We start from the raw sequence: 57,671 nt of genomic DNA, 5'->3' as shown, positions 1-57,671 counted from the left end.
CGCATTACCGTGGTAGAAAAAATCGTGATCACAGTCGTTCTCGACCAGGATGCCTTCCGCCCGCTCGAGCTGCTCCAGCAACTGCCGGCGGCGCTGCAGACTGGTGGTAACCCCTGTCGGCATTTGCGCATTAGGCTCGAGATACCACAGATTGCAGTGCAACAGATTGTCTGTCGCCCGCGGGCCGTCCGGGTCCTGTTCCAGCGGCGTAATCGAGGCTCCGGAGCGGCTGAACATTTCCTCCGTCTCTGGGCATGCGGGGCGCACCATGGCCAGGCGCGTGCGCTTGTTAACGAACAGCTGGCTCAGCAGGTAACAGGATTGCTGGATGCCACAGGTCAGCATCACCTGGGCCGGATCCACATAGATGCCGCGACGCGGCAGGATACGTGTGCAGATCTGCTCGATCAGCTGCTTGTCATCATCGTTAGCCCCAAGCGTGGCCCACTGGTTGACCTCACGCGTACTGAAAATATCACGCGCGCACTCGCGCCACTCCGCACTGGGGTAAAGTCTTGGATCATATTCGCCGCTGACAAACGGATAGGGGTACTGCAGCCAGTTCTGCGGCCGCGCACTGAGGCGATTACGCAGGCTGCCGTAACCGGTGTTCACGCTGGTGCTATTGAAACGCTGCAGCCAGAATTCTCTCTGAAAGTCCTCCCGCGTGCTCTGGGTACGCGGATCCCCGATTCCGCCCTGTGTCGGGATTGAGTCGCGCACGAAAAAACCGCTGCGCTGGCGTGTCACCAGGAAACCGTCATCCACCAGTTGCTGGTACGCTAGCACCACTGTATTGCGCGCAACGCTCAGTTGCTGGGCAAGCTTGCGCGAAGAGGGCATCCGGTGCCCAGGGGGAATGGATCCCTGCAGGATGCCGTGCACGATCTTTTCGCGAATCTGCTGCTGCAGGCTCTTGTCAGTGTCCGGATCCAGTACGATCAAGGCTTCAGGCATGCGTAACCCGTCTGTCTCAGGCAGTGGGAGGTTAACGTGGTACTACTGCAACCCTTTTACGGCATTTGTGCCGTCACTTGGAGCCTTGATCATAACTGGCACCATAACAAAATGAAATCTGGACCTAGTTTTGGTTCCGTGTTTCGATAGCGTGGGAGGTTAATGTGGACTCTCAGGGAAACTGCAGCCATGAGCAACCCGGCCGAAAGCCTAAACCAGAATACTGTCACGACGGGTACACCAGGCAAGCATTCAGCCCTGCCGACAGTTACAGATGACAGCTGGGCAGCGAGCCTGCTGCTCGCGTTCCTGTCTTCCGCAGGTCTCTATTACGTCAATATCTTCCCGGTGATTGTCAGTGCATTGATGGAAGGTGCGGGACTCAGTAATGCACAGGCCGGCGAGATTACTTTTGCCAATACCATCGGCGCGGTGGTAGGGGCTTTTGCCATTTCCTGGGTAGTCAAGAAGATCCACCGCTGGAAAACTGCCGCTGCATGGCTTCTGTGCCTGTCGATGAGCATGGATCTCGCCACCATCAGCCTCGCGCAGATAGACCTTTTGATTCCGCTGCGGTTCGTACACGGCGTATTGGGCGGTGCCCTGGTGGGCATCGGCTTTGCGGTGATAGCACGCAGTGCTGCACCGGGTCGCTGTTACAGCATGGTGCTGATCGTGCAGTACACCGGCGGGGCCTTCGGGATGCTGGTGCTACCGGCCCTGGTATCCCAGCATGGCACCTATGTACCCTTCTACGCACTGCTGGTTTTCAGCAGCATTACCCTGCTGATGCTGCCGTTTATCGGAGATTACCCGCTGCCGGAACCCCCGGCAGAAAACGTACAAAGACCCTCTCAGCCCGCAGAGAGAATCGAATGGCACCCGCTTCTGGTCACCCTGTTTGCGCTATTCCTTTTCCAGTTTGCCAACATGGCCCTGTTCGCTTTTATCTTTGATCTCGGCAAGTCCTTTGGCCTCGAGCAGGCCTTTATGAGTGAAACACTGTTTGCAGCAAACTTTATTGCAATCAGTGGTGCAATACTCGCCGCCTGGACCAGCACCCGGTACCCGATTACCGGCCCGCTGGTACTCGCACTGGTGATGACGGTACTGGGCATCCTGCTGTTCGTTTATAGCGGCAACAAGGCTATCTTTGTGTTTGCCAATATTGCCACCGGCATTACCTGGGCTTTCTGCGTGCCCTACTTTCTTACCATGGCATCACGCTTCGACAAGGCGGGCCAGATGGCCGCTTTCGGCGGATTCGCGTCCAAAACCGGGCTGGCCTGTGGCCCTCTGGTTGCCGGTTACTTTATTTCCGGCGGCGGTACCTATACACAGATGATCGTGATTGCGGCCGCATTGCTCGCACTGTGCCTGCTCTCCCTCCCGGCCGCACGTCATCTCGATTCCGCAACAGAACTGGCTGACGCCTGATTCTTTCAGATCCGGAGCCAGAACCTCTCTGGCTCTACTTTGAGCCGGCATCTGGCTCTAACCAATCACGCGCCCCTGGCCGATTCTGATGACTCTTGCCCGCATCACCGGCAGCAGAACCTCCCAGGCGACAAGCCTCAAGAACAAGAAAGGCACCCCCATGAGAACACTATCATGCGCGGTGGTTTTCGCGGCTTTACTGACCCAGTCTTCCGGGGCCAGTGCGGACACCATCTTCTCCGACGATTTTTCCGACGGAAATATTTCAGACTGGAGCACCAGCGGTACTGTGAATGCCCATAACAACGAGTCCATCCGTCTGCGCGGCCCATCCAGCGCCTGGCGGACAATATCAACAGCCGGCTTCTCCGCCGTTTCAGTCAGCATGGTGATGTCCGCATCCTCACTCGAGAATGCCGATCACTGCTATGCAGAGGTGTCGGTCAACAGCGGCAGCAACTGGACAACCATCCTGCAACTGGACAATGGCCAGGACAACGGCAGCCACTTTTCTGCCAGCGCAGCCCCCTCCGGCGTGGACAACAACCCGCAGATGCAGGTTCGTTTCCGCGGTGACGGCGCGACCACTGGCGACTATTGTTACGGCCAGTCAGTGGCGGTGACCGGCACCAGCGGCGCACAGACCGACCCGGACATCGATGCGCCTGCCAGCCTCGGCTTTGGCAATATCACCATTGGCGGTAGCAAGACCGTCAATGCAGTGATCAGCAATCAGGGCAGCGCAGATCTCTCGATAAACAGTGTCGGTAGCGTCAGCGCCCCGTTCAGTATCAGCGCGGAGACCTGTACCGGAGGCAATATCGCCCCGGGTAACAGTTGCCAGGTCACTGTGGACTTCAATCCCACCAGCGCCGGCAGCTACAGCGACAGCCTGGGCATCAGCTCCAACGATCCGGACGAGAGCAATATCAGTATCAGCCTTTCGGGTAGCGCCAGCGACAGTGGCGGCACCACCAGCAATTTCGACCCGCTTTCCGGTAGCGGCAACGTGAGCCGCAGCCTGCTGACTTATAACACGCTCACCGGTAATGGCTCGGGCTCACTGGTCAATATGAGCGGCTACGCATTGCCGGCGGAGGCCGCGAACCCGGGTAACACCTTCGAAGGCAGCCTGGAACTGTTTGGCGAAGCCACCAGCGGCAGCTTCGATGAACAGAAGGACAGCTTCCGCTACACCGGCAACAGCGATACCACCCGCAAGCATCTGCCGGAATTCGACTTCGAGTTTGTCCAGACTGGCAGCCACCTGGTACCCAAAGAACGCGGTTCTATCGCCAGCAGTCACCCCGAATGGGAATACATCCTTCTGCCCGGCCGGGTATGGGACGAGAACGGGGACAGTGGTTACTCCCGCGTCGCACTGCCATTCGCGCTGCAACAGAAGAATGCCAACTGTATTCACAACGGCATGATGATGTTTGCATTCAAGGATGATGGCTCGGTGACAGATGTGGCCTACCAGATCGCCAGCGAAACCTGCCTCTACTTCCAGTTCGACATGTGGGGACAGCTTGATGCGACCTATATACCAGCGGCCGTTTCCAATGCGACCACGCTCGTTGCCGAATACCAGGCTGAAGTGAACGGCCGCATGCCCACCAAGCCGCTCAGCGCCCTGAACAGCGACTACCCGGGCACTGACTACACGAAGTTCGCCACACCCAACGGCAAGTCACCGTCCGCAATATCGCTCGTGGGTTTTGTCATCGACGGTACCCACTACACGGGAGGCTGCACAACCCGGCAGGGTGACTACCCCTATTGTGAGGTCTTGCCGGTACCGTCCTATTCCAGTGCTAAATCCATCTTTGCAGGTACCGCGCTGATGCGACTGGAACAGAAATACCCTGGCACCATGAACCAGGCGATCTCCAACTACGTGCCTGAGTGTGCGGCAAACGGCAATTGGGATGACGTGACCTTCAACAACACCGCAGATATGGGTACCGGGAACTACAAACTGGCCGGCTATATGTCGGACGAAGGGGCATCGCACACCAATGACCTGTTCCTGCCGGAGAGCCATGCCAGCAAGATCAGTTACAGCTGTACGGAATATCCCCGCAAGGCATCCCCGGGCACCAAGTGGATTTATCATACTTCGGATACCTACATACTCGGCCGGGCCATGAACGAGTACCTGCAGGGCCTGGAAGGCAGCAGCAAGGATATCTACAGTGATCTGCTGATTGGTGAAGTTCTCGGCCCGCTGGGTGTCAGTCCCACCGCGCAGTTCAGCCGACGCACCTATGACAGCGAGCAGCAGCCATTTACCGGCTGGGGCCTGATGTTCCTGGGTGACGACATCGCCAAGATAGGCAGTTTCTATGCATCAGGCAGTCAGCCCGGCCTCAAGCAATCGGAGATGGATGCGGCCCTACAGAAGGATGCCAGTGATCGTGGCCTGGACCCACTGTCAGACTACAAGTACAACAACGGCTTCTGGGCGCACGAGATTTCTGCGGATATCGCCGGCTGTAGCGCGCCTTTGTGGCTGCCGTTCATGTCGGGCTACGGCGGCATCACTGTACTGATCCTGTCGAATGACACTGTCTACTACTACTTCGCCGATGACGACGAATACCTGTGGATGGACGCCGCGCAGGAAGCCCACAGCATTCGCAGCCTGTGTAATTGAGATTCTTCCCTGGTGTAATTGCTTGACCTGTTAGCGCGGCCCCGGCCGCGCTTTTTTGTCTCTGGCGTAACTCGCTAATCAGAAACGATAGGCAACGCCTACGCCCAATGTGCGCGGCAGCAGGCGGAACAACTGGCCGTTTTCAGCACCGGTGATCGCGTCGGCATTTGCCAGGTTTTTCAGGAACAGGTTTACCTCCCACCCCTGCGCCTGCAGTTCGACACCAAAATCCCACAGCTGGTAATCCCCGGTATCCTGCCCACCCGCGAGCGGCATATCGCTTCCTGACTGAAAGTATCCCGACAGCGTCATCACCAGGGACTTATCCTCAAATACCGATCGACGATATTCCCCGCCCAGGTTTGCGACCTGCCCGGGTGCGGCCCAGAGCGGTTCGCCAGCCGTATCACGATCGGCAAGCATCAGGCCTGCCGTCAATGCAAAAGGCCCCGCAACAAGTCCGGCCTGAATATCGATACCGACCACCTTTTCTGCCAGGTCATCTATACCCCCACCAAGCTCTTCTACGACCAGGAAATCGGCCTCGCGCTGTGTCGCGAAAACTGTCGCCCGATAGGTGAGTTCGTAAGACCGTCCTGCCGGCAACGTGATACCCCCCTCGGTTCCCAGCTCGAGCGTATCAGACCACTCCTGCAGGCTTACTGCCCTGCCGCCCAGTATGCCGCTGGCCTGCGACATTACCGGCCTCCTTCCTACCGGCGCAGGCGGCAGCGTCACCATGCGCGTTGCCAGCCCCGGCCCATAACCCTGGGCAAGACGTGCAAACCATTCCGTTTTGTTTGCGGCCTCGTATACCGCATCCGCCTCAAACAGAATCCGACGCGCATCCAGCGCAGAAAACTCTGCCGTTACCCGGGTATCGACCAGGCGTGCACCGGCACCGAAACGCCAGCGCTCTGCCGGCGCCCAATCGAGCGCCGCGGCGACGGATATGTCCCGTGATTCCGGTTTCAATGTGGAGGGCAACAGCGAGCCAGGCAGCTCCTGTAACGGAACCCCGTCACCGCCCGCCTGCAACCATTGCGCATAACCCGGCAGGCTGAGTGCACTTTCGTAATCCGCCCGCTGGCGCTCATAGCGCACGCCCAGCCTGTAGGCCAGACCTTCACTCGCGGCAGATTCGAAGCCGATATCCTGAACCAGTGACATCGCGGCACCACGGCGCGTCTCCAGCACCAGCGGCCGCGGCCAACCGGGCGCAAGCTGTTGGCCCGTTGCGAACAGGCCAGTGCTGTCATCCAGTGATGCAGAGCGGGTATTCAGCCATCCCGTGCACGCGCTGAGCACGCCCCCCTGCAGCTGCCACTCTATATCGAACGACGCCAGGTCGAGGTCTCGGGAAGCTTCTTCGCGCACCCTGACTTCCGGCTGGGCTCCACTGGAACCCGGCGTACTGTAGCTGCGGGCATCTGCAAGCCCGCTCTCGGCGTGATAAAAGAAAGTTGATCTCAGCTGGTTCGATGGCTGCCAGAGCATACCAAGACGGGCAAAGTCCACTCCCGCTTCATCCGGCCCTTCACTCGGTGCGATCACGGCCGCGCTTTCCAACCGGCGGCGCGGCTCCAGCAGAGCCGGCTCATTGAATCGATTGACCTCATACAGGCCGGTATAGTCGGTTACCCCACGGCGTTTGCCATTGCCGGTCGCAAACCGCACGGCAAACTGCTCGCCAACCGGCAGGTTGATTACCCCGGTCACCTGGTGGTTCTCGCCGCCTTCAAATGCAACGGATTGCTGTGACACATGGCCCTGCAGCAGACCCAAGGTCTCGCCGAGTTGCGGCTCGGCCGGCGACAGGCGTAGCGCGCCGGCAGTCGCGCCGGCACCCAGCGTCACACCCTGGGCACCATTCATTAATGCGGCAGCTTCGACATCCTCAAGGCTGACCGTCACCGGCAGGCGAACACCGGCAAAAACGATCGGCACCCCGCTCGTCGCGCCGGCACCGCGCAAGGACAGGCCCGTGCCACTGCTTTCTCCGCTGAAATCGCGCCACTGCCAGGCAGCACCCGGCAACATCCTGGCGAGGTCTGCGAGAGTCTGAACCTGCGCCGGCAACGCCTCCAGCTGGGTAACTTCGGGGGAATCCTGCGGATCTGCAGCCTCTTCATCGGCGAGACTCAAGCCGGAAGCCATTCCGAGAGACAGGAAGATTGTGCCTTGCAGGGCGGAAAAGAATTTATCTGACATCCATACACCGGGAGCTGTACCGCAGAGCAATCAGTGTATGGAAATTTTCAGCCGGGGATGGGCCCGATGAGTACTTGTGGCGCTTCATCTACCACATATCGACAGGACTAGCGCGCACTGCCACTTTCCACTGGACAAAAAAAGGCCCGCAGATGCGGGCCAGGCGCTATAAAAATCAGGCAACCAGTTTGGATCAGGAAAGATCAAACCAGCTGGATTTCAGCTCGCTGTACTTGTCCAGCGCGTGCAGGGACTTGTCGCGGCCATTGCCGGACTGCTTGAAACCACCGAACGGTACAGTGATGTCGCCACCGAAGTAGTTGTTCACCCATACAGAGCCGGCGCGTACTTTCTTCGCCATGCGGTGAGCACGACCGAAGTTGTTGGTCCAGATGCCTGCCGCCAGGCCATAGATGGAATCATTGGCGATCTGCACCGCTTCGTCTTCGCCATCGAACTCGATGACCGCGAGTACCGGGCCGAAGATTTCCTCCTGCGCGATGGTGTCGCTGTTTTTGACGTTGCGGATAATGGTGGGCTCATAGTAGTGGCCGCCATCTGCCACGGCACTGGTCTTGCCGCCACAAACCAGTTCGCCGCCCTCTTCCAGGCCCTTCGCCACATAGTGCTCGACCGTACGCAGCTGCGCCGCATCGATCAGTGCGCCCATGCGCGTTGCCGGGTCCTGCGGATGGCCCGGCTTGAACACTGCTGCCGCGGCCTTCACCTTCGCGATAAATTCATCAGCGATGGACTTCTCCACCAGCAGGCGCGAGCCGGCGGTGCAGGTTTCACCCTGGTTGTAGTAGATCGCCAGCGCCGCCGCCTCGGCAGCCTTGTCCAGGTCCGCGTCGGCAAACACGATGTTCGGGCTCTTGCCGCCCAGCTCCAGGAAGGTACGCTTCAGGTTGGACTGGCCGGAGTACTCGGTCAGGGTCTTGCCTACCTCGGTGGAGCCGGTAAACGTCAGGCAGTCCACATCCATGTGCAGCGCCAGCGCCGATCCCAGGCTGCCGCCCGGTCCCGGCAGGACATTCAGGACACCGTCAGGCAGACCCGCTTCCTTTGCGAGCCCGGCGAGGCGGATCGCGGTCAGCGGCGTGTTGGACGCCGGCTTCAGGATCACACTGTTGCCCGCGGCCAGGGATGGGCCCAGTTTCCACGCAGTGGTGGAAAGCGGGAAGTTCCAGGGCACGATGGCGACCACAACACCCAGCGCCATACGGGTTACGAGGCCCAGCTCGTGCTCCGCGGTCGGGGCGATTTCATCATAAACCTTGTCGATGGCCTCGCCGTTCCAGCGGATGGTATTGACCGCGCTCGGTACGTCCACATGCAGGGTATCGCTGATCGGCTTGCCGGCGTCGATACTCTCGAGCAGGGCAATCTCTTCCAGGTTCTGCTCGATCAGGTCGGCAAAACGCACCAGCACCTTCTTGCGCTCGGCCGGTGCCATTTCGGACCAGACGCCGGATTCGTAGGTGCGGCGTGCGACCTGCACCGCCAGCTCGGCGTCCTCGGGACCACAGCTGGCAATTTGCGCGATTTCCACACCGTCGGCCGGGTTAACCGTGGCGCGGGTAGCGCCGGACTTGGCATCCACATAGGCGCCGTCGATAAATGCACGGCCCTCGATCTTGAGTTCTGCAGCGCGCTGCTGCCAGTGGGCGAGAGAAGTCATATTGCCTCCACAAAAAACGTTCATCGGCCGGCAGACAACCCGCTAACCGAACAATAATTCGACTTTACCTAAAATGTGATCACATTTAAAGGGGGAATCCCTTGAAAGCGTCGTGAGCGACGGCAAGTCAAGGCAAATTTCGGCGAATAAGCGGAGTTTACCGGGAGTAAATGAGCATTAAGAGCCGAGATTTAACGACGGATTGCCTAGCGCAGCAGCTTTCAACAGGCTTCAAAGGTGCCGGTATCCAGATTCTTCCTTACCCCCGGCACCGCAAACACCCGGTTATGGAATGCGATATAGAAGCCGGGCGGCAGCAACTTGGCGGCCAGCAACGCCTCGGTCACGTTCTGGCGGGCATCAGAGTCGATAAAACCCATCGGCTTCATGGCGCCGGTAAACACTACCGCCACCCCGGGCTGGCCCAGCCTGGCATGGCAGTATTCGGCCGTTACGGACATGGTATCGGTGCCGTGCAAAACCACAATCGGCTGTGCGTCACCGCAGGCTGCAATGGCCTGGGCGATTTTGTCCCGATCGGCATCGTCCATCTCCAGTGAGTCCTTGTTGAGCACGCTCTCCAGCTCGAGTTCCGTGTAGGGCAGGCGCAGACTCTGGATGATGCCCTCACGAATGGTGGAGGCGCGGTTCATCAGGGTGCCATCGGACTCGCAGTAGCTTTTTTCGATGGTGCCACCAGTGGTCAGGATGCGGATGGTCTGGGTGCTGTTGTCTGGGTTCATGGTGTCATACAAAAATTCTGGTTCAGGTTGTAGGTATAGGCTGCCCACCCGCCCCGGTCACAGGTAATGGCGGCGCGACCTGTAATTGGTATCAACGGGCCTCGGCTTCAACCCCGAGCCAGTCTTCCAGGCTCAGCGCCAGTCGATCCCCCGGGTGCAGGGGCCCGACGCCGGCGGGGGTTCCGGTGAGAACCAGATCCCCGGGCAAGAGGGTGAAATGGCTACTGACATAGCTCACCAGTTCCATCAGGGGGGTCAGCATCTGGCTGGAATTGCCCTGCTGGCGCACCTCGCCGTTCAGCTGCATGGCAAACGACAGGTTGTTCCAGTCCGGCAACCAGTCCAGCGCCACAAACGGCGATACCGGGCAGGAGCCGTCAAAGGCCTTGGCTTTTTCCCACGGGTGGCCGTTCTTTTTCAGTTCGGCCTGCAGGTCACGAAGGGTCAGGTCCAGCGCCAGCCCCAGGCCCGCGATCGCCGGCGCCACCTCAGTCACCGCGGCGTTGGTCAGCGGCGCACCGATCAGCAGCGACAGCTCGGTCTCGAAATGGCAGGACCCGCGCCCGCGCGGCAGGTGAAAACCGCCTTCCATCGGCACCATGGCGGTGGCCGGCTTGATAAACAGCAACGGCTCCGCCGGCACCGGGTTGTCCAGCTCGCGGGCGTGCTCGGCGTAGTTGCGTCCCACACATACGGCCTTGCCCGGTGCCCAGGGCACATCGGCGCCGTTACTGTAATGAAATCTGCTCACTTTGAATTCCCTTTATGCCAACCTGACAGATCAGTCAGAGCTATATCCGGAATAACCCCGGCCACTCAAACTATTGCGCTGCCAGGCAGCTTTGTTGTGGTAACATATCGCGCCTCGCCGGGACGGCCCATGAATAAGCCGCCACCCAGCACCGAGTGTTTCCATTTTCCCGAGGTCGATCACCAAATGGCGCCACAAATTTCACTGGAAAAAGGCAAGATCCGCATCCTGTTGCTCGAAGGGGTGCACCAGTCCGCACTGGAACTGTTGCAGGCACAGGGTTATGCGAACGTGGAGTACCTGAAAACTTCCCTGCCGGAAGACCAGCTCATCGAGAAAATAGCCGATGCGCATTTTATCGGTATTCGCTCCCGTACCCAATTGACCCGCAAGGTGCTGGAAAACGCGCCCAAGCTGATCGGCATTGGCTGCTTCTGCATCGGCACGAACCAGGTGGACCTGGAAGCGGCCACCGAGTTCGGTATCAGCGTCTTCAACGCGCCCTACTCCAATACCCGCAGTGTGGCAGAACTGGTCATCGCGGAGACCATCCTGCTGCTGCGCGGCATCCCGGAAAAGAATGCCATCAGCCATCGCGGTGGCTGGCTCAAGTCCGCGTCGGGCTCATATGAGGCGCGCGGCAAGACCCTGGGCATCGTGGGATACGGCGCGATCGGCTCACAGGTTTCCGTACTGGCGGAAAGCCTCGGTATGCGGGTCATTTTCTATGATGTGATCACCAAGTTGCCACTCGGCAATGCCACCCAGATCCGCGCGCTGGAGGACCTGCTGGCACAGGCGGATGTGGTTTCCCTGCACGTGCCGGAACTGGAATCTACCCGGGATATGATGGGGCGGGAGCAGATCGCGCGGATGAAGAAGGGTGCGATCCTGCTGAATGCATCGCGTGGCACCGTGGTTGATATCGAGGCCCTGGCGGACGCCCTGAACAGCGGCCACCTCGCCGGCACCGCAATTGACGTATTCCCGGTAGAGCCACGCGGCAATCAGGAGGAGTTCGTTTCCCCGCTGCGCGGCATCGACAAGGCTATCCTGACCCCGCATATCGGTGGATCCACTGTTGAGGCTCAGGAAAACATCGGCATGGAAGTGGCCGAGAAGCTGGCCAAGTACTCTGATAACGGCACCACCACAAGTTCCGTGAACTTCCCGGAAGTGGCGCTACCGACACACGAGGGCTGCCACCGCCTGCTGCACATCCATCGCAACGTGCCGGGTGTACTGAGCGCGATCAACGCCGTATTCTCCGAGAACAACATCAATATCTCGGCGCAGTACCTGCAGACCAACAACAAGATCGGTTATGTGGTAATTGACGTCGACGCCGACTACTCGGACGTGGCACTGGAAAAGCTCAAGAACATCGACGGCACCCTGCGCTGCCGCGTCCTGTTCTAGACCCGCCTCCAGCGCAACTCACCGAAAAGGCCCCCAGCGGGCCTTTTTTCGTTTAACCCGGACGGCGTCTATGAAAAGGGCCTGCCGGGAATTGCAGTTACTTGTTCTCGTTCATGTTCCGCAGCATCTTATGGGTCAGATAGCCCATCATCACCAGCATGAAAACGATGATGCCCACGGTGAGCAATCCCGGAAAACTGGTGAATAAATCTTTCAAAGCTTGCATAATCGCGCTCCCGCTAATCTGACTGGAATTGTCCTGCCGAATCCGGCCGCAGGACCTGCGCTAGATCAATTCCACGCGCGTCAGACGGGAAACTCACCAGACCAGGGCCAAACCACCCAATCAGACCACCCGGTATTAATATGCAACAGGAATCCTCCCCCCAGGGCCTCGCGGCCGGCGTCGCCGCCTACACCATCTGGGGGCTGGCTCCGCTGTATTTTTACCTGCTGAAAGGTATCTCCGCGCCGGAAATCCTCGCCCACCGGGTGATCTGGTCCGCTTTGCTGGCGATCATCCTGGTGCTCGCGCTGAAAAAAGCCCCCACCATGATCGCCACCCTACGCAAGCACAGCACCATGGGCTGGCTGGCGGTTTCCACGGTATTGATCACCGTCAACTGGCTGATCTTCATCTGGGCCGTAACCAGTAACAAGATCCTGGACGCGAGCCTCGGCTACTACATCAACCCGCTGTTCAATGTGGTGCTGGGCGTGCTGGTGCTGGGGGAACGGATGCGGCCGCTGCAGTGGCTGGCGGTCATCATTGCAGCCTGCGGCGTTGCCTATGAGATTATCGGCTTCGGCCGGGTACCGCTGGTTGCCCTGGCCCTTGCCGGCACTTTCGGCCTCTACGGCCTGATCCGCAAGCAGGCGCCGGTGGACAGCCTCACCGGCCTCGCAATCGAGACCCTGATGCTGGTGCCACTGGCACTGGGATTCCTGTTTTTCTCCACCTCGCCAACCAGTAACCTGGCGGAGAACAGCGCCAGCACCAATGCCCTTCTGATGGCCGCCGGCCCCATTACCCTGGTGCCCCTGCTGCTGTTTACCGTGGCGGCGCGCCGCCTGAAACTGTCCACGCTCGGCCAGCTGCAGTACATCGGTCCCACCCTGATGTTTATGCTGGCGCTGTTTTACTTCGATTCCGACTTCGAGCCGCGCAAGCTGGTGACCTTTGGCCTGGTATGGACCGGGATTGCGCTCTTTACCGCCGAAAGCATCTGGCGCCAGCGACGACTGAGAAAGCCAGCCTCCTAGTGCTGGCGAAAGTAGCGCGGACACAAAAAAACGGGGCATGGCCCCGTTTTTTTGTGCTGTACGCTGGCGCGATTAACGCTCAGGACGCTGCGGCTTTTCCGGACGCTCTGGTTTTTCCGGTTTTTCCGGGCGCTCCATTTTTTCAGGCTTCGCAGGACGTTCCATTTTCTCCGCCTTGGCAACGCGTGCCATTTTTTCCGGCTTGCCCTGGCTCAACTTCTCGCTGACCTTCTCCGGGCGATTGGAACGCAGGTCGCTCATTACATGGCCAAGATTCAGGCCCAGATCCTTGGCAATCTGACCCCAGCCCATGCCTTCTTCCTGACGCATAAACAGAATCTTATTCAGAGCATCGTTGTAGCTGACAGTTGCCTCAGTGCCGGTTTCAGATTCGCTTTCAGCCGCCGCCAGCTCATCTGCCATCTGCCCCGCCAGCTGCTCCGCCAGTGCCATGGTGATAAAGACATTGCCGTAGCCCATGCCCTGCTCGCCACCTTCGCCCTCGACGGTGTCGACTTCTGCAGTGGTATCTGTCTCGGCTTCCGCTTCAGAGCCGTCAGTTTCGGCTTCGTAACGAATGCTGCCATCGCGCAGACCATTGACGACATTGGCAGCTTCTTCTTCGCTACCGACAAAATCGGCGAACTGACCGGCAATGCGATCAACCTGGACACCGGTTTCTTCAACTTCAGTTTCGACATCGACATCATCGGTTTGGGCCAGCGCATAGCCGGAACCCATCAGGCCAGCCAGCACCGCGGCGAGCATGCTTTTCTTAAACGGGAATTGCATTTTTTTCTCCTGTTTTTATAAAAATCAGTTAGCGCCAGGGCGGTAGCTGAACTGGACACCAAAACCATTGTCCGGGCCGCCATCGGCAAGACCTACATAGCCGTACAGCATGCCCGTCAGGCGCGGGGTGATCTTGTGGCTAACATAGCTGAAAATTTCGTTGGTCGGGTCGCTTTCCGCGGTAGTGGCCTGCTGGTAGTCCAGCGAGGCGCCGAAACTGGTATTGCCCGACAGCTGATATGCGCTACCGACAGAGGTGTACCACACATCGTTCAGCTCGGTTTCCGGCATATCACCCTTGAACTTGCGCGCCACGGTGACGAACGGCATCCACTTGCCCATCGGCGCAAAAGCTTCCATCTGCAGGCTGTAGTCCACCTCGCCGGTACCGAGACCCTTGGCCTCATCCCCGGTGGGCATTTTCAGCTTGGCCGACAGGTCCACGTAAATACTGTTGGCAGCCAGTGGTTCCAGGCTGTAGGTAGAGGTCAGCCAGATATCACCCAGGCCGCTCTCGCTGCTGCGTTCGACGGTTTCCTCTACCCCCTGGTTACCACCGTTACCGTTTCCGTTGCCGCGACCAACAACAAAACCACCGTCGCCACCGGCCACCACACTGCCATCACCCTCGATGCTGATCCACGGCACAGAAGCCTTGAATGACCACTTGTCAGACGGCGACCAGGTCATTGAGAACGGCAGCGCAGTGATTTCCGTCTCGCTGGTGGAGCCATATTCACCACTGCTGACGTCCGCGCCGACAGTGTATTTCCACTCATCCGCCTGAGCGTTGGTTGCGGCTGCCGCCAGCAGCAGCGCAAAAATTGATCGATTCATTATTAGTCTTCCAGAGATACAGCTTCTGTTATTTGAGCCGTCTAGAGTAGCGGAATAAAGATGACCGGCAAGGACCCAGTGCACACAACAATTGAGACGCACATCCTTTCCCAGGTATCAAATATTTAGTCGTTCAACCAGCGATCCATGGCATCCAGAATTTCCTGGCGATAGGGCTGGGTCTCATTGATCATTTGGTGACGGGCCCCCTCAATAATCACGCGTTTGCTGTTGGGGAAGCGATCGGCGATGGCATGCATGTTGTAGCGCCAGTCCACGGTACCATCGCCCGTCCCCTGCACCACCAGCAGCGGCGCCCAGTTACGCGGCAAATCCGGGAACACCTGCAACCAGTCCACCATAGCCCCCAGCCAGCGCATGGAAATCACCGGCGATTGCAGCGGGTCCCTGTGCGCCTGGCGCCGCGCGAATTCGGCATCGTGGGTATTGATATTGAAGCCGCGGCTGGGCTGCGGAATCAGGAAGCGGCCCAGATGGTAGATCCACTTGCGCCAGTGCCAACCCGCCGGCCGCACCAGCGGCGCGAGCAACATGATCTTGTCGAACGGCTGCCAGTCACCGAACTGCAGGAAGTTGAGAATGGTGGCACCGCCGGTACTCTGCCCCAGCGCATGCCACGGGCCCGGCAGCCTGCCTTCGGCAATGCGTAACAGGACCTCAAAGCACTGCCGGTACTGCAGGAAAGTATCGATCGCTACCGGTTCGCCGGAAGAGATACCGTGCCCGGGCATATCGAAAATTACGACATTCAGGCCGCGCTCCAGCCCGAAACGCACCGCCGCACCATAAATACCCGTGTGGTCAAAGTAACCGTGGCAAACGAACAGAGTGCCGCGGGCATCCTGCGCGAGCCAGTACTGCGCCACCAGGTCGAAGCCGGCGGCAGTAAAAGTACCGACCCCGGTGGCGGCAGCCTGGGGGAAGTTCAGGTGATAAAAACTGCGGTAATCCACCAGCTCCGGCAGTATGCGTCGATCGTTCTCGAAATCCAGCTGTGGCAGCGCCTCCCGCAGGGCGGAGTAATCCGGCCGCCGGATCAGGGGGCTGGGATGGAAGCTGATAGAGGGGGCCTGGCTGAATTCCATAAAGCCAGTCTACTGCATGCAGATGACAGAAATAAAATTGGCGCGCAGGTACCGGGCAAACGCACGCGCGCCAGAAATGAAAAAGCCCTCCGCGGGGAGGGCTTTAAGTCTGGTTCAGGCGTGGCCGATCAGCTGATCTTCGGGTCCAGCTCGCCGGACTCGTAACGCTGGAACATGGTTTCCAGGCTGACCGGCTTGATCTTGCTGGCATTGCCCGCAGTGCCGAAGGCCTCGTAGCGCGCAACCACGATTTCCTTCATAGCCTTGGTGGTTTCCGCCAGAAACTTGCGCGGATCAAACTCGGCCTTGTTGTGAGCAAGGAAACGACGCACCGCACCGGTCGAGGCCAGACGCAGGTCGGTGTCGATATTGACCTTGCGCACGCCATGCTTGATGCCCTCGCAGATCTGCTCAACCGGCACACCGTAGGTTTCCGGGATCTCACCGCCAAACTCGTTGATCACCTTCAGCCACTCCTGCGGCACGGAAGAAGAACCGTGCATCACCAGGTGGGTGTTCGGGATACGCGCGTTGATTTCCTTGATGCGATCGATCGCCAGGATATCGCCTGTCGGCGGGCGGGTGAACTTGTAGGCGCCGTGGCTGGTACCGCAGGCGATTGCCAGCGCATCCACCCTGGTCTTGGCAACAAAGTCCGCCGCTTCTTCCGGATCGGTCAGCAGCTGGTCGTGGCTCAGGGTACCTTCCGCACCCACGCCGTCTTCCTCGCCGGCCTGGCCGGTTTCCAGAGAGCCGAGGCAGCCCAGCTCACCTTCCACGGAGACACCACATGCATGTGCCATGGCCACCGCTTCCTGGGTCACGCGCACATTGTACTCGTACGACGCCGGGGTCTTGCCGTCCGCCTCGAGGGAACCATCCATCATCACTGAGCTGAAACCCAGCTGGATAGAACGCTGGCACACCGCCGGGCTGGTGCCGTGATCCTGGTGCATCACTACCGGGATGTGCGGAAATTCCTCGATCGCAGCAAGGATCAGGTGACGCAGGAAAGGCGCGCCCGCGTATTTGCGTGCGCCCGCAGATGCCTGCACGATCACCGGGGAGTCCGTTGCATCCGCAGCCTCCATAATGGCGCGCATCTGCTCGAGGTTGTTCACATTGAAAGCCGGCACGCCGTAACCATGCTCTGCGGCGTGGTCCAGCATCTGGCGCATGCTAATCAGTGCCATTCAAAATTCCTTATGTTCTCGTTGGGTGTCAGGTCTGCGGTTGGCCGCAGTTATCATTCTTATTATTTTTACTCGCCACGCGATTCAAGCATCGCTACGGCTGGCAAAGTCTTGCCCTCTACGTATTCCAGGAAGGCACCACCGCCTGTGGAAATGTAGGAGACTTTATCTGCGATTGCATACTTGTCTACCGCCGCCAGGGTGTCGCCGCCGCCAGCAATGGAGAAACCTTCACTGTTGGCGATGGCCATGGACAGCGCTTTGGTGCCCTCGCCAAACTGGTCGAATTCGAATACGCCCACCGGGCCATTCCAGATGATGGTTTTGGCCTCTTCCAGCACCTTGGCCAGCGCCTTGGCGGAGTCCGGACCTATGTCGAAGATCATGTCATCGTCAGCAACGTCGTCTGCAGACTTCAGTTCCGCAGCGGTGCTTTCGGAGAATTCTTTGCCGGTTACCACATCGGTGGGCACCGGGATATCACACTTGGCCATCAGCGCCTTGGCATTAGTAATGAGGTCTTGCTCGTACAGGGACTTGCCCACCGGCTTGCCGCTGGCAGCAAGGAAAGTGTTGGCGATACCACCACCGACGATCAGCTGGTCCACCTTATCAGACAGGGTTTCCAGCACGGTCAGCTTGGTGGACACCTTGGAGCCGCCGACAATCGCCACCATCGGCCGCGCCGGATTGGCCAGTGCCTTTTCCAGCGCATCCAGCTCACCGGCCAGCAGCGGGCCGGCGCAGGCAACCGGGGCAAACTTCGCCACACCGTGGGTAGAGGCCTGGGCGCGGTGCGCGGTGCCGAAGGCATCCATCACGAATACGTCGCACAGGCTTGCGTAGGCCTTGGCGAGGGCTTCGTCGTCTTTCTTCTCGCCCTTGTTAAAACGCACATTCTCCAGCAGTGCCAGCTCGCCATCAGCAAGCTCGACGCCGTCCTGCCATTCACGGATTACCGGTACATCGCGCTCCAGCAGCTTGCCCAGGTGCGCCGCTACCGGCGCCATGGAAAACTCCTCGGCGAATTCGCCTTCAGTGGGGCGGCCCAGGTGAGACATGACGATGACCCTGGCGCCGGCATCCAGTGCCTTGCGGATAGTGGGCAGTGCCGCACGAATGCGCGCGTCTGAAGTTACCGCGCCGTCCTTTACCGGCACATTCAGGTCTTCACGAATCAGGACACGCTTGCCCGCGAGATCCAGGTCCGCCATCAATTTCACTGCCATGTCTTTCCCCTTTGCAACATCTTTGCAGCAGCGCACTGCCTACAAACCGGACCACCAGAATGTGGACCACCAGAATGTGGACCACCATTCAATGGCGCGGGATTATATCAGGGCAAATTCGTGTAGCGGCGTTACATGCAGGGTGATAACGCTGTCATTTTGAAGGCAGAAAATTTTTTTAATAAAAACAGGCACTTCCGCTTGACGGACATCGGCCCAGTCAATATAGTGCGCCCTCGATTGACGGGCTGCACTACCAGGGCAGCAACACAAACCGACAATCGCCTGCTGGTGCGGGGTGGAGCAGCCTGGTAGCTCGTCGGGCTCATAACCCGAAGGTCGTCGGTTCAAATCCGGCCCCCGCTACCAATTTTCCTTCTGAAGAAATTTCCTATTCGCCCGGTCGGGCTCAGCTCTTATACGCCACAGGCGTTCGAAGGTCGCAAATCCGGCCCCCGCTACCAATTTTCCTTCTGAAGAAATTTCCTATTCGCCCGGTCGGGCTCAACTCTTATGCCGCCACAGGCGTTCGAAGGTCATAAATCCGGCCCCCGCTACCAACTTTCCCTCTTCATATATCCCCGTTTAGACGAAAAGCGTTATCGGCGAAGCTCTGGCAAGACGAATTCAACGCAACCAGGTCTGTCGAAGTATCACACTGTGCTAGACCAGCCCACTACCCGCAGAAATCCGTGCAGGAGGATTACTACGGGCTTTATCAAGTAAAGACAATCGTCAGGGCCGAGAAATTCTCAGGCTTTCGGTTGATATGGCTGGATATCCTGCGGGAATTTAAAATGGGCACCCCAAAAAATGATGAACATACGCCCGCCCAACAAAAGAAGTGCGGGTCAAAAAATCGCCTGAAGAGAACGATACTCTCCTTGCCAGTAATCAGGCCGGAATTTACTGGGTAGTATTTTCCACCCCGCTACCATCCAATGATACCGGCGGCGCTTGCTCCCAGGGGTACCCATCCACGGCCATCTGATAACCGAAATCCAAAAGCTTTTTCATGTAAACAGGGTCGAAGCTCTCAGCCGGTTCCTCAGAAAATTCCTTCGGAATGTACGCCAGATTGAAGTCGTTCCCGTCGCGTTTGCACAGCGCATAGATCTGGTATAAATCACCAAGCCCCTGTGTCCGGATAAGCGACTCAATTGTGCGCGATGCGATGGGAACAATATTACGCCTTACCTCCTGGTATTCCGGGTCAAGGAACGAGTTTCGTATGACATAGACCTGGGGCGTACCCTGCACCTTTAGTTGCTCTGTGACCGCGCGCCAGTCGGCGTCTGCCGGATACACAAACACCTGTGACCCGGTGCCACCATCCACATGCAATTCATCATAGCGCTGCCCCGCGGCTTCCACAGGGATGACGACAGGCGGAAAGGCGACAGGTATCGAAGCAGATGCCCGCAGCACCTGATGGATCAATGCCATCTTATGCGGATAATCGCTGACCGCTATTTCACCGATATTCCAGACAACAGAGCGACCCGCATCAAGGTTTACCGTGCCGATAAAAAGACGCCGACCTTTTTGATGCTCGCGCGCAATCGCCTCAATCTTTGCTTTATCGATATATTTTTCGATTAATGTCTGCAGCGGTTCTGTATCTGCTACCGAGTCCCCGAATATGGCAGACAGCAAATTACGCTGCCTGGCAATATCTTCGGTATTGATAGTCGTATATACCTCCCGCATCTCTTCATCATAATCAGAACCGAGAAAAGCAAACGGCGCCGTCAATGCGCCAGTGCTGACACCGGTAACCATGGTGAACTCCGGGCGATTGCCTGCTGCAGTCCACCCAATCAGTACCCCGACGCCAAAAGCACCGTTTGCGCCACCGCCGGAAATCGCAAGATAGTTATGCGGCCGGTTATAGATTCCTGAAAAACTCTCATCGAGCTGATTTACCGTGAACTTCTCGAATTTTTCTCTCGCAAATGTCGGCCACTTCTTACCCCAGAACCTTGCCTCCGACACCCCGGGAATTTCCGCTGCAAAGGCATATTTGGGAGGTAATGGCTGCCGCTCAGGGGCATTAGCGCAAGACACCACAAACAACAATAAGGAAACCAGGGCCAACCGCCACATTGTTTTTACATACGGAGATAACATATTAAGGCTCTTCCCTGATCGTTTTCGTCAATAAAGCAGCAAATTAACTGTGAGGGCCCTTGCGATCAGTTGCAACTGCCAGCGATGGTTTCGAACATCCTTTACCCAAAAAACGGCGACATCATCAAGTTAATTAATATCTGGCGACCTCAAAATCTTACTCCGCTCTTTGCGTCTAACGCTATGCTATTCCATACAGCATGATGGTCTACCATCATTTTATATATGTGAGCGTAAATCGGAGTTGCCTCGAAAACCATGAAAGAGGAATCGAACAAAAACAAACACCCTGTCGAGCAAGAAAAAGAACCCAAAGATACACAGTTTAACCAGAGCTCCCGGCGCGACTTTCTAAAAAAGGGCGCCATGGGTCTTGCCGGCCTCGCGGGAACAGCTGCACTGGGTATGCCATCCGGCGAAGCACGTGCCCAGACACCTCGCTCTGAAAAAAAACGTGTCGCCATTCTTTTCGACTCCTGGAACCATATGATGCCGGCGCTTGCCCGTGAAATGGTGCGCCGCAATCACGACCTCGTCCTCGGTGACGCGCGGGATGAAAAGCTGGTCAAGGAATTACGCAGTCTCGGTGCAAAAGTAGAAGTTGTCCCGGATACCGAGGACCAAACCAAACCCGATACCTTCCAGAAGCTAGTGGAACATGCCAAAGACGCTTTTGGTGGTTTCGATTCCGCCTGTATCCGCACCGGCATCCACGTGAATGGCAGTGTCCTGACCGCCGAGGGAAAGGACCTCGATACTGTTTACGACGGAAACATCAGGACCGTATTCAACGCACTGCGAGCCGTGGTCCCGCCGCTGGTTGCACAAAAATCCGGACAGGTGGTGATTAACACTAGCGCCGGCGCCATGCGACCTCAGCCTGAAGTCGCACTTTATTGCGCCACACGCGCGGCAGCCAATGCGCTCATTCGCGCTACCGGACTGGAAGCTGCGCCGCACGGTGTCACTGTAAATGGTACCGGCACCTACGGCATGGCCTATCCCAGTTTCCTGCATATGGTTGGCGCGGACAAAGACCCGGCCAAACGCAAGGAGCAGGAGGACCTGTTGCCAATACGCCGGCTTATAGAGCCGGAGGACGCGGCAAGTTTCGTCGCCACACTGATCGATGGCTCTGCCACCGGGATGACCGCCCAATTCTTCCCGATCGATGGCGGCTGGAGCTTTATGTAGTCGCTGTCGCCAAATCAAAAATTCAGAAACCCTAAAACGTCGGCCGGAAAACCGACAAACAGACGAGCCACACTGGCACAAGAGGTACGCTGTGAAACGCAGAGATTTCGTGAAGCTAATCCCCACAGTCGCTCTTGCCTCGGCCACCGGGTGCGGCAAGCAGGATGCAGCGGTACCCGCAAGCACAACCACTGCGCCACCCACGCCAGACACCCAATCATCGACCGATAAGCGTAAAGGTTTCAGCATTTCCAACCGGTCTTTCAAGGATCCCGGTGCTAACGATGTAGTTCACTGTGACCAGTTCGGCATCGACCCCGAGGGCAAGCCCATCGCTGACAATCTGACCGGCACCGGTTCAGATGCGGGCCTGAAACAGCACGATCCCGACAAGCCCCACAAGATGACCCTGACCCAGGAGGAGCAGGACATCCTCAATGGCAGCAAGGGCGAAACCATGGCCAAGGTTCTGAAGACAATCGTCAAGCATGGCGAACTCTTCGGTGCCGAGCGGCTTGTAGATTGTAACGGCGCACCGCACTCATCTCTCTACACCGGCGGGCCCTGGGTCGAGCCGGTGCTGGAGATGTTTGAGGAAATTGCGGATGCCGGCCTCAAGGCGCATGCGCCCTACACCGTCAACCCGATGCCACTGGATCTCTACACCGTGGGGCAGGACCCGGTAAAGAGAAACATGATGCTGGACAGCTACCCGATGCAGGGGCGTCTCATCCAGGTCCACACTCGCCTGGGTGCGAGGCCGCTGGATGTTTGGAGCTGCGCCTGCTATCTGCCGGAAGTCGGCAATATTCCCGAAACCGGCTCGGTGGTGTCGTGGGCCGAGTCCTCGGCAGTGAATTACGGCAATTCGGTACTGGGGCTGCGTATCAACCGCATGGCAACCGGTATGGAAGTCCTGTGCGCGATTGCCGGCAAGGTTCCTGCCTTTGGGGTGCTGGTCGACGAAGGCCGCAAAGCCAAGTGGCATATAGATGTCAGGCTGTCCAAGGAACCCCATTGGGGTGCTCTCGGCGGTGCGGTCGGCACCAAGGTTGTCGAACAAATCCCTTATGTCACCGGCATCGATCAGTGGATCGGCATGAAGGACGGCGCGCCTGACCTGGTCTCAATGGGCAAACTGAAAGCGTTTGGCTCTTCCACGGCTTCCAGCGGTGCGGTCGGCCTGTATCACGTGGAAAATATCACCCCCGAAGCAAAAGCCCAGGGCCGCGATCTCCTCACTGATGATTACCAGACCTATGTCATTGACGACGCAGAACTGGAGCGGGTCATGGGCACTTTCCAGAACCTGTGGAAAGACCCGGAGGGCGATCCGACCGCCGTGTACCTCGGCTGCCCGCACAATACCTATGAAGAGATCCTCTATTGGAGCAAGAAGCTCGACGGGGCCCTCAAAGAGGCGGGGCAGGACAAGGTTGCAATTCCGGTGATCATGGCCTGCCCCATCGTGGTCAGGAATAAACTGCTGGACCAGCACCCGATCCTGCTGCGGGACGTACTCCGCGCCGGCATACATTTTACTACCATCTGCACCCCTGCTTACCAGGGGCTCAAGGGCATGGCGGATATTGACCGCGGCGTGACCAATTCAAACAAAGCCCGCTTCTATTCGAGACTGCGACTTTTCGGTGATGACGATCTCCTGCAGATTGCCATGACCGGAAAATTACCCGCTTGAAGCCGGCCTCGTATGAGCGCTGCAAAAAATACTGGAAGTAAACGCTAGAGAGCACGAAGAGCATGGCAAAAAAGACATTCAAGGGCCGGGTGGTATTACCGGGCAAGGTCACAGGCAAAGCGACAGTATCCAAGCAGGCGTTCAATACCAGCGGCTCCTACACGGAGAACATGTTCGCGGGCCGCACCGATGCCGCACCCTGTACCGACGCCAGCAACAAAGAACTGTTCGGCAAGGACCTGGCGGGCGCGATCCTGTGCACGCCGACGACAGTTGGTTCGACCATGGGCGGCATGTGCCTGATGGGGATGAAGGCGATTGGGGTCGGCCCTGAGGCCCTGTTGTTTTCCAAACCCATCGATACCCTCGCCGCGGCCGGCGTACTCATGGCAGACATCTGGAAGGAACAGCGCATCGTAACCATCGATATGCTCGGCGACGAGTTTCTCGAAGTGGTCAAGATGGGCGACCCGATTTCCGTCCAAGAAGATGGCACGGTTGAAGTCGGTTGATGCACGGGCCGAGCGGCTGCGTTCAAATTGCCACCCTACAGCCATTGCCTGACAGCCACAATTGCCAGGAGGGTGCGCCTGTGACCTCATCGGCCGCGCATGTTCTTTGCAGGTTTGTGCTTGCCGCTGTACTGCTGGCCAGCTTCGCGCAACACTGCCAGGCCCAGCGCCGCGACAATAATCCGATCGAAGCCGGAAACGTACTGGACGACATCGCACCCACGCCCGGTGCCTTGATCCCTTTCGGTATCCCGCAATCCTGGTTCGATGCCAAAGACGACATCTACGAAAAGCACGGGCTGAGATTCGGGTTCAGTTACCAGATACTCGGCCAACGCGCTTCTGAGGTACTGCCGGACGCTACCTATGACACCGCACTCGGCGATTGGTGGGGCTTCCTCGGCAAATGGACCCTGCTGAACAGAGGCTCTGACAGCGAGGGCACCCTTGTCTTCAGCATGTTTGAACGGGGGCCCGTCGGCAGTAATGCCGCCCCCGCCACTTTCGGGCAGGCCCAAGTCGGCAGCCTCACTGGAAACGTTGAGTTCACCACCTGGGACTTCGCCATTGAGAACCTCTACTGGGAGCAACACCTGAGCCCGGGGGACGACAAAGTGATGCTGCGGGTTGGCAACCAGGTGGTAACCACATTGCTGAATCCGATGCGTTTCAAGGATTCCCGGGTATCGTTTACCACCGGCCCCTGGGCTTTTCACGAAAGCGTCCCCTATCCAACTTTTGGTTTCGGCGCGGGGTTCAAGTGGTGGCCAGACAAAGAAAAGGGATCCGGCCTGTATATCGCCGGATCCCTCAATGACCTGAATGGTGACCCGAACCTGCAAGGGTTCGACTGGGGCACCGTTGATCGCGGAGAATTCTTCTACGGGCTCGAGGTAGGTTACGACTGGGAACGAGCCAAAGATGACTATGACCATGTGCACCTGCTGCTGTTCTATGCGGACGAGCGCAGCACCCGCTCACCGGACATCCTGCCTAACAAGGCCGGCGGTGGCGTCAGGCTCTATGGCGCAAAGCAGTGGAACCGCTGGGTGGGTTTCGGAGGTTATACCTACAACACTGCGGAGGGCGGCGGTGTTAGCGGAACGGTCGCCAAACACACGCTAGCTGCCGGGGCGGCCTATCTGGATCCGTTTGACATACAGGGCGAGGCCGCTTTCAGCTTTCTCTATATGAAACCCATTGAAAGTATCTTTGAAGAGCCTGTACGCGACCAACATGGTCTGGAGTTGTACTGGAGAATACGCTTCACCAACAACATCTGGGTAACGCCAGGTGTACACCTGATTTTACAGCCGGCGTTGAACCAGGATGAGAATTCCATGGTGATTCCGCAGCTAAAACTGCGGGTCGCTATATAGCTGGTTCCGCTCGCCACTTTCCACAGCAAGGCGATAAAAAGTAGCTAGTTAAAACCGGTGATCCGGCAGGGGCCAGCCCATTAAGGCGTGTACCAAATCGGCGAAGTGTAGGCGCGCTCCTGCTGAACCAGCACGGCGTCATCGGGAAGGTCGATATTGCCGTAATGTGCCTTGTCGTATGCCAACCATGACGGCGTCGGTATCTCCAGAACACGCACGTAGTAATAGGCCCGCTGCTTCGGGTCGAATTCCGGATCCACCCAATGCGCGGCAATGGCGGCGGCACCAATAGTGTTGGTGTAGTCTGCCCCACTCACGGTGCTCCCCACGGGCGGCAACTTGCCATCCGCATCCAGCTGTCGTTCACCTGACCCGGCTATATCAAACACCCGGGTTTGCGGCTTGCCGCCGGCATCCACCCAGCCCTTGATGACCTGTATACGATCAAGGTTGGCGCCATCCGGATCACGCAATGCCCGCACCATAAAGCGAGGCGCGACTCCATCCGGGCCCTTCAACAGATCGCCCCCCATAGGCACACCCCGCGCGTAACCCTCCGCAGCGAAGTCCGGCCGATGGATTTCGTCCTCTTTGAAGTCCCAGCCGGCGAACACCCTTACGGTCATCCGCGGTCCCGTTGTCGCATAGACTTCCTTGCGTTTGAAGGCGTCCCAGATTGCCTCGCGGGTATTTTCCCGCGCCCAAGCAGCAGCCAGACCAGAGGCCAGGGATTCATAGTGCCTGACGGCGATCTCCTCGCCCAGGTAATCGGGCTGGATGATATTTTCCTCGTAACGCTCCTTACCGCCACCGGGCTCCCCGAGCGTCGCCTTGCCGAAGAAATTGTCTTCGCGAGCGGTCGCCAGCGAGGTATGGCTGTCTGTAGACCCGATCATGCCAAACTTGAATGGATTGACGCCGATCTCCGCCTCATATTTCAGGCCGCGAGCAAGCGCCGTTCGCGCATACTCTCGCGGCAGCATGTCCGGCGTCTTGAGCTCCGTACCGAAGTTACCTCGATCCCACGTGTAGTAGTCCGCAAACTCGTCATTTGGTGAAAGTGCTGGATGTGTTTCCCCATCACCCTTGATCTGGGTGACCTCGTAAAGCGGTTCCCAACGCATCCGGCGCTCGGCATAGGCAGCATCAATCGGCTTGCCGTTCTCCCGAACATCATTGAACATCAGCCCGTTGGAAAGGTTACCGTTGTGGGGAAAGGCCATGATTTTCCCACCCGTCCGCGTCTCGTAGCCTTTCATCCAGCTCCACAGGTCCTCGGGGTCGGAACTATCGTAATTTGAGAACGGCACCATATCCTTCACCCTGTCCGCACCGTCGCGAAACATGACAACCCGGTGCAGGTTGTTGGCATCCCTGGCCGAGGTCCACTCGAAGCCATGCAGGGTCGTGAATACCCCGGGCTCGTTGTACCTTTCAGCACTCTCGACGATGCGGTTCCAGAAGGTGCGTGTAAGATCGTCATCATCGAGCGGGTCAATGTTTTCTTGCATGGATTCGCCCCACTTGACGAACGCGGCGAGCGAATCTCCCTTGCGAACGAGGTCATGGATCTCCCGGCCCCATGGGCTCGCAAGCAGCTGCGGGTTGGACTCGGCAATCATCGGTGCGAGCCCAAGGTTCTCGGCATGGTCGGCCACCACAAGAAAGTCCAGTGGCCGCACCAGCTGCGCAAATTCACCGAGGGAGGCGCGGACTTTTTGCCCGCGGGCAAAGCGGAAAGCCTCCTCTGGACCGAGCACATTACCGATCATGCCTGCGTCTGTGGAATAAGACGTATGCAGGTGCGTATCGCCCCAGTACACCCGATTGGGGTAAGACTTGCCGACAAACGGCGAGTAATGCTTGTTTCCGAGCTTTACGTCGTCACGATCAATCGCGACTTCGCCTGCGTGGCCCTGCCCGAGTACTGAGCCAATACATAACAGGGACAGAAATATGGAGAGAAATAGCGTGATGAAAGCCCGAATAAGCATTACCAGAGTCCTGCCGTGGATTTCTGTCATGAGATAAAGAGAAGCTACGTGAAAAGCGGCCAGCGACGGTTTTCACTGCCCCCCGGAATTGTAGCAACCGCACTCACGTCCACAGGACCGAGCCTTTCCCTAAAGGACCGTTCGGGCACACACCAAATGCCCTGGTCTAGCCCGCGATGTTCTCTCGATACGTTTTCGGAGCGACACCCTCCCAGCGCTTGAATGCCCTACGAAAATTCGCCACATCGGAATAGCCGAGCATGTAGGCAATTTCCTGTACCGACATCTCCCGCGCCTGCAGGTAACGCAACGCCAGCATATGCCGCGTTTCCTCCTGCAACTCCTTGAACGAGGTGCCCTCACTGAGCAGGCGGCGGTGCATAGTGCGCGGGGTCAGGTTCAGGTTACTGGCTGTCGTTTCCAGCGAAGGGAAATTACCGACACTGTTGAGCAGCATGCGCCGGATACGGTCACTGAGCTTACTGCTGCCATGCTTTTCATCGAGCTCGCGAAGGCAGAGCCTGGTCGCTTCGGCAAAACCACTGGCGTTGGCCATTTTCAGGGGGCGATCAATATCGCTCAGAGGCAGGGCAAATCCTGTCCAGGAGGCATTGAAGCGGACTTCGCTTTTCAGGAAACTCTGTATCCGCTGCGCGTTCCGGGGCGCATCTATCGCAAAAGTGGCATAGCGGACGGGGCAATCGCCCATGGCAATAAAATCATAGATATTCTTGACCGCCAGAACGATGGTCTCCAGCACCCACAGGCGGGCCTCCCCCAGATCTCCCACCTCATGTATTACCACCCGGAATTCAGCACCCGCAATTTCATGCGTTAACGTGAACAGATTTGTGCGCAACAGCAGGAACTGTTCGATCAGCTCCGTAACCTGGCGCAGGCTGGCACTGTTCATCGCCGCATAGCCGAGCATGCCGTGGCTGTTCACCAGCAGGCGTTGCCCGACCTGCAGGCCAAATGACGCGGGATCTGTCAGCGCCTTGCCTTCGACCACCACCCTCCGGAGGTCGCGCAAAGGCAACTCTACCGGTTGCTCTCCGTCCTCCGGCAGTGCAATACCCAGAGCATCGAGCCAGCCAGAACTGTCCACACCATAGTCGCCCACCACGTTGGCAACTTCGCGCAGGTACAGGGCCGGAAGGGAGATCAATTTTTCAGTCATGCCTCCTTTGTCAACTAATGACCCCTTTTTGTCAAGTAATGCGCTCCGACGCATACCGGAAATTGCTTAAGGTTCGGTTATAAAAGAGGAGAGCGCGCATGTTCGGCACCCGGCACCAAGCAACAGTCACGGCGACCATCAATGATCAGGCCGTCGAGGTAAACCCCGGCGAAACTATCCTTGAGGCCGCGCTGCGGGACGGTATCGAGCTGCCTAACCTGTGCCGGGTTGGTGGCTGCGGCACCTGCAAATGCCGGCTTCTGCAGGGGGAAGTGACCGAGATGACCGAAACCGGCTATCTCCTCACAGAGGAACAAATCGCCGCTGGCTATATCCTCGCCTGCCAGAGCCGGCCGCGCTCCGATGTCAGGATCGCGGCCGAGCTCGCAGCGGATGTGCAGGGCACGCGCATTGACGGGCACATCGTGCAGAAGCAGATGCTGACGCATGACATCGCCCAGATCGACGTGCAGCTGGAAGACAAAATCGATTATCGCGCCGGGCAGTTTGCGCAGCTCACGCTGGCGACCCTGCCTCAGGCGACACGCAGTTATTCTTTCTCATCCCCACCCAGTGACGAGAAGCGCGTGCGTTTTGCCGTGCGCCGCGTTCCCGGTGGCACCTTCTCAACACGGATTGTCGATGAGGATGTCGTGGGGGAAAAGCTATCCGTGCGCGGACCGGGCGGGGACTTCTGGCTTAGACCGGGCACCGAGCCGGTCATCATGATTGCCGGCGGCAGCGGCCTCGCCCCCATCTACGCCATGCTGCAGGAGGCCTGGCAACGCGGCGAATCGCGGCCGGTAACCCTGCTGTTCGGGGCACGGCAATGTCGTGACCTCTACTATCTGGAGGAACTGCGGGCCCTGGAAAAAACCTGGCCAGCCTTCACGTTTGTACCGGTTTTATCAAATACTGACAGTGAAGATGAGTGCGACAAAGACTGGAGCGGCGCACACGGTCTTGTGACTGACTTTATTGATGAGCACCTTCACGGTGCGACGTCCGCTTATTTATGTGGCCCGCCGCCAATGGTCGATGCTGCCGAGCGCCGCTTGATCGACAAGGGAATCGCAGCGGAGCGTATCCATGCAGACCGTTTCCTCACGCAGAACCCCACGACCGAAACCGGTTTTTCCGGCGATGTAGCCGTACCCAGGGTTGACCGGCCTGCCGCCAACCTGGGTGACTACCTCAAGTTCGGCCTGTTCCACCTAATCGGCCTGTTCAGTGCACTGGCTATTCTGGCGGGTGGCGCCAACGCATCATTCGGCTTTGCCGCGGTGCTGGCTTTCTATGTCTTTGGTGACGCCCTGGCGGGAGACGACCTACGCACGCCCAGGTTCAAACACAGGATGCTATTGACCGCGCAATTATGGCTTGCGCTACCGCTACTGGCGCTCATCGTATTCAATGCCGTCTGGAGTTTTTCCCCCGGGGACCCGCTCGGTTACGGGGCGTGGCTCTCAGGCCTGTCCGGCTACGACCTGCTAGAAGCCAAGGGGCAAACCACCGGCCCGCACGCGCTATCGGTGTTCCTGCTGACCGGGCTGATGATCGGTATGGTCGGCACCATTCCGGCACATGAATTGACCCACAGGACCTGGGACCCGGTATCCATGCGCATCGGACGCTGGCTGCTGGCATTCAGCTTTGACACGGCCTTTTCAATCGAGCATGTCTACGGCCATCACCGCTATGTCTCCACCGCCCGCGACCCCGCCACGGCACCGCGCGGACGCAACGTATACCACCATATTCTCGCCTCCACTGTGGAAGGCAATATCAGCGCCTGGAAAATTGAAAGAGAACGGTTGCAGCGTAAAAAACACTGTGTTTTTTCCCACCGAAATGCCTACCTGCGGGGACAGATGATGAGCGTAACGCTGCTTGTGCTTGCCTACCTGATCGGCGGACCTGTCGGCGCGCTCTACTTTCTGGCACTCGCATTCTTCGGCAAGGCCCTGCTGGAAGTCGTCAACTATATGGAGCACTACGGTATGGTGCGGCTGGAGGATCAGCCGGTGCAACCGCGCCACTCCTGGAACACCAATGCGCGCCTGACAAGCTGGTCCATGTTCAATCTCAGCCGTCACTCCCACCATCACGCGCAAGGCGAGATACCCTACGAGGACCTGCTGCCGATGCCGGATGCGCCGACCATGGTTGGCGGATACCTCTCTACCTTGCTGTTAACACTGGTTCCACCGGTATGGCACAGGTTGATGACCCAGAAGCTGATTGAATGGGATGAGAAATATGCAACGCCGGAAGAGCTCGTGCTTGCACAAAAGCAAAATGCGGCGAGTGGCCTGGCTGGCCTCGGAATCGGCTCGCATTCGACCTAGAGCCGCCAATTACGCTAGCATGGGCTGGTTTGTTTACACGACAATAGTGAGAAAAAACCATGCCCGTATTCCGCACATTGCGTGTCGCAGTGCTGATGGTCGCCACGCTGCCAACAGCAGCGCTTGCCGAACCCGGAACTGACGCCGCCCTACTCGAGAATATCCGCCAGGACGTCTCCGCCGAACGAATCGAGAAAGACATTACCAGGCTGGTGGGCTTTGGTACCCGCCACACTCTGTCCGATACCAAATCGGAAACCCGGGGCATTGGCGCCGCCCGGCGCTGGGTCTACGACGAGTTCAAGCGTATCAGCGCAGAATGCGGAGACTGCCTGGAGGTCTATTATCAGTCGGACTTTGTGGAGGGTGAGCGCCGCATCCCCAACCGTACGGAAGTGGTGAATGTCATCGCTGTACAGAAAGGCACCGTGGATCCCGGCCGCTACGTGATCATGTCTGGAGATATCGACTCGCGCGTGACCGACCCGATGAACTTTACCGACGACTCTCCCGGTGCCAATGACAACGCCTCTGGGCTGGCCGGTGCACTGGAAGCGGCACGGGTGCTGAGCAAGCATAAATTTGCGGGCAGTATCGTCTATGCGGGCCTCTCCGGTGAGGAACAGGGCTTGTTCGGTGGCAAGATCATGGCGGCGGCCGCAAAGAAGGATGGCTGGCGCATCACCGGCGTGCTCAATAACGATATGATCGGAAATATCGAGGGCATCAATGGGGTGATCAATAACACCACGGCGCGGGTTTTCATGGAAGGCACACGCATGAATGAAACGCCGCAGCAGGCAACTGCACGACGCTTCCGGGGCGGCGAGGTAGATTCTCCCTCGCGTAACCTGGGCCGCTATGTACACAAGATTGCGGAAGACCATATCCCCAACCTGGATGTGATGATGATCTACCGCCTCGATCGCTTCGGTCGTGGCGGCCACCACCGTCCGTTCAATGATGCAGGCTATGCCGGTGTGCGTATTATGGAGACCAACGAGCATTACGATCGTCAGCACCAGGACCTGCGTACCGAAGGCGGGGTCAAATACGGCGATACCCTGGACGGCGTCAACTTCGATTACGCCGCCAAGCTCACCTCACTCAATGCCCTGACCATGGCCGCACTATCCCGCGCTCCTGCACCACCAGCTGGCGTTGAAATTTCCGGTGCAGTGTCCGCCAACACCACACTCAAGTGGCAACCGGCGGATACCCGCGAGAATGACCTGATCGCCGGCTACAAGGTTTACTGGCGCCTGACTACCGACGCCACCTGGACCCACAGTGTTTTTGTCGGCAACGTCAGTGAACACACGCTGGAAAATATCGTGATCGACAATTATTTCTTCGGCGTGGCCGCAGTGAGCAAGGAGGGTTTCGAAAGCCCGGTGGTGTTCCCGGGGCCGGCGGGAGATTTCTACCTCGACTGAGGTCGGCAGACAGAGCCTTTTGATCGGGCTGCGGTGCCACGCGCACCGCAGCGCTGGCAAACTAGAAGCGCAGGGTCACCCCCAAGTAGGGCCCGTACTGCTCGATGTCGTAGGCAAATTCACCATCGGATTTGCGCGTCTCATAATCAATGCCATAGGCCTGTGCGCCAAACTTGAGCGATGTATGCTCCCATGGGCGCCAGTCTAGCCCTATCAGCCCAATCCACTGCCGTTCGTCATCATTGACGCCGAATCCGCCGGCCTCCAGGCGGATCGCCATTGCCAGGCACGGCGAGATTTCGGCCATGCCGCGCAGGCCTATAACCGGCTCCCACCAGCTCTCCGAACCACCCAGTTTCTGCTGCTGACCATCGGCAATACCAATATCCGTACCCAGCCGCGTCCGGATTTCCTGCTTGAGATAATTCCAGCGAGCGCCCAGTGACACATCCCAGGCGTAGCGATAACCGTTAGAGCCATATTCTCCATGGGCGAAGCGGTAGGCACCCAGTGCGCTCAACCAGGCCTGGCGAATATCGGCGTCAATAAAGAGCGTTGCCTCGCCGGGGGGTGGCGGCGGGATTTCCAGCTCGGCATCGACCCCCAGATCGATGTAATAAAGATCGGATATCACGCCGAAGTTGCCTTTCCAGCCTTCTGTTCTCGCAGAGAATGCGAAATCCAGCAAGTCCAGGGCATCCTGGAAATCCAGGTCGAGTTTCAGTTCACTGCCAGCGACGACAGAAGTACCCTCGATGCTTGCAGGCAGGAATGCGTAGGGGGTGATGTCGAAACGCCAGCCTTCTTCGCCGCGATCAATCAGGTCAATGGAATCGGCTTGTGCCGAAAAAGGTGCCAATATAAGAATGGCGATGAAAAGGTAAGGACGAAAAGCTGACATCTGGCGACTAACTCAAGACAAGAGATCTTCTTAAGCTTAGCCGCCATAATCAGAGCCACAGGCGGGGCTAGTGAAACCTAGATCGGTGAGCCGGGTGGCATCGGCTTGATTTCGGAAGCCTCCACTTTCAGGTCGCCGGCCAGGAACGCGGCAATCCGTTGCACCTGGTAGTAATAATGCGCCTTGTACCCTTCAGCATCGTCACCAAACAGCTTCATCAGGCCGATGGCGTGCTGGATTTTCGCCAGCTCCATGGACGCCCTGGCCCGAACCGGCTCTGCGGCCTTGCTGTTGTGGGCCAGCAACATCAGCTGGTGAAAATACACATGGTTTACCCGCTGGTGAATAGCAGCCTGCAGCCCTGAATAGGCACCTTCATCCATCGCATTGCGGGTCAGCTGATCCAGCAGGTCGCCAAAACCCGGGCCCTCGCCACGCCGGGCCCGCTGCTCGGTCAGGCGCGCAGCACGCTCAGGGTGCAGCAGGATCGCCAGGGTATGCCCCGCACCGGCCTCCGCCAGCGCGATGCCATCGAACGCCACACCGGTGTAGGCAGGGAAGCTCTCTGGCGTACGCTGGTAGCCGTAGGACTTTGGCGGCATCAGCGCCAGTACGGACTCTGGCAGCGTCAGGAATTCCGGTGACAGCGTCTGCTGCAGCAGATCCAGCGCCTTTTGCTGCCGCGCAGCCGGCACCATCGAAAAGCCCTGCGCATCAGCGCCGTTATATTCGTAGTCATAGTCCAGGCCACCGATCAGCTTGCCAACCGCCTCAGCCTGGTAGCGATGCCCGTAATAAACCGGGACCAGGGTCTCTTCCAGAGCAGAACGCGGGCTCTCCGGCGCATTGGCAGCGGCAGAAAAATTCTGCAGTGCATGCTGGCGCAATGCCAGCATACGCTCAAATTCCGACAGCGGCTCGGCGCCGTTATCCCACAAGTGGGAGGTGGCATGGGCATTGTTGATCGCGCGCGAATCCGGGTCTGAGATGAAACGGTGCCCGGCCTGTTTCGCTTCATCGAGGACCGCCGCCAGGAATCCAGCCTCATCAGCTGCGGATTCGCCGTAGCCGTACTTGACCGCCAGCTTGTCCCAGCCACCAATGCCGGTGTCGTAGGCCTGGGCAATATCCAGCTCGCCGTTCTCAAGCGTCACCAGCGGCGCCGGGTAGTCCATTACCGAAGCCCGGTTTTTCGGGCTTGCAGCAAAGTTGTGCGCAATACCCAGGGTATGCCCCACTTCGTGCGCACTCAGCTGGCGGATACGCGCCAGCGCCATCTCCTTCAGCTTTGAAGTATCCACATTCTCCGTGCCGTAGGGCTGCAGCAGGCCCTGCGCAATCAGGAAATCCTGGCGCACCCGCAGGGAACCCAGGGTAACGTTACCCTTGATGATTTCCCCGGTGCGCGGATCGGCAAGTGCATGACCATAGGACCAGCCGCGGGTAGAGCGATGCACCCAGCTGATCACGTTGTAACGCACATCCATCGGGTCCGCGTCTTCCGGCAATATCTCTACCCGGTAAGCGTCCTTGAAGCCCGCCGCCTCAAAGGCATCCGCCCACCAGCGTGCGCCCTCAACCAGCGCGCTGCGCACAGGTTCCGGCACGCCGGGATCGACGTAATACACAATCGGCTCTACCGCTTCATCACTGCCCGCTTTTTTCTGCAGGCGATGACGGTAGATAAAGCGCTGGTCCAGGGGCTGGTCAATAGGCGCGGCATAATCGCGATACTGGAACGCGAAGTAGCCGCTGTTGCTGTGGAAGCGACGCGGCTGGTAACCGGCCTCTGGCAGCGCAACAAATGACACATGCTGGCGCAGCGATACCAGTTCCGGCGTTGGTGTTACCTGCCTGACATGATTGCCCGGTTTGCTGCCGGCGAAGGTGAGGCGCGCCTCGAACTCGCTGTTGAGGGGAAAGCTTTTGGTGCGCTTTAGATAGACGGCGGACTTGCCACTATCGACACGATAGGCCCCCTGTTTGGTGTCCTGCAGGCGCTGGCCGATACCGTGCTGGTCACTGAGCAGGAACGGGGTCAGGTCCAGCAGCAGCCGGTCTCCGTCGCGCGCCACGGCTTCAAAGCCCCACAACACCGAAGAGGCAAAGGCCTCCTCTACCGCACGTCGCTCGGCGGCATTGTCGGAAAGTGCGCGGTACTTGAGGTTCTGCTGGTAGAGCAGCGCCTTGTTGCCAACGCGCTCGAACCGGACCAGGCGCGGGTCGCTCCCCTGGTTGCGGTCGAGCCCGACCGGGTTGGAACCAAGCCCCTGCGCCAGGCCGGTCATGAACAGGAATTCGCGCTCGAAGTCCGACACTTCCAGTAAAACCCGGCCGGTCTTGTCATCCCAGTAGAAATCGAAGAAGCCCGCCTGCTTCTGCATGCCGGCGGTGTATTCGGCAATGGTTTTTGCCTGCAAGCCCGTACTGAACAGAACGAACAAAGTCAGCACCAGCAAACGCTGTGTCAGTTGCAACATAGTTCCCCCATGGATTTATTATCGTTTTAAGTGTTTCGGAATTTTTTGTTTTTACAAATTTAGCGCCGCTGCAGAAGCCTGGCCACATCCAGCATGCGGTTGGCAAAGCCCCACTCATTGTCGAACCAGATCAGCACCTTGACCAGGCGCTTGCCCGCGACGCGGGTCTGGCTGGCATCCACAATACCGGAACGGCTGTCGTGCAGGTAATCGATGGATGCCAGCGGCTCCGCACTGTAACCGAGCACGCCATTGAACTGCTCCGCCGCGGCGCGCTGCAGGACACTGTTGACCGCGGCCATATCCACATCACTCTGTACCTGCACGGAGAGGTCGATCGCAGAGACATTGACGGTCGGCACGCGCATGGCTTGTGCCTCGAAGCGGCCAGCCATGTGCGGCAGAATGCGTTCTATACCCCGGGCAAGGCCGGTATCCACCGGGATGATGGATGACATCACCGAGCGGGTCTTGCGCAGGTCGGTATGGTGATAAGCATCGATCACCGGCTGGTCGTTCATGGCCGAGTGAATGGTGGTAATCACACCGGCTTCCACGCCGAAGGCTTCATCCAGCGCTGCAATTACGGGCACACTGCAGTTGGTGGTGCAGGAGGCTGCGGAGACAATGGTCTCGTCGCCGCGCAGCGTGTCGTGATTGACACCGTAGACAATGGTGGCGTCCACATCGCGCTGGGCCGGCTGCGAGAACAGGACCTTGCCCGCACCCATGCGCAGGTGTTTCTCCGCGGTGACGCGATCGGAAAAACTGCCGGTGCATTCAAGCACCACATCCACACCGGACCAATCGAGCGATTCAATCGCTTCATGGTGGCTCACCGCAATTTCATCGCCGTTGACGGTCAGCCGATCATTCGCCGCGGATACAACACCCGCAAATCGGCCATGGGTGGAATCGTACTTGGTCAGGTGCGCAATCGTGGCGCAGTCCGCCAGCTCATTGATGGCGACAATCTGCATGCCATCGCGGGCACCACCCTCATAGAGGGCGCGCAGGACGCAGCGACCGATTCGACCATAGCCATTGATAGCAATTTTGAGCATTAAACTTCCTTACCCGAAAACAAAAAGCGCCTTCCAGGCATCTGGCAATCCACTGCCATTCTGGAAGGCGCCCCGGGTTACCGGAACGACCGCTACGCGGCCGCCCTCAATTTATTTGGCGACGTCTTTTACCGCAGCAACCACATTGCGCACAGTAAAGCCAAATTCTTCCATCAGTACGCCACCCGGCGCAGACTCACCGAAGCTCTCCATACCGATAATGGCACCGTCGAAGCCGGTGAACTTGTACCAGTAATCCTTATGGCCTGCCTCTACTGCAACGCGTGCACGCACTGCGGAAGGCAACACGGACTCGCGGTAGCTTTCGTCCTGCGCCATAAAGGCTTCGGCACACGGCATGGAAACCACGCGTACCTTGTGATTGGTCAGCTCGGCCTTGGCGGCCATTGCCAGCTCCACTTCGGAGCCGGTAGCAATAATGATTGCGTCCGGGGTACCGTCGCAGTCTGCCAGTACGTAACCACCCTTGGCGACGTTTGCCAGCTGCTCATCGTTGCGCGCCTGCGGGGCCAGGCCCTGACGGCTGAAGATCAGTGCAGACGGGCCTTCGGCGCGCTCAACCGCCGCCTTCCAGGCAACCGCGGATTCGGTCGCGTCACACGGACGCCAGGTATGCAGGTTCGGTGTGCTGCGCAGGGAAGTCAGCTGCTCCACCGGCTGGTGGGTCGGGCCGTCTTCGCCCAGGCCAATGGAATCATGGGTGTAGACGAACAGCACACGCTGCTTCATCAGTGCAGCCATGCGCACAGCGTTGCGCGCATATTCCATAAACATCAGGAAGGTTGCGCCGTAAGGTACGAAGCCACCGTGCAAGGCAACGCCGTTCATAATGGCGCTCATGCCGAATTCGCGCACGCCGTAGTAAACATAGTTACCGCTGGCATCCTTGGCATCGACACCCTTGGCACCGCTCCACAAAGTCAGGTTGGAACCGGCCAGGTCCGCGGAGCCGCCGAGGAATTCCGGCAGCAGCGGGCCGAACGCATTGATGGCGTTCTGGCTCGCCTTGCGCGAGGCAATCTTGTCGCCCTTCTCCTGGCACTCCTTGATATAAGCCGCGGCTTTCTCAGAGAAGTCAGCCGGCAGGTCGCCATTCATGCGACGGGTAAATTCTGCAGCCAGCTCCGGGTGTTCCGCAGCGTAATCCTCGAAGATGGTGTTCCACTCGTCTTCCTGCTCCGCGCCCTTTTCTTTCGCGTCCCAGCCCTCGTAGATATCTGCCGGAATTTCAAAAGGACCGTGCTCCCAGCTCAGGGTCTTGCGCACCAGTGCGATTTCCTCGTCGCCCAGCGGTGCACCGTGGCACTCCTCGCGGCCCTGCTTGTTAGGGGAGCCGAAGCCGATGATGGTCTTGCAGCAGATGATGGTGGGCTTGTCGGTTTCCGCACGGGCTTCCTCGATGGCCGCCTTGATCGCGACCGGATCGTGGCCATCCACATTCGGGATCACGTGCCAGCCATAAGACTCGAAGCGCTTCGGGGTGTCGTCGGTAAACCAGCCTTCCACTTCGCCATCGATGGAGATGCCGTTGTCATCGTAGAACGCCACCAGCTTGCCCAGGCCCAGCGTGCCCGCGAGCGAGCAGGCCTCGTGGGAAATACCTTCCATCAGGCAGCCATCGCCCAGGAAGCAGTAAGTGTGGTGGTCCACCAGTTCATAGCCATCGCGGTTGAACTGCGCCGCCATAACCTTTTCTGCCAGCGCCATACCAACCGCATTGGTGATGCCCTGGCCGAGCGGGCCGGTAGTGGTTTCAATACCCGGTGCATAGCCGTATTCCGGGTGGCCTGGCGTCTTCGAGTGCAGCTGGCGGAAATTTTTCAAGTCGTCGAGGGAGAGCTCGTAGCCGCTCAGGTGCAGCAGCGAGTAAATCAGCATGGAGCCGTGGCCGTTGGACAGCACGAAGCGATCGCGGTCTGCCCAGTTCGGGTTGGCCGGATTGTGCTTCAGGTAGTCGTTCCACAACACTTCGGCGATATCTGCCATGCCCATCGGGGCGCCTGGGTGGCCACTATTGGCTTTCTGGACGGCGTCCATGGACAGGGCGCGTACGGCGTTGGCGAGTTGATTGCGGGACGGCATAGGACTCTCTCTCGGGTTCTTGGTCTTGAATGACAGGAAGAAACGGACCAGCTGCCGCGCGCCTGCGCGGTGACGGATCCAAGCGGCCTCCGCCCGAATCGGGGAGGATCGGCCTGAAATAGGGGGCGTATTTTCCCCCAAGCGCCGCTGCAGGGCAATGATAGGCTCCCAAATCCTCGACCCATCAGTCCAACACACGCTGCAAAGCTATATCAAAATGTTTTGATATAGCTGCCGCATGCTGCTAGACTGCGCCGCAACCTAAGATAGCCGCAAGACCATGACCCGACCGCAAGAGGAACAGGCGACAGACCGCTACAGCACACTGTCGGCGCTACTCAAAGCCGCCGGGGACCCGCTGCGGCTGGAAGTCCTGCGGGTACTGAGCCAGGGCTCTTACGGGGTACTGGAGCTGTGCCGCATCTTTGATATGCGCCAGCCCGCGCTGAGCCACCACCTGAAGGTGCTGGCGAATGCGGAACTGGTAACCCGGCGGCGCGAAGGCAATAGCCTGTTTTACCGGCGCCAGGCTGGTGGGCCATTGCAGCAACAGCTGTTCGCAGAAATCGATGCCCTGCCGATCAAACCCGAGCACCTGCCCGGGCTTGAGGCCGTCGCCAGCGAACGGGAACAGGCCTCGCGGCGTTTTTTCGCGGACTACAGCAACAGGTTCCGCGAACAGCAGGAACTGATTGCGGACTATGGCGTGTATGGGCCCCAGGTGGCAGAACTGCTGCAGCCGGGCCAGTGCGCGCTGGAAGTCGGCCCGGGCGAAGGCCAGTTCCTCGCCGAGCTGGCCCCGCGCTTTGAGAAAGTCGTAGCGCTGGACCTGGCCGAGGCGATGCTCGAGCGCTCGCGCGCATTTGCCGATAAACACGGGCTCGGCAATATCGAATTTGTGCTGGGAGATACCAGCGAAGTGGCGACGCGCAAGCTGCTTGCCGATGTAGTGGTGGTCAATATGGTGTTACACCATACGCCGGACCCGGCCCTGATCCTCAGCGACCTGGCCGGGGCGCTGAACCCGGGCGGGCAACTGCTGGTCACCGAGCTGCAGCAGCACCAGCAGGACTGGGCGCGCGACGCCTGCGGCGACCTGTGGCTCGGGTTCGAACCGGAACAGCTGCAGCAGTATGCAACCAGTGCCGGCCTGCAGCCCGGCAGAAGTATTTACAGCGCTTTGCGCAACGGCTTTCAGATCCAGATCAGGGAGTTCCTGAAAGCGGATTGAAGGATTCACGGAGAGACTAGAGAAACCATGTCTGAATACACTTTATTTACGTCCGAATCGGTATCCGAGGGGCACCCGGATAAAATCGCAGACCAGATTTCTGATGCGATCCTCGATGCGATGATCGCGCGCGACAAGCACGCCCGCGTGGCCTGTGAAACACTGGTGAAGACCGGTATCGCCATCATCGCCGGCGAAGTCACCACCTCCGCCTGGGTGGACCTGGAAGACCTGGTGCGCAAGGTGATCAACGATATCGGCTACACCTCCTCCGATGTCGGCTATGACGGCAGCACCTGCGGCGTGGTCAACATCATCGGCAAGCAGTCCGTGGATATCGCGCAGGGCGTCGACCGGGTAAAACCCGAAGACCAGGGCGCGGGCGACCAGGGCCTGATGTTCGGCTATGCCACCAATGAAACCCCGACCTTCATGCCGGCACCGATCTACTACGCACACCGCCTGGTGGAGCGCCAGGCGGAAGCACGTCGCTCCGGCCTGCTGCCGTGGCTGCGCCCGGATGCCAAGAGCCAGGTGACCTTCCGCTATGAAGACGGCAAGCCGGTAGCGATCGATGCGGTGGTTCTCTCCACCCAGCACAACCCGGATGTCAGCCAGGAAGACCTGCGCGAAGCGGTACTGGACCTGATCATCAAGCACGAGTTGCCGGAAGAGTGGCTGCACGCAGACACCAAGTATCACATCAACCCTACCGGCAAGTTCGTAATCGGCGGCCCTGTGGGTGACTGCGGCCTGACCGGACGCAAGATCATCGTCGATACCTACGGCGGCAGTGCTCGTCACGGCGGCGGCGCCTTCTCCGGCAAGGATCCGTCCAAGGTAGACCGCTCCGCGGCCTATGCAGGCCGTTATGTGGCGAAAAATATTGTTGCCGCCGGCCTCGCCGACCGCTGCGAGATCCAGGTGTCCTACGCCATCGGTGTGGCCGAGCCCACCTCCGTGGCCGTCAACACCTTCGGCACAGGCAAGGTCAGCGACGAAAAACTGGTTGCACTGGTACGCGAGCACTTCGACCTGCGCCCGTATGCAATTACCAGGGCATTGGACCTGCTGCACCCGATGTACCAGCTCACCGCCGCCTACGGCCACTTTGGCCGCGAGCCGTTTGAGCACACCTACGAGTGGACCAACCAGGACGGCCTCAAGCAGAGCGAAACCTTTATCGCCTTCCCGTGGGAAAAAACTGACAAGGCTGCAGCGCTGAAAGATGCAGCGGGGATTTAATCATGACTGAATTTACCGATTACAAAGTAGCGGACATCACCCTGGCCGACTGGGGCCGCAAGGAAATCGCCATCGCCGAAGGCGAAATGCCCGCCCTGATGGCGATGCGCGCCAAGTACCACGCCGAGCAGCCGCTCGCCGGTGCGCGCATCATGGGCTGTATCCATATGACGATCCAGACCGCTGTGCTGATCGAAACCCTGGTGGCGCTGGGCGCGGAAGTGCGCTGGTCCTCGTGCAACATTTTCTCCACCCAGGATCACGCCGCGGCGGCGATCGCCGCTGCCGGCATCCCGGTATTTGCCTGGAAAGGCGAGACTGAAGAAGAGTACGACTGGTGCCTGGAGCGCACCATCGGCGCAGACGTGGACGGCTGGACGCCGAACATGATTCTCGACGACGGCGGCGACCTGACTGCACTGTTGCACGACAAGCACCCGGAAATCCTCGACAACTGCCACGGCATCTCCGAGGAAACCACCACCGGCGTGCATCGCCTGCAGGACATGCTCAAGGAGGGAACCCTCAAGGTTCCGGCAATCAACGTCAACGATGCTGTTACCAAGAGCAAAAACGACAACAAGTACGGCTGTCGTCACAGCCTCAACGATGCGATCAAGCGCGGTACCGACCACCTGCTGGCCGGCAAAAAAGCGCTGGTCATCGGCTACGGTGACGTGGGCAAGGGCTCCGCTGCCTCCCTGCGCCAGGAAGGCATGATCGTCAAGGTGACCGAGATCGACCCGATCTGCGCCATGCAGGCCTGCATGGATGGCTTCGAAGTCGTTTCCCCGTACAAGAACGGCGTCAACGCCGGTAACGATGCCGGTATCAACGCGGAACTGCTCGGTACTACCGACCTGATCGTGACCACCACCGGCAACACCAATGTCTGTGACGCGCCGATGCTGCGCGCCCTGAAGAACGGTGCCGTGGTGTGCAACATCGGTCACTTCGACAATGAAATTGATACCGCCTACATGCGCGAAAACTGGCAGTGGGACGAGGTCAAGCCGCAGGTCCACAAGATCTATCGCGACCGCGGTGCCGATGACCACCTGATCCTGCTGTCCGAAGGCCGCCTGGTAAACCTGGGCAACGCCACCGGACACCCGAGCCGCATCATGGACGGCTCCTTCGCCAACCAGGTACTGGCCCAGATCCACCTGTACACCGGCAAATTTGCCGACTTGCCGGCGGACCTGAAAAAAGAAAACCTGTACGTAAAAGTGCTGCCGAAGAAGCTCGACGAGGAAGTGGCACGCTACATGGTGGAAGGCTTTGGTGGTGTCATCACCAAACTGACCAAGACCCAGGCCGACTACATTAGTGTGCCGGTGGAAGGTCCGTTCAAGCCGGACTCTTACAAATACTAAAGAGCACTTGCCGCATAAGCTTTGGACGCACTGCCCACAGGTAGTGCGTCCAAAAGCTGAAATAAAGGATTTATAAAAATGGCACCCCGCATCAGCTTCGAATTTTTCCCGCCCAAGACCGAAGACGGCAAGCAGAAACTGTACGCAACCCGCGAGGCGCTGCAGCGTTTCGACCCTGCGTTTTTCTCTGTCACCTACGGCGCCGGCGGTACCACCCGCGACACCACTGCCGGCATCGTCACCGGCCTGAAGGGACAGGGTGTCTCCATGGCACCGCACCTGTCGTTTGGCGGTGACGACGAGGCCACCGTACTCGCCCTGCTGCAGCGTTACGCCGATGCAGGTATCGATCGTATCGTGGCCCTCCGCGGCGACATGCCGTCCGGCATGGGTGCCATTGCACAGCTGGTGTATGCCAATGAACTGGTCGCCTTTATCCGCAAGCATTTCGGCCAGCAGTTCCACCTTGAGGTCGCTGCCTACCCGGAGATTCACCCGGAATCCACCAGCTACACCGAGGACATCCGCTATCTGAAGGGTAAATTCGACGCGGGCGCCAACAGCGGCCTGACCCAGTACTTCTATAACCCGGATGCCTACTTCTATTACATTGACCAGTGCGAAAAGGCCGGCATAGAAGCCCCCATCTACCCGGGGATCATGCCGATCACCAATTTCACCAACCTGCTGCGCTTCTCGCGCAACTGCGGCGCCGAGATCCCGCGCTGGCTGGTGCAGCGCATGGAAGCCTTCACAGACCCCGCCGATCAGCGCAAACTGGGCGAAGAGGTGGTCACGGACCTGTGCGAAACCCTGCTGGAGGGCGGCGCACCGGGCCTGCACTTCTACACCATGAACCTGGCTGGCCCCACTTCGCGCATCCTGGACCAGCTGGGCATGGAGGTGGCTGCTGTCAGCGACGAAAGCGAGACCGCGCAGTAAGCACTCGCAAACGTGCAAAGCCTCTAGATGCCTGAACAGGGGCTGGCAATCCGGGACATTTGGCGGCAGTATTGCCTTTTCGCAATACCCAAACAAAATAAGAACGGGCGCCGCAATGCGCCCTTCCCGGTTTTCCGAGGTCATCCATGTCGTTCAAAATTCGTACAGCTATCGCGCTTACCCTGGCCGTTGCTGCCGGTAACGCCTGCGCCCAGCAAATGATTTCCGTCAGCCCGTCCGAGGCGCTGGTCAACACCAGCGTTGGCTACCAGACCCCACTCGCCTGGAAGGTACTGACCACTACCAGTGTTGTTTCCGGCTCTGGCACCTTCGTGGATATGGCAACCGGCGAGCCGCTCAGCAGCGAGGGTACCAGCCTCACCATCACCGGTGACAATAGCAGCGCTTCAGAGCAGATCCGCATCGACGCCGCAACCGCAGCGCGCTGGTATGCCGATGGTGTGCGCCGCGTCGCCTACCGCCGCACCTTCGGCAACGACAGCGGCCGTATCAGCGGCCAGCTGCAGTTCAACCTGACTGGCAGCGGCGCCGTCGCCAGCATCAGCGGCAGCCCGGCTCGCCAGACCCTGAGCATGAACAGCAAGGCTTTTATGCTGGACTGGCAGCTGGATACCGATCTCGGCCAGCTCGATACCAGTTCAGAGGCGGGCCAGTTCCTGGTGGGTGACCAGGTCGTTTACGACGTGCAACGCAAGCTCACAGTGAATGGCAGCAACACCGCGCAACTGCGCGAGGAAGTGCGCCTGCCACAGGGCGTGGTGCAGGCCTGGCTGAATCAGGGCATCCAGCAGGTACGTTACAACCGCACCTTCACAGCGGGTGACAAGAGCCAGCGCAGTGCATCGGTACTGATCGATCTCACCCGCTAAGCACCCCTAAGCACGCCTAAAAACGCCAGCCAAAAAAAAGCCACCGGCGTTAACCGGTGGCTCTCTCAGCTTTGTTTAAGAAAGATCAGAAAGTGAAGGTCGCACCTACGAAGAAGTAGCGGCCCAGCGCATCGTACACACCCGGGAAGGTGTTACCGTTACCGAAGATGCCTGCACCTGCGTCACCACTCAGCGGCGGATCACGGTCCAGCACATTATTCACACCGGCGCGGATGGTGTGGCCGGTTTCGAACAGGTCGAAGCTGGCCGACAGGTCCAGGTAATCCTGGTGATCGAAGTCCGCACCGTTCTCGGTATCATACTGGTCAACCGATCCAATGTGGCGCCAGCCGAGGCTGAAGTCGACACACCATGGGGAGCTCCAGCTGGCCCGTGCAAAGTGTGAGTACTCCGGTGAAGGCGCACCGCAGATGCCACCCCAGTAACCCTCACACTCATCAATCGCAGCAGTCGGGTCGTTCTGGATATCGTACTCGGTCACGAAGGTACCGACATACAGCAGGTCAACACCGCCCCACTCGCCAATCTCGAAACTGTAATCCACCGTCAGGTCGACACCCTCGGTTGAGAGTAGGCCGATATTCTGGTTGGTTGCGATTACCTGCGCGCCGGTCAGCCAGAGGCTTTCTGCCGCCGGGTCACGCTGGACCAGGTCACAGAAGGTCGGGTCGCCGGTAGCCAGACAGTTCATAAAGGTATTGGTTGGATCCAGCGGCGCAATCGCATCTTCCACTTCGATATCGAAGTAGTCGATACTGATTGTGGAACCTTCCAGCCACTCCCAGAACATTGGCTCCCAGATCATGCCGACAGACCAGGTCTCGCCCTCTTCCTCCTGCAGCTCCAGGTTGCCGCCGAACAGCGCGTTGTACTGGCCGGCCGGGTTATCCGGAGGCGTGCCCAGGGTAGTGCCAGTATTCACACACTCGGCATTGGTAGCCGGGTCTTCTGCGGTCGGGGAACAGGGATCCTCTGTCATGTCATAGAGGCCGACACTCTGAGGCGCGAACAGCTCACGCACATTCGGTGCACGGATGGCGCGGTTGAAGCTGGCGCGGAACCCGAGGCCCTCGAACCAGTTCCACTTCATGCCGACTTTCCAGGTATTGGCATCAACACCATTGTCATAGTCGGAGTAGCGATAGCCCAGCTCCAGGCCGAAGTAATCCGCCCAGGACTGGCCTTCCCAGATCGGCACATTGGCTTCCATGAAGATTTCATCGACACTCACAGAGCCTTCAACCGGATCGGTCGGACCACCCTGGCCGGCACCGTCACCGGTGATGTAGCCGTTGTCCGGATCATAGTCGATGGCCTCACGGCGATGCTCATAACCGATCAGCACGGACACTGGCTCATCGGCACATGGCAGGATCCAGCCGCAGGGACCAAGATCCCCTTTCACGTAACCGGAAATCACATCCAGCTCGGTGGTGCCGCGTGCGAACAGTGGCAGAACCAGGTAATCCAGTGCTTCCTGGGTTACCCCGTCATTCACGTCGTCGACAATGCCGTTCGGACGGAAGATATTCCAAGGTACACAGGCCGGGTCGGTGCCATCCAGTGCTGAACGACAGACGGGATCGCCGGTCTCCGGATCTGTTACCACATCCAGTGCGCGCGAGATGCGCGACGTGGACAGGTCATTCAGATAGGTCTCCGCCAGGGCCACTTCCGAATGCAGGCCATAAATATCGTACGACCATACTTCGTCAATGGAACCGTTCATACCGAACACATAGCGGAACGAGGTATGGCGCAGGTCGTTCTGGCGCGGACCACCCTCCACATTACGACGGCCGATAAAGACATTTGCATCAACGTCCCCACCCGCATCGCCACCACAGATCGCTGCGGCCTGGTCCGGACTAAGCAGCGGGTTGTCACAGTTCAGCGTATCGGTGACGAAGAAGGCACCAGAAGGTGCAATCTGGGCGACACTGCGGTCGTCCATGAAATTCACTTCACCGTAAAGGTTGAAGTATTCATTGATTTCATAATTGGCGAATGCACCGAGCATAAAGCGCTCGTCCGGGCGCTGGAAATAGTTCAGCGGACCGTAGTTGTAAACGAGCCCATCGCGATCCACGAAGGCACCGTTTGGATCGGTCTGGTCAATCGTGAAATCGAACGGGCCAAGATCACTGGTGCCGAAGTCGGTGAAGCGGCCGGTCGGGATGGTAGACGAACCACCACAGCGCCATGCACCGGGCTCGCCGCCCAGGGCACAACCACTGTAATCGCGGTCGGCCTGCAGTACCGAATCGATCTTACGCCAGCTTGCGTAGGCCGTTACGTTACCCTCGTTGTCTGCGAAGTTCGCACCCCAGACAAGGGATACATCGTCCGCATCGCCGTCCCAGACGTTACCGTCTTCTACAGGGAAACCGTTCTCCGTGATCAAACGCTGCATCCAGCTGCGACTGTTGTCGTGCTGGTAGCGGCTGTGCTGCACGTCGATCTGGAAGCCTTCAAAATCATCGATCATGATGAAGTTGACAACACCCGCTACTGCATCGGAACCGTAGGTGGAAGACGCACCACCGGTCAGGATCTCGGTGCGCTCAATCAGCAGGCCGGGTATCTGGTTAAGGTCCGATGATGAACCGCCTGCGAGCGGTGAGCCCGGCGGCAGGCGCCGGCCATTCATCAGCACAAGGGTTCGCACGGCACCCAGGCCACGCAGGTCAACCGTAGCGGTACCGGTTGCGCCATTGGCCTGGCCCGCGGTCTGGGTTGGCTTCACCTGGGGCAGGTCGTTGATCAAGTCTTCAACCCGCACATTACCGGTTGCGCGGAAATCAGATGCATCGACCGCGGTTACCGGACTGGCGCTGACAGCGTTTGTCGACACAAGACGGGAACCCGTTACCATCAATTCCTCGACGATTTGCTCACCTGCGGTGTCATCGTCTGCATCCTGAGCCCACAGCGGCTGCATCGCTGCCAGGGTGGCGGCACTAATTGCAGCTGCCAGTATGTTTTTCCTCATTGCCTGCACTCCTTGCCCTTGCAAAATCCTTGGAACAAAAGACTGCAGAAAATATGGCTGATTTTTTTCGCAAGCACACGCCTTACAGGAACTTTTTACTCAATTCCGGTAAGCAATAGCGCCACTTTTTTGAAAAACGCACCATGTATTTTGTGGGGTTTTAATATTCGGCGTGAAGGCAGTTTTTCTGACTTGTATTTATTCCGTCGGAATATTTATTTTTTATGTTTTTTGATTCGCATTGTGCGAATTTCAAAGCAAGGCGCTGATCGAGGACAGATCCAACACCACTTTTGCGCCGGCATTTTCCAGCGGCTTGACGCGATACTGGTCTGCGGCATAGCCAATTACTTTCATACCTGCAGCAACAGCCGCTTTCACACCGGGCACGGAGTCTTCGATAACAAGGCAGCGGGAAGGTTCCACATGGAATTTTTTTGCGGCGAAAAGAAAAAGGTCCGGCCAGGGCTTGCCACGCCCCACATCCTCTGCAGAAAAAACATGCCCGTTGAAATAGGGCAACAGGTTGGTCTTGCCAAGCGTCAAACGCATTTTTTCATGGCTGCCAGAAGACGCAACGCAAACCGGAGTCGCTGTCTCCGTCAGGTGCTCCAGCAACTCCTGAATACCGGCAACCGGCTCCAGGTCCCGGTGAAAAAGCTCGCGAATCCTGCGTTCGCAATTATCAAAGTAATTCGCGGGCAAAGGGCCGCCAAATTCCTTTTCTATTTCGAGCAGGCAATCTTCGGCAGTGCGCCCGGTGAAGCGGCGATCCACTTCCTCGACAGTGGTCTCAAGACCAATGGCCTGCATTTCCTCGGCAATCACACGGCAGACGATGGACTCACTATCTACCAGGACGCCGTCACAGTCGAAAATCACCAGTTCGTAATTCAAATCCGCTCTCCATGCCCTATCAAACGTCGGCGCGCGATCAAAAGTCGCCCCAGAAAAACTGCAAGACAGAGAGCGCCGCAACCGGCGCCGTCTCAGTCCTCAATACCCGGGGGCCTAACGCAAGCGCCTGAAAACCCGCAGACTCCGCACTACCGATTTCCTCTGCCGACAGACCGCCCTCAGGGCCAACTAACAGGGTAGCGGAAGCGGGAGCCCCCCTCACCTGCTGGATCTCCGCAAGCGTCTGCGCCGTGCGATGATGCAGGACAAGGCTGACACGCCCTGTTTCACCAGCGGTTCCTGACTGGAGGTATTCCCGCAGGGATTGTGGTTGCTCGATCGCTGGCACCAGATTTCGCGCGCACTGCTCGCAGGCGCTGATCGCAATTTTCTGCCAGTGCTGTACCTTTTTCGCCAGCCGATCGCCCTTGAGGCGCACCTCGCAGCGCTCGGTGAACAGCGGACGGATGCTGTGCACCCCCAGCTCGGTGGCCTTCTGCACAACCCAGTCGAATCGCTCACCGCGCGATATGCCGATCGCCAGCTCTATCGCCAGCGGCGACTGGCGGTCGCCCTCCGCGAATTCGTCCAAGCGGGCTCTGGCGCGCTTGCCCGCCTCCGTCAGCGTTGCCCGGTACTCGCCGCCAAAACCGTCGAACAGGATGATTTCCCGGCCAGCATCAAAGCGCAGCGCCTTGACCAGGTGACGGCTGGCGCTTTCATCCAGCTCAACCTCGGCAAGGCCCGATAATGGCACGGGGGAATAGATTCTCGGGATTCTCATAAAATAAGTGGCTCACAAAAAAGGGCCCGCATTGCGGACCCTTTTCCAATTGACTGGCTCGCGAGAGCATTCTAGGCGCTTTTTAAACGCTTTCAACTAGGCGCTTTCAACACCCCCCGGTAATGCGGCATCGCTGCGACGTCCATGAGCCTTGCCACGCAGAACCTCCATGATCTTGTAGAGGTTGGGCACCAGGATCAGGGTCACCGCGGTGGCGAACAGGACACCAAACGCCAGACTGACCACCATCGGAATCAGGAACTGCGCCTGGATAGAGCGCTCGAACATGATCGGTACCAAGCCAATAAATGTGGTAACGGAGGTCAGGATGATCGGGCGGAAGCGGTCCCGCCCTGCCTGGGTCACCGCATCGACAACGGCCATGCCCTGGTGACGCAGCTGATTGATCCGATCCATCAGTACCAGGTTGTCATTCACAACAACACCGGCCGCGGCAAGGAAACCCAGTAGCGACATCATGCTGATATTGTGCCCGGTAATCAGGTGCCCCACCACTGCGCCGAAGAAGCCGAACGGCACTGCCGTCAGGATCAACAGGGGCTGCGCATAGGAGCGGAAGGCAATCGCCAGCAGTGCATAAATGGTGAACAGGGCCAGCACAAAGAATGCTGTCATCGCACTGTTGAATTCCTGCTCTTCCTGCATTTGCCCGGATGTCTTCAGGCTGAAGCCCGGATAACGGCTTTCCCACTCGGGGAATGCAGTCTCACGCAGGTCTTCCAGCACCTTGAAGGATTCCGTTGTACCCGGCTCGATTTCCGCGGAAATACGTACCGCGCGCTCGCGGTCGTTGCGGCGAATGGTGGCGTACCCGGGCACATAGACAGCTTCTGCCACCGCGCTGAACGGCACTTCACCCTGGCTGGTACGGATGCGCACGCGATCTATCTGGTCTTCGCTGGCCCGCTCTTCCTGCGGGTAGCGCACCATTACGCGTACGTCCTCACTGCCGCGCGGAATGCGTTGCACTTCCTGGCCGTAAAAGCCCTGACGCACCTGGCGCGCAATACTGGTGAGGTTGACACCCATATTCTCCGCATAGGGCTTCAGCTGAATCTCGATGTCCTGACGCGCACTACTCAGGTTGTCGCGTACATCGTAAAGGCCCTCGTAATCGGCAAGCCTTTTCTTGACGTCATCTGCAGCGCGGCGCAGCTCGGCCATGTCTCCCGAACCCGTGCTGAGATGCAGTGACATGCCAGGCCCGGAATCATTAATGCTGCCGGTAATCCGCATATCCTCAACACTGCCCGGTAACTCACCGACGTACTCGCGCCAGCGTTGGGCAAGCTCGCTCGGGTCGACATCCCGGTCCTCACCTGGCATGAGCTGCAGGTTCACATAAATATTACCGCGCCAGAGGAACATCATGCTGCTTTTGACAAACGGCTCGCCATTATTCTTGGCCAGCATCTCCTCATCTTGCCCAAGCCTGTCGGCGGCAACGACAAACTGGTTCATGACCCGCTCTGCCTCCTGGAAGGGCTCACCGGCAGCCAGGCTGGCGTTCAGCTGCAGCATGTCCGACGTGACTTCCGGCATAAAGCTGGTCTTCAGGTAGCCCTTGCCGTACAGCGCAATAGCAGCAATGAGTGCGACAAAAAATATCATGACGGTAACGCGACTGCTGCGCAGGGATTTCTCCAGCAACGGCGCGTAGTGGCGCTCATTAGCAACCCTGAGCGCTCCGGCAAAGCGGCCACGCACAGCCTGCAGTTTCTTACCGAAACCGGATGTCGCCGGTTTCTCCGGCTTCATCCCGACGAGGTGTGCCGGCAGGATCAGCAGCGACTCCACCAGCGAAAATACCAAACACAACAACACCACGGCCGCCAGCGACAAAGCGATCTGCGCGGTACCCCCCGGCAGCAACAGGAACGGGATGAAGAAAACCATGGTGGAGACCACAGCAAATATGACGGGCTTCGCCACCTGGCTCACACCCAGGTCCGCGGCCTCCAGTCCACTCATTCCGCGATCGTGGGCCGCATGCACAGCCTCTCCCACGATAATGGCATCATCCACCACAATCCCCAGGATCAACAGGAACGCAAACAGGGACAGCATGTTCAGCGTCACCCCGACTGCGGGCAGCAGCCAAAGAGCCCCCATAAACGCGGTGGCGATCCCGATGGTTACCCAGGCAGCAAGGGCCGGGCGCAGGAACAGCATCAGCAGAATGAACACCAGGGTCAGACCACCCAGCGCGTTCTTCAACAGCAGGTTCATCCGGTCTGAGTACATGTCTGACATGTCGGACCAGATTTCCAGCTGCATGCCCGGCGGCAATTCCTCGCGCGCCTCGTCAATAAATTTCCGAACGCGCTCGGCAGTGGCAACAACATCCAGCGGCTCACCCTGCAGCACGCGCAGGTTCATCGCACGCTTGCCGTTGAAGCGAATAGCCCCGCTTTCCTCCTCGAAACCATCGGTGATCGTGGCAACGTCACGGAGCAGCAACACTGTTCCATCGGCGCGGCTGAGCACGGGGATACGGGCGAAATCTTCAGCGGTGTAAGCCTGGCCACGGGTCTGTACCTGGATATCCCCACGATCCGAGCGGATCATGCCCGCGGGCAGATCCAGCGAAGAGCGGCTCACCGCATTGGCGACATCGTCAAAGCTCAGGTTGTAACGGCGCAGGTCTACTTCAGAGACCTCGATGGACATCTCATCCGCGCGCTCACCCCAGATATCCACCCGGCGTACGCCGGTCAGGAGCACCAGGCGATCACGCAGGTCGACGGCAATATCCTTAAGCTGGCGCTCGGAAACGTCACCACCCACGGCGATATGCATCATCTGCATTTCCCGCTCTCGCACACCAACAACCGGGCGCTCGATGCCGCCGGGGAAGGTGTTGATGCTATCGACCTTCACCTTGATATCGTTCAGCAGGCGTAGCTGGTCATAGCCCTCCTCGGCCTCCACATTCACCGTCGAATGGCTGCGGCGGGAGAAGGAATTGATCTCCTTGATGCCCTTAACCTCAGCAATGGCCTGCTCGACCCTGAGCGTCACCTGCTGCTCGACTTCCGCCGGCCCCGCGCCTGGATAGGAAATGTCGACCGAGACCGTATCGGAGGTGGCAGACGGGAAAACCTGGCGACCGACACTCTGGATACCGAAAATACCGCCGATGAGAATCATGATCATCAGCAGGTTGGCGGCCTTACTGTTGCGAACAAACCAACCGATAATGCCGTTCATGCTCAATGTACTCCCGCTGCGCCAGCGGCACCGCCTGATGACGGATCGGTTGCCGCCGTTTCAGAGTTGACGGGCTCGGCTGTATCGGCTTCGCCTGCACCGATCTGAATACCTGCAGGATTTTCATTCACGGGATTCGGCGTAATCACCATGCCGTCACGCTGGTAACCCAGGCTGGATACCACCACACGCTCACCGCTTGCAATATCGCCACGCACCCAGACTTCACTATCGACAGCCTGCAGAAGCTCCACAGAGCGGGTGCGCAGTTTATTCTCCGCATCCAGCACCAGCACATGGCTGCCTTCATGCAGGGCCTGGCGCGGAAGGCGGGTGACGTTATCCAGCGTCTTACCGGCAATATCCGCTTCCACGAACAGGCCGTTTGCCAGCGGTACGGCACCTTTATACGGTTCCTGGACCCGGGCTACGGCATAGACAAAGCGACTGCTGGAATCGATGTTGGCCTCGGTGCGCACCAGGACACCGCGCCACTCGCGCGGTTCACCGGCCACTTCTGCGGTCAGCCGAACCGCGGGACCGTTCTCGATGGACTGCCCGAGCGGCAGGTCCAGCAGGGCCAACTGGCGATCGGTGAGTGGCAACCGTACTTCGGCCACCCCGGTGCTATGAATGCGTGCCAGCCGGGTGCCGGCGGGAATGAACTGGCCCAGGTCGACATAGGTTTCCACCACACGGCCGGCAAATGGTGCCTTGACGCTGGTACGCGCCAGATTCAGCCTGGCCTGGTCACGATCGGCGCGGGCAGCTTCCACGGCCGCCTTGGCAGCGCTCAGCTGAGGCTTGCGCAGGAAAAGGTCATTGGCCGATTGGCTTCCAAGTTCACGCCACTCACGCTTGGCCTGGCGCGCACGCCCCTCTTCCTGGGAAAGGGTGGACTGGGCATTGGCCAGCTGCGACTCCGCACGGGTCAGCTGGAACTGGTAGTCCGCGGCCTCGATCTGCAGCAGCGCATCGCCATCGGTGAAAAAGCCGCCGGCCACAAAAGCATCGCTCACGCTCTCGATAGCCCCGCCAACCCGGGCCACCACATCGATCTCGTGGCGCGCGCGCACCGTACCCTGGCTCGGCACCAGCAGGGTGCGCTGACCCGGCTCCGCATAGAGCACATCGGCCACAGGCGGCAGCGCCACTTCAGGCACTTTTTTCTCCGGCTTTGGCGCCATGAGCAACAGACCTGCAACCAGAAGTGCTCCGGCGAGCACAACAACCCCAAGCAGCTTGTTTTTACTGGAGATTTCCACGGAACTTCCCACTGTTCAATTTTTGACTAGTGGCGCATTCTACCCGAATAAAAAGACAAAAGATCTGCCTGAAACGGCTGTCTATCGTAAAGAATTGCTGTTGGTCGCAAACTGCCCTGTAGGTCACACCCGACCCGGCATTGGCGATTGGTTCAGGGCGGCGCTTGGCGCATAATGGCGGCCGGAAAAAGCGGTAGCCTGGCTGCCACATCAGCAAGAAAAATAAGCAGTTGAAGTAACCTATGCTCGACATCAACAATCGCATTGCCGAGGAACTGGGCGTCCGCCCGCAACAAGTCACCGCCGCCGTAGGCCTGCTCGACGAGGGCGCCACGGTACCGTTTATCGCTCGCTACCGGAAGGAAGTGACCGGAGAGCTGGACGACTCCCAGCTCCGCAACCTGGAAGAGCGTCTGCGCTACCTGCGGGAGATGGAAGACCGCCGCGCGGCGATTCTGAAAAGCATCGACGAGCAGGGCAAGCTCACCCCAGAGCTGGCCGGGCAGATCAACGAGGCCGACACCAAGAACCGCCTCGAGGACCTCTACCTGCCCTACAAGCCCAAGCGCCGCACCAAGGGTCAGATTGCCATTGAAGCCGGCCTCGAGCCGCTGGCAGACGCGCTGTTCGAGAACCCGGGCCTGAACCCGGAAGAGGAAGCGCAGAAGTACTTCAACGACGAGCACGACATCAAGGACACCAAGGCTGCCCTCGACGGTGCCAAGTTCATCCTGATGGAGCGCTTCGCCGAGGACGCCGAACTGCTCGGCAAGCTGCGCGACTTCCTGCAGAAGGAAGGCCAGGTGCAGGCCAAGGTCATGAACGGCAAGGAAGAGGAAGGCGCAAAGTTCCGCGACTACTTCGAACACAACGAGGACTGGAGCAACATGCCGTCCCACCGCGCGCTGGCGATTTTCCGCGGCCGCAACGAGGGCATCCTGAGCATGGGCGTCGGCATTGAGCAGCCGGAAGACGCCTCTCCGCTAGACAGCCACCCGTGCGAATCCATGGTGGCCAGCCACTTCAAAATCGAAGACCAGGGCCGTGCCGCAGACAAATGGCTGCGCGAAGTGGTGCGCTGGACCTGGCGTATCAAGCTGCTGACCAGCCTGGAAACCGACCTGCTCGGCAACCTGCGCGAGCGCGCCGAGGAAGAAGCCATCTCGGTATTTGCGCGCAACCTGAAAGACCTGCTGCTGGCTGCGCCGGCTGGCCAGAAAGCCACCATCGGCCTGGATCCGGGCCTGCGCACCGGGGTCAAGGTTGCGGTAGTGGATTCCACCGGCAAGGTGCTGGACCACACCGCCATCTACCCGAACCCGCCGCAGAACCGCACGCGTGAATCCGCGCAGGTACTGGCGGCGCTGTGCGCCAAATACAATGTGGAGCTGATTGCCATCGGCAACGGCACCGCCAGCCGCGAAACCGACAAGTTTGTCGGCGATACCCTCAAGACCTACAAGCTGCCCGCGCAGAAGGTCATGGTGAACGAATCCGGCGCTTCCATTTACTCCGCCTCGGAATTCGCCGCGCGCGAATTCCCGGACCTGGATGTTACCATTCGCGGCGCCATCTCCATCGCGCGCCGCCTGCAGGACCCGCTGGCGGAGCTGGTGAAGATCGAGCCAAAGTCCATCGGCGTGGGCCAGTACCAGCACGATGTGTCCCAGACCGAGCTGGCGCGCCAGCTGGATGCGGTGGTGGAAGACTGTGTAAACGGCGTTGGTGCCGAACTCAACTCCGCCTCGGCGCCGCTATTGGCGCGCGTATCCGGCCTGAACCAGTCCATCGCCAACAACATCGTCACGTTCCGCGACGCCAACGGTGCCTTTACCAGCCGCAAGCAACTGAAAGACGTGCCGCGCCTCGGGCCCAAGGCTTTCGAGCAGGCCGCCGGCTTCCTGCGCATCCACGGCGCGGAGAACCCGCTCGACGCTTCCGGTGTACACCCGGAAGCCTATGAGGTGGTGAAGCGCATCGCAGTGAAGAATGGCCGCGAAATCAACTCACTGGTGGGCGACAGCGGTTTCCTGCGCAAGCTGAACCCTGCCGACTACACCTGCGACAAGTTCGGTATCCCGACTGTGAAGGACATTATTTCCGAGCTGGACAAACCCGGCCGCGACCCGCGCCCGGAGTTCAAGACAGCGAAGTTCGAGGACGGCGTCGAGGAGATCAAGGACCTGCGCCCGGGCATGATCCTGGAAGGTACCGCCACCAACGTCACCAACTTCGGTGCGTTCGTGGACATCGGCGTACACCAGGATGGCCTGGTGCATATCTCTGCGATGAGCGACAAGTTCATCAAGGATCCGAGCGAAGTGGTCAAGGCCGGCGATATCGTGAAAGTGAAGGTGATGGAAGTGGACGTGGCGCGCAAGCGTATCGGCCTGTCCATGCGTCTCACTGATGAGCCGGGCGAAGCCGGCGACAAGGGCGTTGCCAAGGGCAACCATCGCGAGTCACGCCAGGCCCAGCGCTACAATAGTCAGAACAACAAGCAAAGCAACCAGCGTGGCGGCCGCGGCAGCCAGGGTGGTAATGGCGGCATGGGCTCCATGGGCGACCTGCTGAAAGCAGCGATGGCGAAGAAGAAGTAGTGCCAGGCTGACTTTGCACGGACAGGTCGACGAGTGCGGCAATAACTGATCCGGGTACGATCGCCGTATTCTGTTTCCGAAACTTCGCAGGGGCGAAAATGTTTCGGAAACAGAATACCGCACTCGCACCCTGGCTCACACCAGCGAGCGGATGCCTTTGAAAACAACATTTTCTGCGTAGCAGTGCGGTATCCTCTGCCCAAAACATTTGCCGAGCAGGCAGTTTTGGGCGGAGGATACGGCGATGCTGCCGCGGACCCAGCACCGGTTCAGCCAATGGCTTTATCAGCTCCAGACAAAAAACGCCTGCAGGAATTCCTCGACGCCACGCGGGAAAATACCGAGTCTTTTCTCGGTTACCCGGTCTCCAAGGACTTCGCGTTCGAAGACCTGATGGAATTCCTCAAGTACCCGCTCAACAACCTGGGCGACCCCTTCAGTGATTCCACCTGGCGCGTCGACAGCCGCGCATTCGAGCGCGAGGTGATCACCTTCTTCGCCGAACACCTGCGCGCGCCCGCCAACGACTGGTGGGGCTATGTCACCAATGGCGGTACCGAGGGCAACCTCTACGGCCTTTACCTCGCGCGGGAACTGCTACCCAAGGGGATTGTGTATTACTCGCAGGACACGCATTACAGCGTGGCCAAGAACCTGCATTTCCTCGGCATGCGCCACATCATGATCCGCTCGCAGGCAAATGGCGAGATCGACTACGACGATCTGCGCGAGACCCTGCGCGCACGGCGCGACATTCCGCCGATCATCTTCGCCAATATCGGCACCACCATGACCGAGGCCAAGGACGACCTGAAAAAGATCAAGGGCATCCTCGATGAAATGGCCTTCAGCCAGCGCTACATCCACAGCGATGCCGCACTGTGCGGCGGCATGGCGCCATTTATGGAACCGCGCCCCGCTTTCGATTTTGCCGACGGCGCCGACAGTATCTCCATCAGCGGGCACAAGTCCTTCGGCTCGCCGATTCCCTGCGGCATCGTGCTCGCGCGCAAGTGCAACGTGGACCGCATCGCACGCTCGATCTCCTACATTGGCAACCTGGATACCACCATTACCGGGTCGCGCAATGGCTTCACACCATTGGTGCTCTGGCACACGATCAAGAGCCTGGGTGTCGACGGTCTCAAGGCGCGGATAGACCACGCGCTGGATAATGCCGGTTATGCGGAAACCGCCATGCGCCATGCGGGCATCGAGGCGTGGCGCAACCCCGGCGCGATTACCGTGGTGTTCCCGCAGGTGGCCGAGTGCGTGAAGCAGAAGTGGCAGCTGGCCACCGCCAACGGCCAGAGCCATGTAATCTGCATGCCCAACGTGACGCGTGCACAGGTCGATGCACTCATTGAAGATATACTGGCTAACCCGGTTGAATCAAAGCAATAGTATTTAGCGATGCGAGACGGACAAGCTGACATGCAGGAAACGACTTTCATGAAGAAAGCATTCAGCTGGCTGAAAACCCTGTTGCTATTAGCCGT

At 58.9% G+C, this 57,671-nt stretch carries 41 protein-coding genes and 1 tRNA gene (2 of these 42 running past the window's edge); 19 read left to right on the top strand and 23 right to left on the bottom strand.

The annotated features are described in order from the left end of the window. Positions 1–957, bottom strand: partial view of an aminotransferase-like domain-containing protein gene (locus QSJ80_RS10635; RefSeq protein ID WP_285764431.1) — the 5' portion only. Its footprint begins 882 nt before the window's first position; the window shows 957 of its 1,839 coding nt (coding positions 1–957); its start codon is at positions 955–957; the stop codon falls past the left edge of the window. Between the two features lie 189 nt (positions 958–1,146). Here QSJ80_RS10635 and QSJ80_RS10630 point away from each other — a divergent pair, with 189 nt between their 5' ends. After that, positions 1,147–2,394 (top strand): MFS transporter, encoded by a 1,248-nt coding sequence (locus QSJ80_RS10630; RefSeq protein ID WP_285764430.1) that lies wholly within the window; start codon positions 1,147–1,149, stop codon positions 2,392–2,394. 160 nt (positions 2,395–2,554) lie between these two features. Continuing rightward, complete coding sequence (locus tag QSJ80_RS10625) at positions 2,555–5,053, top strand: choice-of-anchor D domain-containing protein (RefSeq protein WP_285764429.1); 2,499 nt, start codon at positions 2,555–2,557, stop codon at positions 5,051–5,053. 78 nt (positions 5,054–5,131) lie between these two features. On the opposite strand, the gene QSJ80_RS10620 is transcribed toward QSJ80_RS10625, so the two are convergent. The 4 genes from QSJ80_RS10620 to QSJ80_RS10605 all read right to left on the bottom strand — a co-directional run bounded on the left by QSJ80_RS10620 (position 5,132) and on the right by QSJ80_RS10605 (position 10,439). Then, positions 5,132–7,264, bottom strand: a complete 2,133-nt coding sequence (locus QSJ80_RS10620) for a TonB-dependent receptor domain-containing protein (RefSeq protein WP_285764428.1) — start codon at positions 7,262–7,264, stop codon at positions 5,132–5,134. A 193-nt stretch (positions 7,265–7,457) separates the two neighbouring features. Beyond that, positions 7,458–8,945, bottom strand: a complete 1,488-nt coding sequence (locus QSJ80_RS10615; RefSeq protein WP_285764427.1) for an aldehyde dehydrogenase — start codon at positions 8,943–8,945, stop codon at positions 7,458–7,460. Between the two features lie 221 nt (positions 8,946–9,166). Further along, on the bottom strand, positions 9,167–9,688 hold the full coding sequence (locus QSJ80_RS10610; protein ID WP_285764426.1) for an asparaginase domain-containing protein: 522 nt from the start codon (positions 9,686–9,688) through the stop codon (positions 9,167–9,169). Between the two features lie 91 nt (positions 9,689–9,779). After that, positions 9,780–10,439 carry a fumarylacetoacetate hydrolase family protein gene (locus QSJ80_RS10605; RefSeq protein WP_285764425.1) on the bottom strand — a complete coding sequence of 220 codons (660 nt, stop codon included), beginning with the start codon at positions 10,437–10,439 and terminating at the stop codon, positions 9,780–9,782. 186 nt (positions 10,440–10,625) lie between these two features. On the opposite strand from QSJ80_RS10605, the gene serA reads away from it, so the two are divergent. Then, positions 10,626–11,858 (top strand): phosphoglycerate dehydrogenase, encoded by a 1,233-nt coding sequence (gene serA, locus QSJ80_RS10600; RefSeq protein WP_285764670.1) that lies wholly within the window; start codon positions 10,626–10,628, stop codon positions 11,856–11,858. A 97-nt stretch (positions 11,859–11,955) separates the two neighbouring features. On the opposite strand, the gene QSJ80_RS10595 is transcribed toward serA, so the two are convergent. Next, entirely contained in the window at positions 11,956–12,084 is a 129-nt protein-coding gene (locus QSJ80_RS10595) for a DUF3149 domain-containing protein (protein WP_285764424.1), read from the bottom strand. A 140-nt stretch (positions 12,085–12,224) separates the two neighbouring features. Here QSJ80_RS10595 and rarD point away from each other — a divergent pair, with 140 nt between their 5' ends. Further along, on the top strand, positions 12,225–13,121 hold the full coding sequence (gene rarD, locus QSJ80_RS10590; protein WP_285764423.1) for an EamA family transporter RarD: 897 nt from the start codon (positions 12,225–12,227) through the stop codon (positions 13,119–13,121). 72 nt (positions 13,122–13,193) lie between these two features. On the opposite strand, the gene QSJ80_RS10585 is transcribed toward rarD, so the two are convergent. The 5 genes from QSJ80_RS10585 to QSJ80_RS10565 form a co-directional block, all read right to left on the bottom strand. After that, entirely contained in the window at positions 13,194–13,913 is a 720-nt protein-coding gene (locus QSJ80_RS10585; protein WP_285764422.1) for a hypothetical protein, read from the bottom strand. A 24-nt stretch (positions 13,914–13,937) separates the two neighbouring features. Further along, complete coding sequence (locus tag QSJ80_RS10580; protein ID WP_285764421.1) at positions 13,938–14,750, bottom strand: hypothetical protein; 813 nt, start codon at positions 14,748–14,750, stop codon at positions 13,938–13,940. A gap of 125 nt (positions 14,751–14,875) precedes the next feature. After that, complete coding sequence (locus QSJ80_RS10575; RefSeq protein WP_285764420.1) at positions 14,876–15,856, bottom strand: alpha/beta hydrolase; 981 nt, start codon at positions 15,854–15,856, stop codon at positions 14,876–14,878. Between the two features lie 128 nt (positions 15,857–15,984). Then, positions 15,985–17,049, bottom strand: coding sequence for a class II fructose-bisphosphate aldolase (fba, locus tag QSJ80_RS10570; RefSeq protein WP_285764419.1), 1,065 nt, complete (start codon positions 17,047–17,049; stop codon positions 15,985–15,987). A 68-nt stretch (positions 17,050–17,117) separates the two neighbouring features. After that, a complete protein-coding gene (locus tag QSJ80_RS10565) occupies positions 17,118–18,278 on the bottom strand; it encodes a phosphoglycerate kinase (protein WP_285764418.1) in 1,161 nt (386 codons plus the stop codon). Between the two features lie 292 nt (positions 18,279–18,570). Here QSJ80_RS10565 and QSJ80_RS10560 point away from each other — a divergent pair. Next, a tRNA-Met gene (locus tag QSJ80_RS10560) sits at positions 18,571–18,647 on the top strand. A 537-nt stretch (positions 18,648–19,184) separates the two neighbouring features. Here QSJ80_RS10560 and QSJ80_RS10555 read toward each other — a convergent pair. Beyond that, entirely contained in the window at positions 19,185–20,408 is a 1,224-nt protein-coding gene (locus tag QSJ80_RS10555; protein ID WP_285764417.1) for a patatin-like phospholipase family protein, read from the bottom strand. 258 nt (positions 20,409–20,666) lie between these two features. On the opposite strand from QSJ80_RS10555, the gene QSJ80_RS10550 reads away from it, so the two are divergent. From QSJ80_RS10550 to QSJ80_RS10535, 4 genes are all read left to right on the top strand, one after another. Beyond that, a complete protein-coding gene (locus QSJ80_RS10550; protein WP_285764416.1) occupies positions 20,667–21,602 on the top strand; it encodes an SDR family NAD(P)-dependent oxidoreductase in 936 nt (311 codons plus the stop codon). A 91-nt stretch (positions 21,603–21,693) separates the two neighbouring features. Further along, positions 21,694–23,301, top strand: a complete 1,608-nt coding sequence (locus tag QSJ80_RS10545; protein WP_285764415.1) for an aconitase X — start codon at positions 21,694–21,696, stop codon at positions 23,299–23,301. A gap of 62 nt (positions 23,302–23,363) precedes the next feature. Beyond that, a complete protein-coding gene (locus QSJ80_RS10540) occupies positions 23,364–23,813 on the top strand; it encodes an aconitase X swivel domain-containing protein (RefSeq protein ID WP_285764414.1) in 450 nt (149 codons plus the stop codon). A gap of 80 nt (positions 23,814–23,893) precedes the next feature. Then, positions 23,894–25,192 carry a carbohydrate porin gene (locus QSJ80_RS10535; protein ID WP_285764413.1) on the top strand — a complete coding sequence of 433 codons (1,299 nt, stop codon included), beginning with the start codon at positions 23,894–23,896 and terminating at the stop codon, positions 25,190–25,192. Positions 25,193–25,272: 80 nt separating this feature from the next. Here QSJ80_RS10535 and QSJ80_RS10530 read toward each other — a convergent pair whose 3' ends face one another. Then, positions 25,273–27,186, bottom strand: a complete 1,914-nt coding sequence (locus QSJ80_RS10530; protein ID WP_285764412.1) for a DUF3604 domain-containing protein — start codon at positions 27,184–27,186, stop codon at positions 25,273–25,275. A 166-nt stretch (positions 27,187–27,352) separates the two neighbouring features. Continuing rightward, positions 27,353–28,366, bottom strand: coding sequence for an AraC family transcriptional regulator (locus tag QSJ80_RS10525; RefSeq protein WP_285764411.1), 1,014 nt, complete (start codon positions 28,364–28,366; stop codon positions 27,353–27,355). A 98-nt stretch (positions 28,367–28,464) separates the two neighbouring features. Between QSJ80_RS10525 and QSJ80_RS10520 the strand changes: the two genes are divergently transcribed. Further along, positions 28,465–30,714 carry a fatty acid desaturase gene (locus QSJ80_RS10520; protein WP_285764410.1) on the top strand — a complete coding sequence of 750 codons (2,250 nt, stop codon included), beginning with the start codon at positions 28,465–28,467 and terminating at the stop codon, positions 30,712–30,714. A gap of 59 nt (positions 30,715–30,773) precedes the next feature. Further along, positions 30,774–32,150, top strand: coding sequence for a M28 family metallopeptidase (locus tag QSJ80_RS10515; RefSeq protein WP_285764409.1), 1,377 nt, complete (start codon positions 30,774–30,776; stop codon positions 32,148–32,150). Between the two features lie 61 nt (positions 32,151–32,211). Here QSJ80_RS10515 and QSJ80_RS10510 read toward each other — a convergent pair whose 3' ends face one another. From QSJ80_RS10510 to tkt, 4 genes are all read right to left on the bottom strand, one after another. Continuing rightward, positions 32,212–33,051: a hypothetical protein gene (locus tag QSJ80_RS10510; protein WP_285764408.1), complete on the bottom strand. Its 840-nt coding sequence runs from the start codon at positions 33,049–33,051 to the stop codon at positions 32,212–32,214. 77 nt (positions 33,052–33,128) lie between these two features. Continuing rightward, a complete protein-coding gene (locus QSJ80_RS10505; RefSeq protein WP_285764407.1) occupies positions 33,129–35,531 on the bottom strand; it encodes a zinc-dependent metalloprotease in 2,403 nt (800 codons plus the stop codon). 59 nt (positions 35,532–35,590) lie between these two features. Continuing rightward, the gene (locus QSJ80_RS10500) at positions 35,591–36,595 is read right to left on the bottom strand and encodes a glyceraldehyde 3-phosphate dehydrogenase NAD-binding domain-containing protein (RefSeq protein WP_285764406.1); all 1,005 of its coding nucleotides are present in this window, start codon (positions 36,593–36,595) and stop codon (positions 35,591–35,593) included. A 111-nt stretch (positions 36,596–36,706) separates the two neighbouring features. Further along, entirely contained in the window at positions 36,707–38,698 is a 1,992-nt protein-coding gene (tkt, locus tag QSJ80_RS10495) for a transketolase (RefSeq protein ID WP_285764405.1), read from the bottom strand. A 280-nt stretch (positions 38,699–38,978) separates the two neighbouring features. Here tkt and QSJ80_RS10490 point away from each other — a divergent pair, with 280 nt between their 5' ends. From QSJ80_RS10490 to QSJ80_RS10470, 5 genes are all read left to right on the top strand, one after another. Beyond that, a complete protein-coding gene (locus QSJ80_RS10490; protein WP_285764404.1) occupies positions 38,979–39,929 on the top strand; it encodes a metalloregulator ArsR/SmtB family transcription factor in 951 nt (316 codons plus the stop codon). Positions 39,930–39,956: 27 nt separating this feature from the next. After that, the gene (metK, locus tag QSJ80_RS10485; RefSeq protein ID WP_285764403.1) at positions 39,957–41,174 is read left to right on the top strand and encodes a methionine adenosyltransferase; all 1,218 of its coding nucleotides are present in this window, start codon (positions 39,957–39,959) and stop codon (positions 41,172–41,174) included. 2 nt (positions 41,175–41,176) lie between these two features. After that, a complete protein-coding gene (ahcY, locus tag QSJ80_RS10480; RefSeq protein ID WP_285764402.1) occupies positions 41,177–42,550 on the top strand; it encodes an adenosylhomocysteinase in 1,374 nt (457 codons plus the stop codon). 78 nt (positions 42,551–42,628) lie between these two features. Then, positions 42,629–43,492: a methylenetetrahydrofolate reductase [NAD(P)H] gene (gene metF / locus QSJ80_RS10475; RefSeq protein ID WP_285764401.1), complete on the top strand. Its 864-nt coding sequence runs from the start codon at positions 42,629–42,631 to the stop codon at positions 43,490–43,492. Positions 43,493–43,638: 146 nt separating this feature from the next. Further along, on the top strand, positions 43,639–44,382 hold the full coding sequence (locus QSJ80_RS10470; RefSeq protein ID WP_285764400.1) for a hypothetical protein: 744 nt from the start codon (positions 43,639–43,641) through the stop codon (positions 44,380–44,382). Between the two features lie 85 nt (positions 44,383–44,467). Here QSJ80_RS10470 and QSJ80_RS10465 read toward each other — a convergent pair whose 3' ends face one another. From QSJ80_RS10465 to QSJ80_RS10445, 5 genes are all read right to left on the bottom strand, one after another. Beyond that, positions 44,468–47,395, bottom strand: coding sequence for a TonB-dependent receptor domain-containing protein (locus tag QSJ80_RS10465; protein ID WP_285764399.1), 2,928 nt, complete (start codon positions 47,393–47,395; stop codon positions 44,468–44,470). 252 nt (positions 47,396–47,647) lie between these two features. After that, a complete protein-coding gene (locus QSJ80_RS10460; RefSeq protein WP_285764398.1) occupies positions 47,648–48,292 on the bottom strand; it encodes an HAD family hydrolase in 645 nt (214 codons plus the stop codon). Between the two features lie 37 nt (positions 48,293–48,329). Then, on the bottom strand, positions 48,330–49,076 hold the full coding sequence (locus tag QSJ80_RS10455) for a 16S rRNA (uracil(1498)-N(3))-methyltransferase (protein WP_285764397.1): 747 nt from the start codon (positions 49,074–49,076) through the stop codon (positions 48,330–48,332). A gap of 96 nt (positions 49,077–49,172) precedes the next feature. Further along, the gene (locus QSJ80_RS10450) at positions 49,173–52,307 is read right to left on the bottom strand and encodes an efflux RND transporter permease subunit (protein WP_285764396.1); all 3,135 of its coding nucleotides are present in this window, start codon (positions 52,305–52,307) and stop codon (positions 49,173–49,175) included. Between the two features lie 2 nt (positions 52,308–52,309). Next, complete coding sequence (locus QSJ80_RS10445) at positions 52,310–53,572, bottom strand: efflux RND transporter periplasmic adaptor subunit (protein ID WP_285764395.1); 1,263 nt, start codon at positions 53,570–53,572, stop codon at positions 52,310–52,312. 242 nt (positions 53,573–53,814) lie between these two features. Between QSJ80_RS10445 and QSJ80_RS10440 the strand changes: the two genes are divergently transcribed. From QSJ80_RS10440 to QSJ80_RS10430, 3 genes are all read left to right on the top strand, one after another. Beyond that, complete coding sequence (locus QSJ80_RS10440; RefSeq protein WP_285764394.1) at positions 53,815–56,172, top strand: Tex family protein; 2,358 nt, start codon at positions 53,815–53,817, stop codon at positions 56,170–56,172. Positions 56,173–56,448: 276 nt separating this feature from the next. After that, positions 56,449–57,576: a histidine decarboxylase gene (locus QSJ80_RS10435; protein ID WP_285764393.1), complete on the top strand. Its 1,128-nt coding sequence runs from the start codon at positions 56,449–56,451 to the stop codon at positions 57,574–57,576. Between the two features lie 48 nt (positions 57,577–57,624). Then, positions 57,625–57,671 carry the 5' portion of a protein disulfide oxidoreductase gene (locus QSJ80_RS10430; RefSeq protein ID WP_285764392.1) on the top strand. 457 nt of this gene lie beyond the right edge of the window, so 47 of the gene's 504 nt are visible here — the first part of the coding sequence; its start codon is at positions 57,625–57,627; its stop codon lies beyond the right edge, outside the window.

The organism is Biformimicrobium ophioploci (assembly GCF_030270605.1).
Lineage (GTDB): Bacteria > Pseudomonadota > Gammaproteobacteria > Pseudomonadales > Cellvibrionaceae > Biformimicrobium > Biformimicrobium ophioploci.
This window is presented reverse-complemented; position numbering and strand designations above follow the sequence as displayed.

Coding starts and splice junctions, on each gene's coding strand:
- QSJ80_RS10525 (WP_285764411.1), bottom strand. CDS start 28,366: ATGACTGAAAAATTGATCTCCCTTCCGGCCCTGTACCTGCGCGAAGTT.
- QSJ80_RS10490 (WP_285764404.1), top strand. CDS start 38,979: ATGACCCGACCGCAAGAGGAACAGGCGACAGACCGCTACAGCACACTG.
- QSJ80_RS10470 (WP_285764400.1), top strand. CDS start 43,639: ATGTCGTTCAAAATTCGTACAGCTATCGCGCTTACCCTGGCCGTTGCT.
- QSJ80_RS10625 (WP_285764429.1), top strand. CDS start 2,555: ATGAGAACACTATCATGCGCGGTGGTTTTCGCGGCTTTACTGACCCAG.
- QSJ80_RS10515 (WP_285764409.1), top strand. CDS start 30,774: ATGCCCGTATTCCGCACATTGCGTGTCGCAGTGCTGATGGTCGCCACG.
- QSJ80_RS10500 (WP_285764406.1), bottom strand. CDS start 36,595: ATGCTCAAAATTGCTATCAATGGCTATGGTCGAATCGGTCGCTGCGTC.
- metK (WP_285764403.1), top strand. CDS start 39,957: ATGTCTGAATACACTTTATTTACGTCCGAATCGGTATCCGAGGGGCAC.
- QSJ80_RS10575 (WP_285764420.1), bottom strand. CDS start 15,856: ATGGAATTCAGCCAGGCCCCCTCTATCAGCTTCCATCCCAGCCCCCTG.
- QSJ80_RS10505 (WP_285764407.1), bottom strand. CDS start 35,531: ATGTTGCAACTGACACAGCGTTTGCTGGTGCTGACTTTGTTCGTTCTG.
- QSJ80_RS10620 (WP_285764428.1), bottom strand. CDS start 7,264: ATGTCAGATAAATTCTTTTCCGCCCTGCAAGGCACAATCTTCCTGTCT.
- QSJ80_RS10550 (WP_285764416.1), top strand. CDS start 20,667: ATGAAAGAGGAATCGAACAAAAACAAACACCCTGTCGAGCAAGAAAAA.
- QSJ80_RS10585 (WP_285764422.1), bottom strand. CDS start 13,913: ATGCAATTCCCGTTTAAGAAAAGCATGCTCGCCGCGGTGCTGGCTGGC.
- QSJ80_RS10465 (WP_285764399.1), bottom strand. CDS start 47,395: ATGAGGAAAAACATACTGGCAGCTGCAATTAGTGCCGCCACCCTGGCA.
- metF (WP_285764401.1), top strand. CDS start 42,629: ATGGCACCCCGCATCAGCTTCGAATTTTTCCCGCCCAAGACCGAAGAC.
- QSJ80_RS10530 (WP_285764412.1), bottom strand. CDS start 27,186: ATGCTTATTCGGGCTTTCATCACGCTATTTCTCTCCATATTTCTGTCC.
- QSJ80_RS10555 (WP_285764417.1), bottom strand. CDS start 20,408: ATGTTATCTCCGTATGTAAAAACAATGTGGCGGTTGGCCCTGGTTTCC.
- QSJ80_RS10580 (WP_285764421.1), bottom strand. CDS start 14,750: ATGAATCGATCAATTTTTGCGCTGCTGCTGGCGGCAGCCGCAACCAAC.
- QSJ80_RS10565 (WP_285764418.1), bottom strand. CDS start 18,278: ATGGCAGTGAAATTGATGGCGGACCTGGATCTCGCGGGCAAGCGTGTC.
- QSJ80_RS10520 (WP_285764410.1), top strand. CDS start 28,465: ATGTTCGGCACCCGGCACCAAGCAACAGTCACGGCGACCATCAATGAT.
- tkt (WP_285764405.1), bottom strand. CDS start 38,698: ATGCCGTCCCGCAATCAACTCGCCAACGCCGTACGCGCCCTGTCCATG.
- rarD (WP_285764423.1), top strand. CDS start 12,225: ATGCAACAGGAATCCTCCCCCCAGGGCCTCGCGGCCGGCGTCGCCGCC.
- QSJ80_RS10540 (WP_285764414.1), top strand. CDS start 23,364: ATGGCAAAAAAGACATTCAAGGGCCGGGTGGTATTACCGGGCAAGGTC.
- QSJ80_RS10435 (WP_285764393.1), top strand. CDS start 56,449: ATGGCTTTATCAGCTCCAGACAAAAAACGCCTGCAGGAATTCCTCGAC.
- QSJ80_RS10610 (WP_285764426.1), bottom strand. CDS start 9,688: ATGAACCCAGACAACAGCACCCAGACCATCCGCATCCTGACCACTGGT.
- QSJ80_RS10440 (WP_285764394.1), top strand. CDS start 53,815: ATGCTCGACATCAACAATCGCATTGCCGAGGAACTGGGCGTCCGCCCG.
- fba (WP_285764419.1), bottom strand. CDS start 17,049: ATGGCACTGATTAGCATGCGCCAGATGCTGGACCACGCCGCAGAGCAT.
- serA (WP_285764670.1), top strand. CDS start 10,626: ATGGCGCCACAAATTTCACTGGAAAAAGGCAAGATCCGCATCCTGTTG.
- QSJ80_RS10595 (WP_285764424.1), bottom strand. CDS start 12,084: ATGCAAGCTTTGAAAGATTTATTCACCAGTTTTCCGGGATTGCTCACC.
- QSJ80_RS10450 (WP_285764396.1), bottom strand. CDS start 52,307: ATGAACGGCATTATCGGTTGGTTTGTTCGCAACAGTAAGGCCGCCAAC.
- ahcY (WP_285764402.1), top strand. CDS start 41,177: ATGACTGAATTTACCGATTACAAAGTAGCGGACATCACCCTGGCCGAC.
- QSJ80_RS10630 (WP_285764430.1), top strand. CDS start 1,147: ATGAGCAACCCGGCCGAAAGCCTAAACCAGAATACTGTCACGACGGGT.
- QSJ80_RS10510 (WP_285764408.1), bottom strand. CDS start 33,051: ATGTCAGCTTTTCGTCCTTACCTTTTCATCGCCATTCTTATATTGGCA.
- QSJ80_RS10615 (WP_285764427.1), bottom strand. CDS start 8,945: ATGACTTCTCTCGCCCACTGGCAGCAGCGCGCTGCAGAACTCAAGATC.
- QSJ80_RS10455 (WP_285764397.1), bottom strand. CDS start 49,076: ATGAGAATCCCGAGAATCTATTCCCCCGTGCCATTATCGGGCCTTGCC.